Annotated in this window: 50 protein-coding genes; 22 read left to right on the plus strand and 28 right to left on the minus strand. The window is 66.8% G+C overall.

Annotated features, from left to right (window positions below; all coding sequences use genetic code 11):
- Nucleotides 1–411 precede the first annotated feature (411 nt).
- Nucleotides 412–771 (plus strand): helix-turn-helix domain-containing protein, encoded by a 360-nt coding sequence (locus AB4Y43_RS31730; protein WP_368729593.1) that lies wholly within the window; start codon nt 412–414, stop codon nt 769–771.
- Nucleotides 772–865: 94 nt separating this feature from the next.
- Nucleotides 866–1,090: a SymE family type I addiction module toxin gene (locus tag AB4Y43_RS31735; protein ID WP_368729594.1), complete on the plus strand. Its 225-nt coding sequence runs from the start codon at nt 866–868 to the stop codon at nt 1,088–1,090.
- A 118-nt stretch (nt 1,091–1,208) separates the two neighbouring features.
- Here the strand turns inward: AB4Y43_RS31735 and AB4Y43_RS31740 are convergent, their stop codons facing one another.
- On the minus strand, nt 1,209–1,655 hold the full coding sequence (locus AB4Y43_RS31740) for an SRPBCC family protein (protein ID WP_368729595.1): 447 nt from the start codon (nt 1,653–1,655) through the stop codon (nt 1,209–1,211).
- Between the two features lie 160 nt (nt 1,656–1,815).
- Here AB4Y43_RS31740 and AB4Y43_RS31745 point away from each other — a divergent pair, with 160 nt between their 5' ends.
- The gene (locus AB4Y43_RS31745) at nt 1,816–2,109 is read left to right on the plus strand and encodes a hypothetical protein (protein WP_069265179.1); all 294 of its coding nucleotides are present in this window, start codon (nt 1,816–1,818) and stop codon (nt 2,107–2,109) included.
- A gap of 276 nt (nt 2,110–2,385) precedes the next feature.
- Here AB4Y43_RS31745 and AB4Y43_RS31750 read toward each other — a convergent pair whose 3' ends face one another.
- Entirely contained in the window at nt 2,386–2,694 is a 309-nt protein-coding gene (locus tag AB4Y43_RS31750; protein ID WP_069265178.1) for a DUF4148 domain-containing protein, read from the minus strand.
- Nucleotides 2,695–2,967: 273 nt separating this feature from the next.
- On the opposite strand from AB4Y43_RS31750, the gene AB4Y43_RS31755 reads away from it, so the two are divergent.
- From AB4Y43_RS31755 to AB4Y43_RS31780, 6 genes are all read left to right on the plus strand, one after another.
- Nucleotides 2,968–3,222, plus strand: coding sequence for a DUF2282 domain-containing protein (locus AB4Y43_RS31755; RefSeq protein WP_368729596.1), 255 nt, complete (start codon nt 2,968–2,970; stop codon nt 3,220–3,222).
- 40 nt (nt 3,223–3,262) lie between these two features.
- Nucleotides 3,263–4,111, plus strand: coding sequence for a DUF692 family multinuclear iron-containing protein (locus tag AB4Y43_RS31760; RefSeq protein WP_368729597.1), 849 nt, complete (start codon nt 3,263–3,265; stop codon nt 4,109–4,111).
- On the plus strand, nt 4,108–4,887 hold the full coding sequence (locus AB4Y43_RS31765) for a putative DNA-binding domain-containing protein (protein WP_368729598.1): 780 nt from the start codon (nt 4,108–4,110) through the stop codon (nt 4,885–4,887). The genes AB4Y43_RS31760 and AB4Y43_RS31765 overlap by 4 nt, the downstream gene beginning before the upstream one ends.
- A gap of 222 nt (nt 4,888–5,109) precedes the next feature.
- Nucleotides 5,110–6,624 carry a diguanylate cyclase gene (locus AB4Y43_RS31770; RefSeq protein ID WP_368729599.1) on the plus strand — a complete coding sequence of 505 codons (1,515 nt, stop codon included), beginning with the start codon at nt 5,110–5,112 and terminating at the stop codon, nt 6,622–6,624.
- Between the two features lie 90 nt (nt 6,625–6,714).
- Nucleotides 6,715–7,350: a DUF2239 family protein gene (locus tag AB4Y43_RS31775; protein WP_368729600.1), complete on the plus strand. Its 636-nt coding sequence runs from the start codon at nt 6,715–6,717 to the stop codon at nt 7,348–7,350.
- Between the two features lie 371 nt (nt 7,351–7,721).
- Nucleotides 7,722–9,026, plus strand: a complete 1,305-nt coding sequence (locus AB4Y43_RS31780) for a solute carrier family 23 protein (protein WP_368729601.1) — start codon at nt 7,722–7,724, stop codon at nt 9,024–9,026.
- A gap of 80 nt (nt 9,027–9,106) precedes the next feature.
- On the opposite strand, the gene AB4Y43_RS31785 is transcribed toward AB4Y43_RS31780, so the two are convergent.
- Nucleotides 9,107–10,774, minus strand: coding sequence for a Na+/H+ antiporter (locus tag AB4Y43_RS31785; protein ID WP_069265171.1), 1,668 nt, complete (start codon nt 10,772–10,774; stop codon nt 9,107–9,109).
- A gap of 534 nt (nt 10,775–11,308) precedes the next feature.
- Between AB4Y43_RS31785 and AB4Y43_RS31790 the strand changes: the two genes are divergently transcribed.
- A complete protein-coding gene (locus AB4Y43_RS31790) occupies nt 11,309–12,574 on the plus strand; it encodes an EAL domain-containing protein (protein ID WP_069265170.1) in 1,266 nt (421 codons plus the stop codon).
- 48 nt (nt 12,575–12,622) lie between these two features.
- Nucleotides 12,623–13,324: a copper homeostasis protein CutC gene (locus AB4Y43_RS31795; RefSeq protein WP_368729602.1), complete on the plus strand. Its 702-nt coding sequence runs from the start codon at nt 12,623–12,625 to the stop codon at nt 13,322–13,324.
- A 59-nt stretch (nt 13,325–13,383) separates the two neighbouring features.
- On the opposite strand, the gene AB4Y43_RS31800 is transcribed toward AB4Y43_RS31795, so the two are convergent.
- The 7 genes from AB4Y43_RS31800 to AB4Y43_RS31830 all read right to left on the minus strand — a co-directional run bounded on the left by AB4Y43_RS31800 (nt 13,384) and on the right by AB4Y43_RS31830 (nt 22,915).
- Entirely contained in the window at nt 13,384–17,019 is a 3,636-nt protein-coding gene (locus AB4Y43_RS31800) for an indolepyruvate ferredoxin oxidoreductase family protein (RefSeq protein WP_368729603.1), read from the minus strand.
- Between the two features lie 306 nt (nt 17,020–17,325).
- Entirely contained in the window at nt 17,326–18,264 is a 939-nt protein-coding gene (locus AB4Y43_RS31805; RefSeq protein ID WP_342949631.1) for an ion channel, read from the minus strand.
- Between the two features lie 240 nt (nt 18,265–18,504).
- Nucleotides 18,505–18,750, minus strand: coding sequence for a hypothetical protein (locus AB4Y43_RS31810; RefSeq protein WP_069265167.1), 246 nt, complete (start codon nt 18,748–18,750; stop codon nt 18,505–18,507).
- 267 nt (nt 18,751–19,017) lie between these two features.
- Nucleotides 19,018–19,239 (minus strand): hypothetical protein, encoded by a 222-nt coding sequence (locus tag AB4Y43_RS31815; protein WP_069265166.1) that lies wholly within the window; start codon nt 19,237–19,239, stop codon nt 19,018–19,020.
- Between the two features lie 211 nt (nt 19,240–19,450).
- Nucleotides 19,451–20,434 carry a carbohydrate kinase gene (locus tag AB4Y43_RS31820; RefSeq protein WP_069265165.1) on the minus strand — a complete coding sequence of 328 codons (984 nt, stop codon included), beginning with the start codon at nt 20,432–20,434 and terminating at the stop codon, nt 19,451–19,453.
- A gap of 39 nt (nt 20,435–20,473) precedes the next feature.
- On the minus strand, nt 20,474–21,781 hold the full coding sequence (locus tag AB4Y43_RS31825; RefSeq protein WP_141710687.1) for an AGE family epimerase/isomerase: 1,308 nt from the start codon (nt 21,779–21,781) through the stop codon (nt 20,474–20,476).
- Nucleotides 21,782–21,859: 78 nt separating this feature from the next.
- Nucleotides 21,860–22,915, minus strand: coding sequence for a LacI family DNA-binding transcriptional regulator (locus tag AB4Y43_RS31830; protein ID WP_368729604.1), 1,056 nt, complete (start codon nt 22,913–22,915; stop codon nt 21,860–21,862).
- 229 nt (nt 22,916–23,144) lie between these two features.
- On the opposite strand from AB4Y43_RS31830, the gene AB4Y43_RS31835 reads away from it, so the two are divergent.
- On the plus strand, nt 23,145–23,300 hold the full coding sequence (locus tag AB4Y43_RS31835) for a DUF3309 family protein (protein ID WP_069265162.1): 156 nt from the start codon (nt 23,145–23,147) through the stop codon (nt 23,298–23,300).
- Nucleotides 23,301–23,407: 107 nt separating this feature from the next.
- On the opposite strand, the gene AB4Y43_RS31840 is transcribed toward AB4Y43_RS31835, so the two are convergent.
- Together AB4Y43_RS31840 and AB4Y43_RS31845 are read right to left on the minus strand one after the other, a co-directional pair.
- Entirely contained in the window at nt 23,408–25,258 is a 1,851-nt protein-coding gene (locus AB4Y43_RS31840; RefSeq protein WP_368729605.1) for an EAL domain-containing protein, read from the minus strand.
- Between the two features lie 217 nt (nt 25,259–25,475).
- Nucleotides 25,476–26,522 carry a bile acid:sodium symporter family protein gene (locus tag AB4Y43_RS31845; RefSeq protein ID WP_069265160.1) on the minus strand — a complete coding sequence of 349 codons (1,047 nt, stop codon included), beginning with the start codon at nt 26,520–26,522 and terminating at the stop codon, nt 25,476–25,478.
- Nucleotides 26,523–27,228: 706 nt separating this feature from the next.
- Between AB4Y43_RS31845 and AB4Y43_RS31850 the strand changes: the two genes are divergently transcribed.
- From AB4Y43_RS31850 to AB4Y43_RS31860, 3 genes are all read left to right on the plus strand, one after another.
- Nucleotides 27,229–27,675, plus strand: coding sequence for a hypothetical protein (locus AB4Y43_RS31850; protein WP_368729606.1), 447 nt, complete (start codon nt 27,229–27,231; stop codon nt 27,673–27,675).
- Nucleotides 27,676–28,210: 535 nt separating this feature from the next.
- Nucleotides 28,211–29,308: a porin gene (locus AB4Y43_RS31855; protein ID WP_368606330.1), complete on the plus strand. Its 1,098-nt coding sequence runs from the start codon at nt 28,211–28,213 to the stop codon at nt 29,306–29,308.
- A 185-nt stretch (nt 29,309–29,493) separates the two neighbouring features.
- Complete coding sequence (locus AB4Y43_RS31860) at nt 29,494–30,468, plus strand: LysR family transcriptional regulator (protein WP_368729607.1); 975 nt, start codon at nt 29,494–29,496, stop codon at nt 30,466–30,468.
- Nucleotides 30,469–30,487: 19 nt separating this feature from the next.
- Here AB4Y43_RS31860 and AB4Y43_RS31865 read toward each other — a convergent pair whose 3' ends face one another.
- On the minus strand, nt 30,488–31,453 hold the full coding sequence (locus AB4Y43_RS31865) for a nitronate monooxygenase family protein (RefSeq protein ID WP_069265156.1): 966 nt from the start codon (nt 31,451–31,453) through the stop codon (nt 30,488–30,490).
- Between the two features lie 216 nt (nt 31,454–31,669).
- Between AB4Y43_RS31865 and AB4Y43_RS31870 the strand changes: the two genes are divergently transcribed.
- Nucleotides 31,670–32,563 (plus strand): alpha/beta fold hydrolase, encoded by an 894-nt coding sequence (locus AB4Y43_RS31870; RefSeq protein ID WP_368729608.1) that lies wholly within the window; start codon nt 31,670–31,672, stop codon nt 32,561–32,563.
- Between the two features lie 20 nt (nt 32,564–32,583).
- Here AB4Y43_RS31870 and AB4Y43_RS31875 read toward each other — a convergent pair whose 3' ends face one another.
- Entirely contained in the window at nt 32,584–33,057 is a 474-nt protein-coding gene (locus tag AB4Y43_RS31875; RefSeq protein ID WP_368606334.1) for an Lrp/AsnC family transcriptional regulator, read from the minus strand.
- A 159-nt stretch (nt 33,058–33,216) separates the two neighbouring features.
- Between AB4Y43_RS31875 and AB4Y43_RS31880 the strand changes: the two genes are divergently transcribed.
- Entirely contained in the window at nt 33,217–34,125 is a 909-nt protein-coding gene (locus AB4Y43_RS31880; protein WP_342949582.1) for a DMT family transporter, read from the plus strand.
- 101 nt (nt 34,126–34,226) lie between these two features.
- Nucleotides 34,227–35,531: a DUF445 domain-containing protein gene (locus AB4Y43_RS31885; protein WP_342949581.1), complete on the plus strand. Its 1,305-nt coding sequence runs from the start codon at nt 34,227–34,229 to the stop codon at nt 35,529–35,531.
- A gap of 214 nt (nt 35,532–35,745) precedes the next feature.
- Here AB4Y43_RS31885 and AB4Y43_RS31890 read toward each other — a convergent pair whose 3' ends face one another.
- Genes AB4Y43_RS31890 through AB4Y43_RS31915 form a run of 6 tightly spaced genes read right to left on the minus strand, consistent with a single transcriptional unit; the run spans nt 35,746 to nt 39,835 of the window.
- Nucleotides 35,746–36,678 carry an MBL fold metallo-hydrolase gene (locus AB4Y43_RS31890; protein ID WP_368729609.1) on the minus strand — a complete coding sequence of 311 codons (933 nt, stop codon included), beginning with the start codon at nt 36,676–36,678 and terminating at the stop codon, nt 35,746–35,748.
- A complete protein-coding gene (locus tag AB4Y43_RS31895) occupies nt 36,675–37,136 on the minus strand; it encodes a MaoC family dehydratase (RefSeq protein WP_368729610.1) in 462 nt (153 codons plus the stop codon). The genes AB4Y43_RS31890 and AB4Y43_RS31895 overlap by 4 nt, the downstream gene beginning before the upstream one ends.
- Nucleotides 37,133–37,360 carry a DUF1289 domain-containing protein gene (locus tag AB4Y43_RS31900; protein WP_368618076.1) on the minus strand — a complete coding sequence of 76 codons (228 nt, stop codon included), beginning with the start codon at nt 37,358–37,360 and terminating at the stop codon, nt 37,133–37,135. The genes AB4Y43_RS31895 and AB4Y43_RS31900 overlap by 4 nt, the downstream gene beginning before the upstream one ends.
- 2 nt (nt 37,361–37,362) lie before the next feature.
- Entirely contained in the window at nt 37,363–37,869 is a 507-nt protein-coding gene (locus AB4Y43_RS31905; protein ID WP_368729611.1) for a YbaK/EbsC family protein, read from the minus strand.
- A gap of 40 nt (nt 37,870–37,909) precedes the next feature.
- The gene (locus AB4Y43_RS31910; protein WP_069265147.1) at nt 37,910–38,833 is read right to left on the minus strand and encodes a hydroxymethylglutaryl-CoA lyase; all 924 of its coding nucleotides are present in this window, start codon (nt 38,831–38,833) and stop codon (nt 37,910–37,912) included.
- A gap of 54 nt (nt 38,834–38,887) precedes the next feature.
- Nucleotides 38,888–39,835 carry a glyoxylate/hydroxypyruvate reductase A gene (locus tag AB4Y43_RS31915; RefSeq protein ID WP_342949577.1) on the minus strand — a complete coding sequence of 316 codons (948 nt, stop codon included), beginning with the start codon at nt 39,833–39,835 and terminating at the stop codon, nt 38,888–38,890.
- A 279-nt stretch (nt 39,836–40,114) separates the two neighbouring features.
- On the opposite strand from AB4Y43_RS31915, the gene AB4Y43_RS31920 reads away from it, so the two are divergent.
- On the plus strand, nt 40,115–40,726 hold the full coding sequence (locus tag AB4Y43_RS31920; protein ID WP_069265145.1) for an alpha/beta hydrolase: 612 nt from the start codon (nt 40,115–40,117) through the stop codon (nt 40,724–40,726).
- A 34-nt stretch (nt 40,727–40,760) separates the two neighbouring features.
- Here the strand turns inward: AB4Y43_RS31920 and AB4Y43_RS31925 are convergent, their stop codons facing one another.
- A complete protein-coding gene (locus AB4Y43_RS31925) occupies nt 40,761–42,017 on the minus strand; it encodes an acetate/propionate family kinase (RefSeq protein ID WP_368618078.1) in 1,257 nt (418 codons plus the stop codon).
- A complete protein-coding gene (locus AB4Y43_RS31930; protein WP_069265246.1) occupies nt 42,014–42,955 on the minus strand; it encodes a bifunctional enoyl-CoA hydratase/phosphate acetyltransferase in 942 nt (313 codons plus the stop codon). The genes AB4Y43_RS31925 and AB4Y43_RS31930 overlap by 4 nt, the downstream gene beginning before the upstream one ends.
- Nucleotides 42,956–43,450: 495 nt before the next feature.
- On the opposite strand from AB4Y43_RS31930, the gene AB4Y43_RS31935 reads away from it, so the two are divergent.
- The 3 genes from AB4Y43_RS31935 to AB4Y43_RS31945 all read left to right on the plus strand — a co-directional run bounded on the left by AB4Y43_RS31935 (nt 43,451) and on the right by AB4Y43_RS31945 (nt 48,273).
- Complete coding sequence (locus AB4Y43_RS31935) at nt 43,451–46,210, plus strand: DUF3141 domain-containing protein (RefSeq protein WP_368729612.1); 2,760 nt, start codon at nt 43,451–43,453, stop codon at nt 46,208–46,210.
- A 139-nt stretch (nt 46,211–46,349) separates the two neighbouring features.
- On the plus strand, nt 46,350–47,129 hold the full coding sequence (gene fabI / locus AB4Y43_RS31940; protein WP_368729613.1) for an enoyl-ACP reductase FabI: 780 nt from the start codon (nt 46,350–46,352) through the stop codon (nt 47,127–47,129).
- Between the two features lie 133 nt (nt 47,130–47,262).
- Entirely contained in the window at nt 47,263–48,273 is a 1,011-nt protein-coding gene (locus AB4Y43_RS31945; RefSeq protein WP_069265142.1) for a sulfate ABC transporter substrate-binding protein, read from the plus strand.
- Between the two features lie 80 nt (nt 48,274–48,353).
- Here the strand turns inward: AB4Y43_RS31945 and AB4Y43_RS31950 are convergent, their stop codons facing one another.
- From AB4Y43_RS31950 to argS, 6 genes are all read right to left on the minus strand, one after another.
- The gene (locus AB4Y43_RS31950; RefSeq protein ID WP_368618081.1) at nt 48,354–48,659 is read right to left on the minus strand and encodes a hypothetical protein; all 306 of its coding nucleotides are present in this window, start codon (nt 48,657–48,659) and stop codon (nt 48,354–48,356) included.
- Nucleotides 48,660–48,901: 242 nt separating this feature from the next.
- Complete coding sequence (locus AB4Y43_RS31955; RefSeq protein ID WP_368729614.1) at nt 48,902–50,524, minus strand: ABC transporter substrate-binding protein; 1,623 nt, start codon at nt 50,522–50,524, stop codon at nt 48,902–48,904.
- A 179-nt stretch (nt 50,525–50,703) separates the two neighbouring features.
- Nucleotides 50,704–51,480 (minus strand): SDR family oxidoreductase, encoded by a 777-nt coding sequence (locus AB4Y43_RS31960; protein ID WP_368729615.1) that lies wholly within the window; start codon nt 51,478–51,480, stop codon nt 50,704–50,706.
- 10 nt (nt 51,481–51,490) lie between these two features.
- Complete coding sequence (locus AB4Y43_RS31965; RefSeq protein ID WP_069265132.1) at nt 51,491–52,144, minus strand: thiol:disulfide interchange protein DsbA/DsbL; 654 nt, start codon at nt 52,142–52,144, stop codon at nt 51,491–51,493.
- Between the two features lie 207 nt (nt 52,145–52,351).
- Entirely contained in the window at nt 52,352–53,197 is an 846-nt protein-coding gene (locus AB4Y43_RS31970; protein WP_368729616.1) for an SPOR domain-containing protein, read from the minus strand.
- A gap of 79 nt (nt 53,198–53,276) precedes the next feature.
- The gene (gene argS / locus AB4Y43_RS31975; RefSeq protein WP_368729617.1) at nt 53,277–55,061 is read right to left on the minus strand and encodes an arginine--tRNA ligase; all 1,785 of its coding nucleotides are present in this window, start codon (nt 55,059–55,061) and stop codon (nt 53,277–53,279) included.
- Nucleotides 55,062–55,372 lie beyond the last annotated feature (311 nt).

Below are 55,372 nucleotides of genomic sequence, written 5' to 3' on the forward strand. Positions count from 1 at the left end.
CCTGGCGGATCAGACGCCCGATGAGGCATACTTCGCGACGCTGCCAGCGATCAAATCGGCAGCATGATCGCCCCGGACGCTCCACTTAAAATCTCGGGACCCTGTCCGAACAAGCGACGCCACCTCTCTGTGCCAATTTCGCTGGATTCTTGCAGACGGTCTGATCATGCTGAATATTCTTGCTAGACGAATAGGTCTGAATTGGAACGTGTCGCAAGTAAGCGCGGATGATGTATCTACTCGTCCCTACGAGGCACGCATATTAAATTTGATCGGGGTTAATAAGTCTCGAAAAATGATCGGAGTAAAGGTAACTCTAGGTTTTAGCGATAACGGATTGGCTACAATTAACCATATTCAATAATTGAACGGGTGATTTTACCCCTCCGTACTCCTTGCACAGATTTAGCCATGAACGAGAAAGATCAAGTGTTTTTTATTGAGCTTGGCGAACGTATTGCGAGGGCGCGAAGGGCGCGCGGCATGACCCAACAAGAATTAGCAGAGGCGCTCGGTATCGCACAGCAAACGCTAGCCCACTATGAAGTCGGGCGCTCGCGAGTGCCGGCATCGCTGTTGCCAGCTTTAGTGGAACGGTTGATGTCCTCTTTCGAAGAGTTGCTGTGCAGGCCAGTCGCGCGACGGCTCGGCAAAGGAAGTTCTATATCGCGCCTACAACGTCAAATCGCAGCGATCGAACAACTCCCCAAGCCCAAACAGCAGTTCGTCTCACAAATGTTGGACACCGTGCTCGGCCAGGCACGGAATTAGTAGGAGTCTAAAAGCAGTAAACGAAGCGCGGGCCATGAGTGTTACCAGCACCCATAGCCCGCTGACCAAAACCAACTCACCAAAGGAGTTGACCATGGCTGACGCCAATCTTAATGCATCGCACGCACATCCCGAGCGCCGCGTAACCATCCAGCAGTCCTGGCGGTACCGCAGGTACAGTTCCCGCGCAAGAAATGACCCGCCGCTTTACCCTTGGCTTAAGCTTTCCAGCCGATGGCTCGAAGTCGCAGGCTTTGAAGCAGGCCAGCGCGTCCGAATCACGGTAGAAGACAAAAGGCTTGTGATCACCCCAGACTGATCCGCCCGTCAGAGCAAAGCCCGCACACAAAGAACGCCACGAACCCACAGGGTTCGTGGCCTTCACGCCTTCTAAGGCCGAACCGAAAATCTTTTTTGAAGACTGCGCCCCTCTTTCGTTACTGCTTGATCTCGGCCTCGACGAGCTTTGCGAGCAACGTCAGCGACTCCTGCCAGCCCAGATAACACGCCTCGACCGGAATGATCTCCGGTATGCCTTCCTGCACGACGGTCATTTCCGCGCCGAAGAACACGGCGCGCAGCTCCACGGTCGTCTGCATGGTGCCGGACAGGTGCTGATCCTCGAACACACCGGTGTATCGCAAACGCTCGTTCGGCACGAGCTCGAGATATTCGCCGCCGAACGAATGGCCGTGGCCTGCCGTGAAATTCTTGAACGACATCCGGTAGTGGCCGCCGACTTTCGCGTCGAGTTCATGAACAGTGCAGGTGAAGCCGTTGGGCGGCAGCCATTTCACGACTGCGCTCGCATCGAGAAAGGCGCGATAGATGCGCTCGGGCGGCGCGCGCAGCACACGATGCAGGCGGACGGTGTTCGATGCCATGTCTAAGCTCCAAGGGTGGTGGATCGCCCTGCAATAGTAGGCCACCCGCCCGGGACCCATCGCCTAAACTTCCCAATACCGAATCAATACCGAACACCTGGCCGCATACCCATCGGCCGGATAGCCCGTAGCCGCTAACCCGCGGCACCCGGAGGTCACCATGAGCGCTCAACCGCTTGCGATGCATGAGGTCGACTACGAAGGCTTCGAGATTCACGTCAGCGCCACGCCAGCCGAGGAAGGCGCGAACCGCTACACCTACACGGCCTACGTTTGCCATCCCGGCGCGAATCCCGCGAAGCCGGGCCATACGGTCACGTATCACGCGGATGGCGACGAAACCTGGCGCAGCGAGCAGGATGCCATCGAAGAGGCGGTGCACGTCGGCCGCAGCATCATCGACGGCACGCACCCCGATCTTTCCGTGCTCTCGCTCGTGACCCACGGCTTCTAGGGCCCCGCGAGTGAGCCGCCTTCGCGCGCGGCCCGCGCTAATAAAGCGGGCCGCATGCGTCGCGAAAGAGAAGGAGGAAAAAGGCCCGGACCGCAGTCCGGGCAAAGCCGCCGGATTTCCGGCGGCGGAGGTTTTCGTGGGCGTGCGGCTTATTTCTGCCGCGCGCATTGCACGCGCGGCGCAGAAATGAACGGCGGGCCCGCTCTCTCCCAATCGGGAGAGCGGGCCCGCCAGGCGTTGCTCGCGTAGTGCGCCGGCACTACGTGTGAGCCGCGATTACTGGCCGAAGTAGGTCGGCTTGATGTTCGGTGCGCGGGTGCCGGTTTGGGCGCTGCCGTTCGTCGATGCGCCGTAGGCCGTGGCTTCTGCAGCGCCGTTCTGCTGGGCGACGCGCGCCTCGGCAGCCTGCAGGTCTTCCGGATAGTACGGGCTCGACAGGTTCGGGCGGTAGCCGGCCTTTTCCAGCTGGACCAGTTCGGCGCGAACTTGAGCGCGCGTCACGGGAGCTTGCTCGGCTTGTGCGAACGACAGGGCCGGAGCGGCGAGGACGGTAGCGGCGAGTGCAGCAGCAATCAGATTCTTCATGGTAACAACCTCCGAAAATTATGTTGTCGATCCGTAACAATCGTGCTGTTCGAACCGTTGATGACACTTTATTGCAGCGCACTTCAAAGAAAAATACCGCAGTCCAGCAAACATCCTTACCGAGATTGCAATAATTCCGCCGATCAGCGGCGCTTCGACCGGGCTGGTCGCGCTCTGGTGAGGCAAAATAGGGCACCCAGGGCCGGGCGTTGCGACGGCTGCGCAGCCGATCGCTTGCTGCGAAACCCATTTCGAAGTTCAAGGAGAAACGCGATGAAGAACTCTCTCGGCCGCCAGGCGCTGATCGCCGCCGCGCTCGCGGGGCTTGCGACGGCCGGCGCGGGCGTGGCCCGCGCGGACGACACCGTGAATTGCTACGGCGTCGCCAAGGCCGGCCAGAACGATTGTTCGAGCAAGACCGGCGTGCACGACTGCGCGGGTCAGGCCAAGGTCGACCATGACAAAGGCGACTTCAAGACCATGCCGAAGGGCACGTGCGAGAAGCTTGGCGGCGCGCCCGAAAAATGAGCCTCGCGGCTGAGGCGGCGCGCAAGGCGGGACGCGCGAGATGAGCGCGCCAGGCGCACTCAGTGGCGTGGGCATTGGCCTGCGTCACGCGCACTACGAGGCCTTCATGGCCGGGCCTCCTGCGGTCGACTGGATCGAAGTCCACAGCGAGAACTACTTCGGCGAAGGCGGCTACGACCTGCACGTGCTCGAAACGGTGCGCCGCGATTTGCCGGTGAGCCTGCACGGCGTGGGGCTGGGGCTCGGCTCTGCCGCGCCGCTCGATACGGCGCATCTCGCGAGGCTCGCGCGGCTCGTGGAGCGCATCGACCCCGCTGTGGTTTCCGAGCATTTATGCTGGGGCGCGAGCGCGCAAGGCGCGCTGCACGATCTGCTGCCGATGCCGCTCACGCAAGCCTCGCTCGATCACATGAGCGCGCGCGTCTCGCAGACGCAGGACGCGCTGCGCCGCACCGTGCTGATCGAAAATGTTTCGACCTACGTACGATTTCGGGGCGATACCTGGAGCGAGGCGGAATTCCTCGCGACGCTCGCGCAGCGCACGGGCTGTGGCGTGCTGCTCGACGTGAACAATCTGTACGTGAATCAATGCAACCACGGTGAAAATGCACTGGCGGCCATGGCCGCACTGCCGCCGCAGATCGTCGGCGAAATCCATCTGGCAGGGCATCGCGCGACGCCCGCCGCCGTGATCGACGATCACGGTTCGCGCGTCGCGCCGGCGGTCTGGGCGCTGTACGAGGCCGCGCTCGAACGCTTTGGCGCGACGCCCACGCTCATCGAGTGGGACACGGCGGTGCCGGCGCTCGAGGTGCTGCTCGACGAGGCGGGTCTCGCGCGCGAACGCTTCGCGAAACATGCGCGTCAAGCATCGGAGCTGCGCTCATGACTGCGCGCAACACACTGGAAGCGACGCAACGAGCCTTCGCCGCCGCGCTGGACGATCCCGCCGCCGATGCGGCGCTCGCCCACGAACTGCTTCCCGCCGATGCCGCGCTGCTGCACGAGCGCATGGGCCTGTATCGCGGCAATGGGCGGGCGGCGCGGCGGCTTGCGCTTGCGAACGCGTATCCGGTGCTCGCGGCCCTGTCTGGCGAGGCCTGGTTCGATGCACTCGCGCTAGCCTACGCGCGCGCGCATCCTTCTCGCGATGCCGATCTGAACCGCTTCGGCGCGCGACTGCCCGAATTCGTCGAGCGCTACGAGACCGACATACGTTATGCGTATTTCGGCGACGTCGCGCGGCTCGAATGGGCGCTGCACGCCGCCAGTTACGCAGCGAACGCCACGTCACTTAACGCGCAGCAATGGCAAGCGCTCGGCGCGGAGCGTCTGGCGCAGGCGCGTCTCGCGGTGCATCCCGCCTGCGCCGCGCTCGCGTTACGCTTCGATGCCGTGGCGATCTGGCGGGCGCACCAGCCGGGCGGCGTCTGGCCCGAGCGTGTGGACATGCCGTCGTGGACGCTCGTGGTCCGGCCGCAATGGCGGCCCACGCCGCTCGCGCACACGCATGCCGCCCACGCGGCCTTTGTGGCGCTGCGTGACGGCGCCACGCTCGACGATGCGCTTGCACAAGCCTTCGACATCGACCCGGCTTTCGACTTCGGCGGCCAGTGGCGAGCATGGATCGAGGCGCGCGCAATCGTCGGCGTGCGCGACGACTGACCCTGCAGCATGACAAGCGCAAACGGACTCACACGATAAAGCAGAGGAATCCAAACTAAAAAAACGCACGGCACTCGAAGCGCACTTTATTCAGGAGAATGGGGCGCTCGACCGGACTTGCCCGCATAGCCACGACTCACATGGCATGCGAGGATAAATGCATACGCACAGCAAGCGCCCGGCAACCGGCGCTGCTGCAAGGCCAGCCCCCGAAGGCCCGAGATGATGATCCGCCGACCGAACGCCGTGCTTGCCATCGGCATCGCGCTGGCCGCAGTGCTGACGCTGATCGCCGCGTGGGTCATGGCGCAGATGCGGCACGACGCGCTCGCGAGCGCCCGCGCTTCCGCCTCCAATATGGCGCTGCTCTTCGAGCGCGACACGGCGCGCAATTTCGACGTCTACAACCTTTCGCTGCAGGCCGTCATCGACGCCATCGACGATCCGCGTCTCGCCTCGCTGCCCCCCGACATCCGCCAGAATGTGCTGTTCGACCGCTCGGCCACGGCGAAGAATCTCGGCGCGATCTTCGTGACCAACGCAGTGGGCGACGTGGTGTTCGATTCGCGCGCGGTGCCGCCGCGCTCGCTCAATGTGGCCGACCGCGACTATTTCATCGCGCAGCGCGACTCGCCGCACGTGGGCCTCTTTCTGAGCCACCCGTTCATTCCACGCGACGGACCGGCCAACGCGACCATCGGATTGAGCCGCCGTCTCTCGAACCCCGACGGCTCGTTCGCGGGCGTGGTGGTGGGCACGATGCGGCTCGATTATTTCCGGCAATTGTTCAGCGGCGTGGACATCGGCACGGACGGCGCGCTGGCGCTCACGCTCGCCGATGGCACGCTGCTCATGCGCCGCCCGTACGTTCCCGATCTTATCGGCAAGAGCGTTGCGGAATCCGCGCTCTTCCAGCGGTTCCAGCGATCCCAGGCTAGCGGTTTCTTCTCGCTCGGTCCGGTCGACCGCGTGCGGCGCTGGTTCGCGCTGCGGCGCGTGGAGGGTTACCCACTCGTGTTCAGCGTCGCCGTCGCGGCGGACGACATCTATCGCGAATGGCGCGTGCGCGCCTGGATCATCGGCACGCTCACGGCGGTGCTCGACATCTCGCTGATCGCGCTCGCGTTGATGTTCACGCGCCAGTTGCGCCAGCGCGGCGCAGTGGAGGCGGAGTTGCGCGCGCAGGCGGGCACGGACGCGCTCACGTCGCTCGCGAACCGGCGCGCCTTCGAAACCCGCGCGGACCACGAATGGGCGCGCGCACGCCGCTCGGGCAGCCCGCTCGCGCTCGTGCTGCTCGATGTGGACCGCTTCAAGCTCTACAACGACCGCTACGGTCACCTCGCGGGCGACGACGCGCTCGCGGCCGTCGCCCACGCGATCGGCGCACACGCACGCCGCGCGGCGGACTGTGCGGCGCGCTACGGCGGGGAAGAATTCGTGCTGGTGCTGCCCGACACGGGCGAGGCCCAGGCGCTCGCGCTGGCCGAGAAGGTGCGCGCCGCGATCGAGGCGCTGGCGCTGCCGCATGCCGACAGCCCGAACGGTGTGCTCACGGTGAGCGTGGGCGTGGCCTGCACGACGCAAAGTGCGTTTGCCGACTGGCGCGCGCTGACCGATGCCGCCGACGCGGCGCTTTACACCGCCAAGCGCTCGGGCCGCAACCGCGTGGCGGCATGGCTGCCCGCCACGACCGACGACGCGCGCGGCGCGGATCTAAGAGGCCGCTCCGGCTGACCGTCATCAAATTTTACCCGGATGATATTGCGCCGCCAAATTTACCCGGATAATATTCGCCCATCATTGGATACCAGGAAGGAGAACACCATGGTGGTGGCGAACGGCTGTACGGCTTTTGCGGGCACGCGCCTGATCGCGCGCGGCGCACCGCTTCAGGTGGCGCTGGCGGTCAAGGCGGAGCTCGAACGTGAAGGGAACGAAAACGGAAACGAAAACGGCGCAACGGTGCTGGTCTTCGACGACCGCGACGCGCGTCCGCTCGAATTCGATCTGCGCGGCACAGATAAGGACATCGAGGCGCGCATCGTCTCACAGGCCAGTCGCGAGCAAGGCGCAACCGCGCCGGACGTCATCGACGAAGCCGCCCCGGACGACGCCCCGCGTGGCCGCGGCCGCCCGAAGCTCGGCGTGGTGGCGCGCGAGGTGACGCTGTTGCCGCGCCACTGGGACTGGCTCGGCGCGCAGCCCGGCGGGGCCTCGGTGGTGTTGCGCCGGCTCGTGGATGCCGCGCGCCATGCGAGCGAGGCACGCGAACGCGTGCGTGCGGCCCAGGAAGCCGCGCACCGATTCATGACTGCACTGGCCGGCAATCTGCCGAATTACGAGGAGGCGTTGCGCGCGCTGTACGCGGGCGAGCGTAGCCGCTTCGAAGCGGCGAATGCGCCCTGGCCGGAAGACGTGCGCGATTACGCGCGGGAACTCGCGGAATCCGCATTCGCCTGAACGCGCGAAGGGCTCCGATCGTGTGGGCAAAAAAAGCCGCTCCAGCGGGGAACTGGAGCGGGGAAGTCGGAGAGTTTGCTGCTTGCCAACACTGCATGAACTCTCGTGAGGGTCACGCAGCAAGGACAGTCTAGATCCGGCGTCTCACCCCTAATATAGGATGAGTCTGAAACTCCATTCGGTGCTGACTTCACGGCTCGGGTCGACGGCCGCCGGGAGTGTTTCGGATGCCCGACATCCGGCTTGCCACGCTGATTGCGGCTCCGTACACTCCCGCCTGACCTGCATCAAGGGCGGCCGTTGCATCGATGCGTGCGCGCCAACAATCAAAACCACAACCAGACCGCATATCACGCCGACAAGAGGAACCCATGTCCGACTCCTATTTCCCCCGCTGGCGCGCGCAGACGGGTGACGCCCGCAGCGTCGTGGCTCCCGACGAGCGCCTGCCCTGGCCGCAGATGTTCGCCATGGGCGTGCAGCACGTCGTCGCGATGTTCGGCTCGACCGTGCTTGCGCCGCTGCTCATGGGCTTCGATCCGAACCTGTGCATTTTCATGTCGGGTGTCGGCACACTGCTGTTCTTCGTGGTGGTGGGCGGGCGCGTGCCGAGCTATCTCGGTTCGAGCTTCGCGTTCATCGGTCTCGTGATCGCCGTGACGGGCTATGGCGGCCAGGGACCCAATCCCAACATTCCGGTCGCGCTCGGCGGCATCGTCGCGTGCGGCGTGGTTTATACGCTGATCGGCCTGCTCGTCTCGGCCGTCGGCACCAAATGGATCGAAACGCTCATGCCGCCGGTGGTGACCGGCGCGATCGTCTGCGTGATCGGGCTGAATCTCGCGCCCATCGCAGTGAAGGGCGTGAGCGGTTCGATCTTCGACTCGTGGATGGCGATCGTCACCGTGCTCTGCGTGGGCGGCGTGGCCGTGTTCACGCGCGGTATGCTGCAGCGTCTGCTGATTCTCGTCGGCCTGTTGATCGCCTATGTGATCTACGCGATCGTCACGAACGGCATGGGCCTGGGCAAGCCGATCGACTTCTCGATCGTCGCGAACGCCGCCTGGTTCGGTATGCCGAAGTTCACCGCGCCGGTGTTCGACCCGCACGCCATGGCGCTGCTCGTGCCGATCGCCGTGATTCTGGTGGCGGAGAACCTCGGCCACATCAAGGCGGTTTCCGCGATGACGGGCTACAACCTCGACCGCTATGTGGGCCGCGCGTTCATCGGCGACGGCCTTGCCACGATCGTCTCGGGATTCGCGGGCGGCACGGGTGTCACGACCTACGCGGAAAACATCGGCGTGATGGCCGTGACGAAAATCTACTCGACGCTCGTGTTCGTGATCGCTGCGCTCATCGCGCTCGTGCTCGGCTTCTCGCCGAAGTTCGGCGCCGTCATTCAGACGATTCCCGGCCCGGTGCTGGGCGGCGTCTCGATCGTCGTGTTCGGTCTGATCGCCGTGACGGGCGCGCGTATCTGGGTCGTCAACAAGGTGGACTTCTCGGACAATCGCAATCTCATCGTCGCCGCGGTCACGCTCGTGCTCGGCGCGGGCGACTTCTCGCTCAAGCTCGGCGGCTTCGGGCTGGGCGGCATCGGCACCGCCACGTTCGGCGCGATCATTCTCTACGCGCTGCTGCGTCGCAAGCCGGCGCAGGAAGCGGCGGTTTAAGCCTCACCGTGACATGCGGCGCCGGTCCTCGGCGCCGCGTTTTCCCGTCTCCCGATTCCCACGCATCTGCGCCTACGTGCTCAGTTGCGATTGCGCCCGCGCGTCGTCATCGCCGTCTCCGAAAGATCGACTTCGCGCATCAGCTTCGCGAGCGTCTCGTCGTTGATCTGCATCTGGTTGCGCAGCTTGAGCAGCGTCGCGCGTTCGGCGCGCATGCCGGCGAGGCGCATTTCCATTTCCAGCGCGTCCGAGCGGCGCGCGTTCGCGCTGCGGTCGCGGTCGGCGTCGAGCGAGGCGAGGCGGCGGCGATAGGCGTCCATCACGCGTGCGGTCGTGTCGGCGGCGTAGGCGGCCTGCGATTCGTCGAGATCCTCGCTCACCTTTTCGTGCACCGCATCCACGGCGCGGATGGCCGCCTGCGCCGCCTGGATGCGCGCCGCGCGCTCCTCGGCCGCATGCGGTCCCTGCGCGCCGCGCCGCACGCCGCGCAGCAGGAGCGGCAGGCCGACGATCGCCACCAGCAGCGAGGCGAGGATCACGCCCGTCGCGATGAAAATGGCGCTGTCGCGACCGGGTAGCGGGCTGCCGTTGGCGAGCGCCACGGGCAGCGAGAGCACGCCCGCGAGCGTCACCGCGCCCCGCACACCCGCGACCGTGGTGATCGCCACGGTGCGCAGGCCCGGCACCGCGTTCGCCACGCCGTGACGCGCGGCGCCGCGGCTCGCCACCCAGCGCAGCAGCCACACCCAGCCGAAGCGCATGGCGTAGAGCGCCGCAAGCACGGCGGCGATATAGCCGATCAGGCGCAGCATCTGCACGTTGCTCGTGTGGTGCGCGTCGAGCAGCGCCTTGCCGAGAATGCCCGGGAACTGCAGGCCGAGCAGCGTGAACACCATGCCGTTGAAGACGAATTCGATCATCGACCAGGTGCTCGTGGCGCGCACGCGTGTCGACACCGGTCCTTTGTGCGCGACGCTCGTGAAGTTCATCGTCATGCCCGCGGAAACGGCCGCGAGCACGCCCGACACTTCGAGGTGCTCGGCGAACAGATACGCCGCGAACGGAATCAGCAAGGTGAGCACGACGCCGGGCGCGGGGTCGCCCTCTTCGGTCGTGTTGAGAAAGCGCGCCGACACGAAGCTGAAGAGCCAGCCGATCGCCGCCCCAAGCGCCAGACCGCCCGCCGCGATCACGACGAAGCTGAGCGCCGCCGCGCGCAGCGAAAAGTAGCCGGTGAGCGCGGCCGCCACGGCGAACTTGAGCGCGACGAGGCCCGAGGCGTCGTTCATCAGCGCTTCGCCTTCGAGGATGTGCATGAGCTGCGCGGGAATGCGGTCCTTGCCGGCGATGCCCGCGAGCGCGACGGCGTCGGTGGGCGAAAGCACGGCGGCGAGCGCGAACGCCACGGGCAGCGAGATCTGCGGCACGAGCCAGTGCACGAAATAGCCCACGGCGACGACCGTCAGCAGCACGAGCCCGAGCGCGAGCATGAGGATCGCGCGGCGCTGCAAGAAGAACTCGCGTTTGGGCATGCGCCAGCCGTCCGCGAACAGCAGCGGCGGAATGAACAGCGCCATGAAGATGTCGGGATCGAACGTGACGTGCGGATTCACGAGCGGAAACGTGAGCAACGCGCCGATGCCGATCTGCACGAGCGGCAGCGGAAGCTTGAGGGGCACGGTGCGCGCGAGGATGCCGGACACGGCAACGGCGAGCAGCAGAATGAGAACGGTGAAGAGAATGTCCATCGAAAAACGTAGCGGGGGCCAAACGGGACCCAACGAGGCCAAACGAGGCCAAACGAGGCCAAACGGGACCAGGGGAAACGTCGAAGAGGGGACGACGCCTCTTTTCACGCGCGGTGCGGCACGGCGTTCTGGCGCGCATTCGAGGAGGGCGCGCCGGTCGAGGGACAGTGTAGCCTGACGCGTCTGTAAGCCGCCGCGAAGCGCGCAGGGCGAATGGGTGGCAAGCCCGATATGTGCCAAAAATGCGGCAATTTGTCCGCCCTGTGTGCGCCACCACCGAAGCAAAGGCGCGTGGAAAGGCGCACGATATCGGTGCGCCGTGCGATGTCTCGCGCGGTGCACGGCGTGCCCCTTCGCGGCGCACGCGATGGGCGCGAACGCAATTCGCGATGCGTGCCAGATCGCAGTGCGAGCGAGCACGGACCTTGCTTAACCCCTCCTGTGACGCAACGAAAATCAGGCTATGGAGGACGAGCGCGGGCCGTGCAGAGGCTGTGCGGACTGCAGCGTCCTTCCTACGCGCTAGAGGATGGCATGATCACAGAGCAACAGGACAAAACGGCCGTGACCCCTCACGGCTTCGATCTCAGCGTCACTTCGGGGCTGCAGCGCTACAGCGCACACCATGGCGACCTCACGCTCACGAGCGTGTTCCAGCCGGTGTTCAGCCTCTCGCACATGCGTGCGGTGGGCTACGAAGGGCTGCTGCGCGCGCACGATCCGCTCGACCGCCCGGTTTCGCCGCTCGACGTGTTCGGCGACGCCGCGCGCGTGGGCGAAGCGCTGCTGGTGGACCGGCTCGCCCAGGGGCTGCATCTGGAGAACTTCGCGCTGCTCGGCGCAGAGCGCGAGTGGCTTTTTCTCAACGTGCATCCGGGCACGCTGATCGAGGCGTATCACTCGGCGGCGCTGCTCGCGAACCTGCGGCGGCTGAACATCGCGCCGCGGCGCGTCGTGCTCGAGGTGCTGGAAGACGACGCGACCGATCTCGACGCCCTCGCGCAGGCCGTGGCGACGTTTCGCGAGCGCGGCTTTCTCGTGGCGCTCGACGACTTCGGCGCGGGCAACGTCGATATCGGCCGCGTGTGGCAGCTCAATCCCGACATCGTGAAGCTCGACCGCATCATGCTCATGCACGCGCAGCATCGCGCCGACATGGCCGCGACGCTGCCCGCGCTCGTGGCGCTGTTGCACGACGCGGGCAAGCTCGTGCTGATCGAGGGCGTGGAGACGGAACACGAGGCGCAGCTCGCGCTCGCGTGCAACGCGGATTTCGTGCAGGGCTTCTTCTTCGCGCGGCCCGCGCCCGGACTCGCCGACGCCGCCCAGGCGCAAGCCGTGATCGCCGAGGCGACCGAGCGTTTTCGTCAGCAGACCGAAACGCGCGAGCGCGGCGAGACGAATCGCCTCGTGCCTTATCTGCGTGCGTTCGAGCGCGCGGCCGAACGGCTTTCGGCCGGCGAATCGATGGAGGAGGTGTGCTGGAACTTCCTCGCGCTCGATCATGCGGCGCGCTGCTATCTGCTCGATTCGAACGGCCGGCAGGCGGGCCGCAACGTGGTGCTGCGCGTCGATCGGGCCGAGCGCGATGCGCGCTTTTTGCCGCTCGAGGACGCACAAGGCGCGAGCTGGCTGCGCAGGCCGTACTTCCGCACGGCGCTCGTCACGCCGGGGCGCGTGCACGTGACCGGACCGTATCTGTCGATCAACGAGGCGCTGCCGTGCCTGACGCTTTCGATGGCGGTGCAGGTGGGCGAGCGCCTGTGCGTGCTGTGCGGCGACATCGACTGGTTCGAGTAGGCGTGCATCTGCGATCATGTCGTGTTTCTCACGACATGGCGCGCAAACATGCCACATGAACGGGTACTGCTGGAGGTCATCGCGACCACCGTCGCCGATGCGCAAGCCGCCGAGCGCGGCGGCGCGGATCGTCTCGAACTCGTCACCGCAATGGGCGAGGGTGGCCTCACGCCGAGCATCGGCATGATCGAAGCCGTGGTCGCGGCGGTAGCGATTCCCGTGAACGTGATCGTGCGGCCGCACAGCCGCTCATTCATTTACGACTCGGACGATTACACGGTGATGCTGCGCGACGTGCGCGCCGCGAAGCTCGCGGGCGCGCATGCGGCCGTGATCGGCATGCTCACGCCTTCGCATGAAGTCGATCGCGAAGGACTGCAGCGCGCGATCGACGCCGCCGACGGCATGTCGCTCACGTTTCATCGCGCGTTCGACGAAGCGCGCGATCTGCAGGAGGCGTTCGACGTGCTGCTCGGTTTCGACGCGGTGACGAACGTCCTCACCTCGGGCGGCAAGCCTTCGGTGCTTGACGCGCCGGCGCAGATCGCAACGCTCGTGCAGCGCGCGGCGCACACGCATTGCACGGTGCTGGCGGGCGCGGGACTCACGCTCGACCGCGTGGCGCAATTCGTAAGTTCGACGCGGGTACGCGCGGTTCACTTCGGCTCGGGCGTGCGCATCGACGGCAAGGGACTCGCTCCCGTCGACGAAAACAAGGTGCGGCGCGCGCGGAACCTGCTCGACGCCTGACCCATAAAAAAGCGCGCGCCATTCAGATGAACGGCGCGCGCCTGCCGGCTCACTTCACCTTATTTCGCCACGACCACCGGAATGCCGCGCAACGCGCCAGCACCCTTGAACGACGCGAGGGCTTCCTGGACGGCGGCGCTCGTCTTCACGTCGATGGCAAGGCGCGCCGCCAGTTCGCGCTCGCTGCGTTTGACCGCCGCGAGGTTCGCCAGCTTGACGTGCCCATAGCCACGCACACGTTGATGCAGAGTCGCGAGCTTGGCGATGTCGTCGGCGTTTTCGGCGGTGAGGCTCGCGAACGCACCGCGCAGCGTCGCCTCGTAGTCGCCGGCGAGGGCGCGCTCCATGCGGCGCTCCAGTGTCTTGCCGAACGGATCGAGCCACGTGCCGCGCACGCTGCGGCCCTTCTTGAGCAGCCCGAACGCACTCCACATCCACTGGCCGAACTGCATCTTGCGCGGAGGCTGGCCGTTCTTTTCACGCGCGATGAGCGGCGGCGCGAGGTTGAACTTCACGGTGAAGTCGCTGCCCGCCGTGCCCTCGAACTGCGCCTCGAGCGCGGCGCGCAACGCCGGGTCGGCGTGCAGGCGCGCGACTTCGTATTCGTCCTTCACGGCAAGCAGCCGATAGAACGTGGTCGCGACGGCGCGCGCGAGCGTTTTCTCCGCACTCTTGTCGGCGCTGCGTGCGGCATCGACCAGCGCGCGATAGCGCTTCACGTAGCTCGCGCCGCCATACGCGAGCAGACGCCCTTCGCGGTCGGCGATCAGTTCGTCGAGCGTTTGCGTGAGCTTGCGCGCCGTGGCTTTCGCGGCGGCCGCACGTTGCGTGTCGAGCGCTTCGAGCGCAGCGGGATCGGCGGCGGCCATGCGGCCGATGGAGAACGCGAACAGGTTCGCCTGCACGGCCACGTTGTTCAGTTCGATGGCGCGCGTGAGCGCCGCGAGCGAAACCGGCACGAGGCCAAGCTGCCACGCGAAGCCGAGCATCACGATGTTGGCGCCGATCGTGTCGCCGAGATAACGCTGCGCAAGCGCCTGCGCGTCGCATGCGGAGAGCGGATCCTGTGCGTTCGAAGCACCGCCGGTCGCCGCGTGCCGCATCTTCGCGAGCAGCGCGTCGGCGTGCAGGTTCGCTTCGGGGTTCTGCACGAACGACGCGTTCGGAATCTCATGCGTGTCCACGACGATGCGCGTGCGGTCGTGCCGCACGGTTTGCAGCGCGTCGGCGCTCGCGCCCACCACCATGTCGCAGGCGAGCAGCAGGTCGGCCTGCTGCGTGTCGATGCGCACCTGGTTGAGCAGCGCGTCGGTCGCCGCGAAGCGCACGAACGAGAGCACCGAGCCGCCCTTCTGCGCGAAACCCATGAAGTCGAGCACCGAAGCGCTCTTGCCTTCCAGATGCGCGGCCATGCTGATGAGCGCGCCCACGGTCACGACTCCGGTGCCGCCCACGCCCGTCACGAGGATGTCGTAGGGCGCGTTGTCGAGATGCGTGGCCGGCATGGGCAGGGCATTCACGCGCGCGGTGAGCGCCTGCGGATCGAACGCGGCGCCCGCGGCCTTCTTGAGCTTGCCGCCCTCGACGGTCACGAAGCTCGGGCAGAAGCCGTTCACGCACGAATAGTCCTTGTTGCACGACGACTGGTCGATGCGGCGCTTGCGGCCCAGCTCCGTTTCCACGGGTTCGACCGAAAGACAATTCGACTGCACACCGCAGTCGCCGCAGCCTTCGCACACTTCCTCGTTGATGAAGAGACGCTTGTCCGGGTCGGGGAATTCGCCCTTCTTGCGGCGGCGGCGCTTTTCGGCGGCGCAAGTCTGGTCGTAGATCAGCACGGTCACGCCCGGCGTTTCGCGCAGTTCGCGCTGCACCGTGTCCAGTTCGCTGCGGTGATGGAACGTCGTGCCCTTCGGGAACAGACCGTGATGGCCGTCGTACTTCTCGGGCTCGTCGCTCACCACCACGAAGCGCGAGACGCCTTCGGCTTCCACCTGGCGTGCGATCTGCGGCACGGAAATGCTGCCGTCCACGGGCTGGCCGCCCGTCATCGCCACGGCGTCGTTGTAGAGGATCTTGTAGGTGATGTTGGTCTTCGCCGCGACTGCCTGGCGAATCGCAAGGATGCCTGAGTGAAAGTAGGTGCCGTCGCCGAGATTCTGGAACACGTGCGGCATCTTCGTGAACATCGAGTGCGCGGCCCAGTCCACGCCTTCGCCGCCCATCTGGATCAGGCCCGTGGTGTCGCGCTCCATCCACGAAGCCATGAAGTGGCAGCCAATGCCGGCCTGCGCGATCGAGCCTTCGGGCACCTTGGTCGACGTGTTGTGCGGGCAGCCCGAGCAGAAGTAGGGCGTGCGGCGCACGGCGTCGGCGGCGTTCGAGAGGATTTGCGGCGCGACGAGATCGACCACGCGCTCGCGGCGGTCGAGCGCCGGACGGTGCTTCGCGAGCCACGCGGCGAACACGGGCAGGATGCGCGAGGGGCGCAGCTCGCCCAGCTCCGAGAGCAGCAGCGTGCCGTCTTCGGCGTGCTTGCCGATCACGGTGGGGCGCGCGCCTTCCTTGCGGTTGTAGAGGTAGTCCTTGATCTGCTGCTCGATCACCGGCCCCTTCTCTTCGATCACGAGCACGTCGGTGAGGCCCGCGACGAACGCGTCGATACGCGACATCTCCAGCGGGAACGACAGGCCCACCTTGTAGATGCGCACGCCCGCGCGATCGAGGTCGTCGACGGTGAGATCGAGACGGCGCAGCGTTTCCATCAGATCGAGGTGCGCCTTGCCGCAGGTGACGATCCCCACGTTCGCGTGCGGGCTCGGCGCGATCCACTTGTCGATGCTGTTCATGCGCGCGAAGTGGCGCACGGCGTCGAGCTTGGCGGCGAGGCGCTGCTCGATGGCGAGACTCGGCAGATCGGGCCAGCGGTTGTGCAGGCCGCCCGGCGGCGGCGTGAAGCCCGCAGTGGCCAAATCGGGCGCTTGCCAGTCGGTTTTGATGGCATCGAGATCGACGGTCGAGCCCGACTCCACCGTCTCCGAAATCGCCTTGTAGCCCACCCACGCGCCCGAGTAGCGCGAGAGCGCCCAGCCATACAGGCCGAATTCGAGCATGTCCGCGATGTTCGACGGATTCACCACAGGCATGTGCCACGCCATCAGCGCGAAGTCGCTCTGATGCGGCATGGACGACGACACGCAGCCGTGGTCGTCGCCGGCCACCACGAGCACGCCGCCGTGCGGCGACGAGCCGTAGGCGTTGCCGTGCTTGAGCGCGTCGCCGGCGCGATCGACGCCCGGGCCCTTGCCGTACCACATCGCGAACACGCCTTCGACGGTGCGCTCCGGGTCGGCTTCCACGCGCTGCGTGCCGAGCACGGCGGTGCCGCCCAACTCCTCGTTGATGGCGGGCAAGAAGCGCACGTCGGCGGCTTCGAGCAGTTTCTTCGCCTTCCACGCCTGCTGATCGACCATGCCGAGCGGCGAGCCGCGATATCCGCTGATGAAGCCCGCGGTGTTCAGGCCATGCGCGCGGTCGAGTGCGCGCTGCATGAGCGCGAGGCGGATCAGCGCCTGGGTGCCGGTCAGGAAGATGCGGCCGCGCGTGGCGGTGAGGTTGTCGGTGAGCTTGTAATCAGCGAGGGGCGGCGTATCAAGCGGCGAGGGCGTGTCGCCGAACGCGGGGCGCGCGGTCATTGGGGGAGTCTCCATATATCGACCGCAGTGAGCGCTTCAGCTGTCGCCCGGAGTTAGTGCTTCAGCACTTACTCCGGGCCCATGCAGAGCACTTGCTGCGATCTCATGCTTAGCTTTGCTGTCGTACGCCCTCCGAGGAGAGCGCGAAAGAGACTCTATTTTTTCTCGCCAATGACGGAAATTTTTTGCTAACTCTCCGGCGCTGCCGCCTATTCGCGCGAGAGCCTGCCCGCGCCGGGCGAATTTGGAGAGAGATTTTCCCTGCGCGGCCGCGATCCCGCCCGGATCGGCCTTCGGGACAATCCGTCAGATCGTCCGCGGTGCGTAGGGCTTTGCGCGATCGAACGGCACGACATCGTGAAAGTGCGTGTAGTCCATCGTGCTCACGCCGTCCGCGTCGCTCATCAGGTCGACGTAGCGGTAGTCCCAGCGGATCTGGCGGTCCGACCAGCTAAAGCGCGCCTGCATGGTCTGCGCGGTCGATTCGTCGGAGCCCTCGATCACGACATGCAGCGTACCGTGCTGCTCGGCCAGCATCTCGGGTGTGACGCCGTAGAGCGGGCTCGATTCGTCGATCACGTGCATGAGATTCCAGCCCAGCGTGAAGAGCGGATGCTGGTCGCGCACGAGCTTGAGGTCGTGGATGCGCCGCGCGCGAAAGCCGTCCGACGAGGTTTCGATGCGGATCAGCCGCAGCTTCGCGCCCGCTTCGGCGATCACGTTCTGGCGGGCGTTGGCCGCGCGCGCCATCAGCGTCATGCGGCCTTCGATGGGGTGCACCACCACCTGGCTCGCGAACATGATCTTGGCGCGCGGGCGCGAGAAGCGCGCGAACACGAGGCCGGTCGCCAACGCGATCCCCGACATGCCGACGAAGATCTCGAACGTGGCGACGATATGCGCGTAGAGCGTTTGCGGATGCATGTCGCCGTAGCCGACGGTGGCGAGCGTCTCCACGCTGAAGAAGAACGCGCCGAGAAAGCCCTTTGGATACTGGTTGGCGATGGGTGCGGCGCCGAGCTGGTAGAGGCACGCGAACACGCCGTTCATGAGCAGGAAGAGGGCCGCGAGCGACGCAAAGAAGGTGGGCCAGCGCATGGTGAGCGCCGTGTGATAGAAGTCGCCCCAGGACTGCGGCATGCCGTAGACGAGCACCTCGCGCGTGCCGATCATCAGCTTGCGCGGCGTGCCGCGTCTGGCTCTTTTCCTGGGCCCCGCAGGCGTTTCGGCCTTGCAGGCGTCCATGTCCACGCCGGGCGAAGCCCCGGATGCCGAATCGGCTTGCTGGGCTGCTTCCTGGTTGGCGAAGCGCTCCGGCGTCTCGGACGTCATGATGGTCCCTGCGGATCTGAAGTAAGGAGAAGAGCGTAGCAATGCCGCAGGGACAGGACAAGCAGGCACGCGCCGACGGGCGCTGGCAGGGCGCAGGGCTAGCGCGACGAGAGCAGCAGCGAGACGCGGCAGGAACGGCGTCGAACGAAAGGCTTACGGAAACCCATGCGGCTTCGGAATGCCCGCGCCATGTTCGATATCGGCGATGGCCTGGCGGCGCGCGGCGTCCACGGCGAGCGTCGCCGCGTCGAATCCCGAGTTGCCGCCGACCGTGACCCACGGCTGCACGGCCTTGTCGCGATGCGTGATCTGATACTCGGCGTCCCAGCGAGCGCCCTGCAGTTCGAGCGGATGCACGTGGATGGCGTAGACGCCGTATAGAAAGAGCTGTTCGGACATGGCTAACCTCCTGTCGACCAGAGTTGGCGCTTTAGCTGTCGGCCGGAGTTAGTGCTTCAGCACTTACTCCGGGCCCATGCAAAGCCTTTACTCTGGTCCCATGCACAGCTGTCGACCAGAGTTGGCGCTTTAGCTGTCGGCCGGAGTCAGTGCTTCAGCACTTATTCCGGGCCCATGCAACGCCCTCACTCTGGCCCCATGCAGAGCCCCCCGTCTCTTGCAGCGCTGCCGGCAGTCCCCGAGCGGGCCCTGGGCTCACCGGGCGACTTACAGCTCGAGTTCGCCGAGAATGCGATGCGCCAGCGCCTTGGCTTCTTCGAGAGCTTCTTCCGGCGTGCCCGATGCGGCTTCGACTTCATACACCGCGTTTTCGAGTTCCTCGCCGTCGTCGCGCGCCAGGGAGACCAGGCCCTGGTACTGGCCGGCGTTCATGGGCCGCACTGTGGCGACGGCCGTGTAGATCCCCTTGGTGTAGCTGACGTCTTCCATAACGTGCTCCTCGTGGAAGGAAACTCCCCTCGACGGGTCACAGTGGATGAAGGCGCGCAAGCGTCGCGCCTGACCCGCAACAAGAGGGAGATTCCATGCTAGCACGTTGCCCGCGGGCCTGCGGGACACCCATATGACGACGGCGCGGCGCTTTCGTGTCAGCCCCGCGCCGTGTCCGGGCGGCGCGCCAGACTGCGCGCCGCGGGCGCCTTCAGTCGGCGAGCAACGCGACGACTTCGTCGAGCGTCGGCGAATGCGCGCCGGGCCGGCGGCATGCGGCCGCGCCCGCGGCGAGCGCGAAGGCGAGATGCTGGCGCCAGTTGCGCTGCGGCGCGCTCATGAGGCTGAACAGCAGCCCGCCGATGGACGCGTCGCCGGCACCCACCGTATCGGCCACTTCGACGCGCGGCGGCGCCGCCTCGATCACCTCGGTGCCCACATAGAGCGTGGCCGCCTGCGCGCCGCGCGTGACGAGCAGCGTGGCGGCCGGATTGAGCGCGCGCACGGCGTCGATGGCGTCGGCCTCGCTCTTGCCGGCGAACAGCATGCGCAGGTCTTCGTCGGAGACCTTGATGAGATCGGCGAGCGCGGCCATGCGGCGAAGGATCGGCTCGTAGCCGTGCGCCATGAGGTTGCGGTAGTTCGGATCGAAGCTGATCTTCACGCCGGCCGCGCGCAGCTCGGCGGCGAGCGTGGCGAGCGTTTCGCCGAGCGGCTGCCGCACGAGGCTGATGCAGCCGAAGTGCGCCCACTTCGCATGCGCGCGCCAGCCTTCGGGCAGCTTCGCGGGATCGAAGGCGAGGTCGGCGCTGTGCTCGCCGATGAAGTAGTACGCGGGCGGATGCGTCTGATGCACGATCGCGAGCAGCGGCGCGCGCTCCACGCGCTGCATGAAACGCATGTCGAGACCGGCGGCCACGCTCGCGTTCCAGAGCTCGTCCGAGAAGTTGTCGACGCCGAGCGCCCCCACGCTCGCCGTGGGCAGCCCGAGGCGCGCGACCGCGCGCGCGACGTTCCAGCCCGCGCCGCCAGGATGCGCGCGCCAGTGCGAGTCCATGCCCGGTGCGCCGGGCTGCGACGTGTGCGGCGTGCCCTCGGGCGCGGGAGTGCGCACGAGATCGGTGAGAATGTCGCCGGCCGAGATGAAGGCCGGGAAGCCGGACGAAAAGTCCGGGCCGGTGCTGCAGGTGCTCATCGTCGTGTTCCTCTCTCTAGTTCTGGCCGCTCGTGCCCGTCATGCGTTCGCGCCACCGGCGTCGGCGGCGGTCGCTTCCTCGCGGCCGATGACCGGCGCCATGCCGCGTCCGGGCAGCGCGTTCAGCGCTTCGTAGCACGCGCCCATCGTGTGATAGTCGGTCTTGCCGGCGGGACTCTTCTCGTCACTGTACTTACGGTTGTCGCAGGTGAGGATGCGATACCACGCACCGTAACGATGATCGACGAAATTCGCCCAGCTGTAGCGCCAGATTTCGTCGTACCAGTCCCAGAATCGCTCGTTGCCGGTGCGCTTGCCGAGCAGCGCCGCCGTGGCGAAGGTTTCCGCCTGCACCCAGAAGTACTTGTCGTGATCGCACACGGTGCCATCCGGGCCGAAGCCGTAGTAGAGGCCGCCGTGATCGTTGTCCCAGGCGTGCGCCATGGCGGCGTCGAACAGTTCGATCGCGCGCGGCAGCAGCCAGGGCAGCGGCCGGTGCCGTTCGAGCAGCAAGAGCAGCTTCGCCCACTCCGTTTGATGGCCCGGCTGGAAGCCCCACGGGCGGAAGATGTTCGAGCTGTCTTCCTCGTTGTAGTGCCAGTCCACCGACCAGTCCGCGTGAAAGTGCTCCCACACGAGCCCTTGCGAGAGCTTCGCCTGGCGCAGCGTGATGTTCGAGGCGACGCGCTCGGCGCGGTCGAGATAGACGAGATGGCCCGTCGCTTCGTAGGCCGCGAGCAGCGCCTCGGTCGTGTGCATGTTGGCGTTCTGGCCGCGATAGCCCGAGACGATCCAGTCGGCGCTCGCCTCGTCGGCGTAGAGGCCCGCCGCGCCGTCCCAGAAGCGGTGTTCCATCAGATCGAAGGTCGCGCCGATCATCGGCCGCGCTTCCTCGATGCCGGCCATCGCCGCATGCGCGTAAGCGAGCAGTACGAACGCGAGGCCGTAGCAGTGGCGCGTGGCGTCGAGCACGCGCTTCTTGCCGTCGCGCCAGTCGATCTCCCAGTCGTAGCCCTGCAGATGCGGGTCCCAGTGGCCCTCGCGCAGGAACTGCAGGCCGTGGCGCGCGTATTCGAGGTGCTGCGGATCGCCGAACTCGCGATACGCCATCGCGTAGTTGAAGACGTACCGGCAGCTGCTCACGAGGTGCCGCGAGTGCGCGTTGTAGATCGAGCCGTCGTCGCGGAAGTAGTGGAAGAACCCGCCCGAGGGATCGAGCACGTTCGGCGCGTAAAAGCGCAGCGTGTCCTGCACGTGGCCGAGCAGGAAGCCGCGGTCGCGAAAGCTCGCGACGCCCGGTACGGCGACGGGGTTTGCGGTGGCGGGAGTGGCGGTGTCGGCGGTCATCGTCATGGCTTTCTCTTCTGTCCTGGACGTGGCTTCAGCGTATTTCGTGTGTGTTCAGCGTGTTTTCGACGGCGCGCGTCAGGCGCTTTGCGGCGCGCCTGCAGCGTGGTGGACGGCCTGCGCGGCAACGAGATTCGATGACGCCGCACCCAGCGTGCTCGCACGCGCGACGAGCTGCACCGGCAAACGGATTTCGTTCGCGGCAGGCGTTTCTTCGAGCAGCAGTTCGACGCCGCGCCGCCCGAGTGCTTCCTTGTCGACGGCGATCGTCGAAAGCGGCGGCGTGGCGTGCGTGGCGCCCGCGATATCGTCGAAACCGATGATGGCGATGTCCTCGGGCACGCGCAGGCCATTGGCGAGGCACACGCGCATGGCAGCGAGCGCGGCGGCGTCGTTGTAGGCGAAAAGCGCGTCGGGCGGCGGGCGCGATGCGGCGCGCGCCGCGTCGATCAAGCGTTGCATGGCGAGCGCCGCGCCCGTGTCGGGATCGAGGCCGCCGTCGATCGTCGTTTCGAGCGACGGGTCGAACAACAGGCCCGCCTCGAAGAACGCGCGCCGGTAGCCGAGCGCGCGCTGCGCGATGCTGTAGTGCGCGAGCGAGCCGCCGATGAACGCAATGCGCCGCCGTCCCAGCTCGAACAGATGCTGCATGGCGAGCGCGGCGCCCGCCGCGTTGTCGATGTTCACCGAGCGCAGACCAGCCGCCCACAGATCGATCAGCACGAGCGGGCGTTGCAGCGCGACGAGCGCGGCGAGCATTTCCGGTTCGACGAAGCCCGCTACGGCGATGGCGTCGGGCGCGTGCAGGCGCAACTGCTGGACGGTGTCGTCGGCGGGGCCGGCGGTGAGCAGCGCGGGCACGATGCCGTGTTCGCGGCACGCGTCTTCCACGCCGTGCAGCACGTGCGAGAAGAACGGGCTCGCCGCGAAGTTGTTGTGCTGGCGGTGGAGCAGGAAGGTGAGCCGGCGAATGCGCGGACGCAGTTGCGCGCAGTCATAGCCGAGCGTGCGCGCGACCTCGACGATGCGCTCGCGGGTGGCCTCGGAGAGGCCCGGCTGATTTTTCAACGCGCGCGACACCGTGCCGATCGACACGTTGGCGGCCTGCGCGACGTCGCGAATGGTTGTCCCCATGATTCCTGGCTAGCGGTGGCGCGGTGAGCGTTCCGGGTGTGGTCAGGTGTGCGGCGATTGTATAGTAAAAATCTGTTCGAAAAACCCGAATCGACGTCTCGAATTCCAGGTAAATACCAGTAAACAATGAAATAAACGCAAACATTAGTGTTTAGTAAAATTAGCTAAACACGTGCGGGCACGACGGTTGCGGAAAGGCGGATGCCAACATTCGACTTTCGGAGGCCTCATGCTCGGCACCCTGCTTCTGGTCATTTTGATCCTGCTGCTCATTGGCGCGTTCCCGGCGTGGCCGTATAGCCGCTCGTGGGGCTATGCGCCTTCAGGCACGCTCGGCATCATCGTCGTCGTGGTGGTCGTGCTGGTCTTGATGGGGACGATCTAGCGACTGCGCAGCAGTCAAGCAACGCAAGCAAAACGGGCCGGCGCGCGGCACGAGCCGCGCGGCCGGCCCGTTGATGTTGCGGGCTGCCGCAGGGGAGGCTCAGGTCGCTATGCTGTACCGGCGGTTTCGCCTGATGCCGAACTGAGCGTGGGCACGAGGTTGGCGCTCGCGCTGCCGTCGATCACGACGAGGCCGCTCGCTTCCTGTTTCGCGCGGCGCTTGGCGAGCGCCGCGAGCGAGGCGATGGCGTCGCTGCTGTGCTGTGCACCTTCGCCCGGTGCCACGTGCACGCAGCCGATCGCCATCGTCACGAAGGTGAAGAAGGTGGCGTTGCCGTGGCGATCCTCGCCGTGAATGCCGCCCGCGAGGCGGTCGCCCGGCGCGTAGAAGCGCTGCGCGCCCTCGTTGAACGTTTCGATCGCCTGGCGCGCTCGCTCGCGCCACGTCTCGCTCTGGAACAGGATCAGGAAGTCGTCGCCGCCCACGTGGCCGAGGAAGTCGCGCGTGGGGTCGCAGGCGTCGGCGAGCACCGTCGCCGCGAACTTCAGCACCTCGTCGCCCTGCCAGTAGCCGTACTGATCGTTGAAGGGCTTGAACTGGTTCAGGTCGACGTAGCACGCGTGAAAGCCCGCGTCGTGCGACAGCAGCCGCTCGATATGCGAACTGATGGGAATATTGCCCGGCAGGAAGGTGAGCGGATTGGCGTAGCGCGCCGCCTGGATGCGCACCTCCGTCACGGCTCGCACGAGGCTCTCGCCGGTGCCGAGCCCGGCGTACCGGCCGTTATCGGTGATGACGAAACCATCGGCGAGATAGCGCTGGTCGTCGCTGACGAGCAGCGTCGCCATCTGCTCGACCGTCATCGACTGCTCGATCACCACCGGCTGCGCGTTGGCGAATTGCAGGCAGGCCTTCTTGCCGAACAGCTCGCGGTGATACGGCAGCGCATAGCGGTCCATGAACGCGCGCCGGTTGATGAGCGCGACGGGCGCCTCGTCTTCCACCACGGCCACTGCGTGCAGGTCGGGTTGACCGTTGAACAGTTCGAGCACGTCGTTGTTGGTCGCCTCGCGCGGCAGCGCGGGCGCGCGCACGAGCATCTTGCTGGCCGGCGCGCCGCCACCCGCGGGCTGCGTGGCGGCGCTGCGCGTGGCCTCGGGGAACACGGCGATATGATCCGCGCGAATCGCCTCGCGCGCTTCGCGGGCGAGCACGCGCAGCGGCTCCACGTTGGGGCGGCCGAAGAAAAAGCCCTGGCCGCAGTCGATGCCCATGTCGCGCAGCACGATCAGGTCGGCCGCGTTCTCGATGCCTTCCGCCACGAGCCGCGTGCCGCTCGCCTGCGCGAAATGCTGGACGGCGCGCACGGCTTCGAACTTGAGCGCGTCGTTGGCGATGTCGTGGATGAAGAAACGGTCGATCTTCACGACATCGGGCTGCAGCTGCACCCAGAGGTTGAGGCTGGCGTTGGCCGTGCCGTAGTCGTCGAGCGCGAACTGGGCACCGGCCGCGCGCAGCGTCTCGACGACGGCCGAAAAGTTGCGCAGGTCGTGGATGGCGCTTTGCTCGGTGAGCTCGATCACGACGCGCGTGGGGTCGATCGGGCCGTCGAAGAGGGCGAGTGCGGCGTCGCCGTCGGCGGTCAGCTGGCGCAGCGCGTCGGCGCTGAAATTGAGGAAGAGCTTGCCGGGGCAGTCGAGTTTCGCGAACGTTTCGATGCAGGTGCGGGCGGCGGCGCGTTCGAGCGAAGCGGTGCACTGTTCGTCGCCGGCGCGCGCGAAGAGGGCGGCGGGCGTTTCGAGCGGCGAGCCGGCCGGCCCGCGAATGAGGCCTTCGTAGCCGAGGATCGCGCCACCCTCGAAATCGACGATGGGCTGGAAGACGGCGCGCAGCTGGCGCTGGGCGATCAGCGCCCCGACGCCGGGCGCCGCGTGCAGGAGTGGCGCGGGAGCAGACATGGACAGGCCGGAAGGGGCGAAGACGATGAACTTAACGGCATATGATCGGATGAATTAAATGAAATTTTGGTGACAGCGCCGCGAAGCCCAATCTTTGGGCATGTGACGCGGGGAGGGGAGGCTGGCGGGGGAGGGTGAAATGCCGGGCGCTCGCCACGGCGTTTGCTGCGGCGGGGCGGCGGCTTCTCGCCGCCCCGGGTGACGTACTTGATGCCGATTAACGGCGCGCAGCAGTAGCCGTGCGCTCGTTCGCGCCGGCGCGCGATTCGTCGCCCGCGCTGGCGGCGCGCTCGGCGCTCATGTCGCGGGCGCCCCAGCGCTGGGCGAGCGCCGCGCACACCATGAGCTGGATCTGGTGGAACAGCATCAGAGGCAGCACGACCGCGCCCACGGCGTTCGAGGCGAAGATGACCTTCGCCATCGGCACGCCGGCTGCGAGGCTCTTCTTCGAGCCGCAGAAAATGATGGTGATCTGGTCCGCGCGCGAGAAGCCGAGCTTCTTGCTCGTGAACATCGTGATGCCGAGCGCGAGCGCGAGCAGCACGGCGTTCACCACGAGCAGGCCGCCGAGCGCGGTGAGCGGAAGGTGATGCCAGAGCCCTTCGTTCACGGCCTCGGAAAACGCGCCGAACACCACGAGCAGGATCGAGCCCTGATCGACGAACTTGAGCACGCCCTTGTTGCGTTCGATCCAGCGGCCGATCACCGGGCGCAGCAGTTGGCCCGCCACGAACGGCACGAGCAGTTGCAGCACGATGTTCCACACGGTGTGCCAGGCCGAGCCGCCGCTCGCGCTCTGGTTCGTGACGATCAGGCTCACGAGCGCGGGCGTGACGAAGATGCCGATCAGGCTCGACGCCGAAGCGCTGCACACGGCGGCGGGCACGTTGCCGCGCGCGATCGAGGTGAACGCGATGGACGACTGCACCGTGGAGGGCAGCGTGCAGAGGAACAGCACGCCCGCGTAGAGCGCCGGGGTGACGAGCGGCGAAAGCACGGGCTTGAGAGCCAGGCCCAGCGCCGGAAAGAGCACGAAGGTGCTGAGCAGCACGACGATGTGCAGCCGCCAGTGCGTCGCGCCGGCGATGATCGCCTCACGTGAGAGCTTGGCGCCGTGCAGGAAGAACAACAGGCCGACCGCCACATTGGTCAGCCAGTTGAAACCGGTGGCGGCCTGGCCGTGCACGGGGAACAGGCTCGCGAGAATCACCGTGCCGACGAGGCAAAGGGTGAAGTTATCGGGCAGGAATTTCGGACGTGCCATCGGACAATCTCAAGTGCGCGCCTGGGCGCCTGGCTGCGCGCAGATCGATGTGCGTGCAACGGGTGAATCGGATCGTCTATTGTCGGCGCAAGCCGATTGAAAAAGCAAATTCATTTGAAGCATCGATTAATGACGGATGCGCATGTATCGCCGGCATCGATCTCCCCTTTATGCCGGATTCCTTATCGACGTGCGAGGGGCATTCCCGGGCCGCAAAAGCCGTCAGGACTCCGCGCATTCTTCAGATCTTCAGACGTCCATCAACCATAAAACGAACCGTTCCCAGACTTGCGCGGAGAGCCGTGCGTGGCGGCCTTCCCAGGGCTTGCCCGAAGGCAGAAAACCCAGCAGTAACATGGTGTTACAACCCTTCGGGCGGCATAACATCTTTTGGCTCGACACCCATACAGCACGCCCATAAATTACCGTCAATGGGACGCCGGGACCGTTGTGGCGGCAATCGTTACGCGCCAGCGCGGCGAGCGTCCCGGGACTGGCCCGCCATGGCCCGAACGGCGGGTGCCAGGCGCGAACGTCGGGCAGGTGAAACGTCACAATGCAGGCAGGGTTGTCAAAACTCGGACAGTGGGTCTTGGGGGCCGGATTTGCGGCCTTTGTTGCGCTCGCCCATGCTCAGCCCGGTTTTCCAGGGCACGGCGGGGGCGGCGGCTTCGCGCGCGCCCCTTCCATGCCCACGAGGCCCGCCATGCAATTGATGCCCGCGCCGCGCGGCGGCGGCATGGCGTGGGGCAGCGGCTACCACGGCGCCCCTGAACGCGGCCGTGGCCCCGCCGCTTACACCGGTGCCGCTTCGCCCATGCGCGTGGCCGACCAGGGCGGCCGGTACGAGCGCGGCGGTAACCGCTCGCCGAACCAGTGGCAAGGCCAGGTTCAGCAGCCGGCCCCGCATCGCGATTACAGCTACGGCACGCCGTTCGGCGGCTACGGTGGCTATCGCGGCAATCCCATCACGCCCGTGAGCGCGGAATCGCGCCAGGTGCCGCATCCGCCGCCCGAGTCGCCGGTGCGCGCGGGCTCGATCCGCGAAGACGTCGCGCGCTACAACGAGGAGCGCGGCGGTACCTACCGGCCCTTCACGCGCAACGGCGGCGAGGTCCCGCGTCCGCCCATGCCTTCGCCCTACCGTAATTGAGCGGTGCCACGCCGCGCGCTTTCGCTTTCTTCCCTCCGCACGCTTTATCCCGCCGTCTTTGTTTGACTCTCCTCAGGATTCGCTTCAGGCATTGACCTGTTAGCGCCGCCGAAACACGTCCAAAACAAGTTGCGTTCGTCCACGCCGCGAAAACTGACGCGCGGATACCACACTTTTTTGGAAATCTCTCGTCATGCAGAACCCTTTCGTCTCAAATCTCGCTTTCGTTTTGGCGGCGCGTCATTCGCAGCTACGCGCGTGCGGCAGCGCCCCACTGGGCGCGGCGCGGCAGCCTGCGACTAACCGTGACGCAGCGCAGCGCAAAGCAAAGTCGACAGCGGCAAACCGGGTGCTATCGGCGGCAAACTAATCCGCCCGATATACCGGCAATAACACCGGTTATTTTTGACCATAAAAATGGTCCGCAAAGATGGATCCGCCCAGAACGGCCACGCCTGCGAACGACGAAAAAACCAGGCATTGCGCGAGCGCCTCAGCCGCCCGACACCCTTTTTTGACAAAGACTGGAGAACCCATGAATACAACGGTCAGCCGCGCGCTGCGCACTACCCTGAAGGCGAGCGCGCTCGCCGCTGTTCTTGCCGCCGCGTCGTCGTCGGCGTTTGCGCAGTCGAGCGTCCAGCTCTACGGCCAGGTCGACGAGTGGGTCGGGGCGACGAAATTTCCGGGCGGCCAGACCGCCTGGAACGTGAGCGGCGGGGGCATGTCCACGTCGTACTGGGGCATGAAGGGATCGGAAGATCTGGGCGGCGGCTTCAAGGCGATCTTCACACTGGAAAGTTTCTTCCGCGCGCAGAACGGTCAGTACGGCCGCTTCGCGGGCGACACGTTCTTCGCGCGCAATGCGTACGTCGGCCTCGAATCGCCGTACGGCACGGTCACGGCGGGGCGCCTGACGACGCAGCTGTTCGTCTCGACGATTCTCTTCAACCCGTTCATCGATTCGTACACCTTCTCGCCGATGGTGTACCACGTGTACCTCGGCCTCTCGACGTTCCCGACCTACACGACCGATCAGGGCGTGGTGGGCGACTCGGGCTGGAACAACGCCGTGCAGTACTCGACGCCTAACTTCAACGGCCTTTCGGGTTCGGCCATGTATGCGTTCGGCAACCAGGCCGGCCAGAACGGCTCGAAGAAGTGGAGCGTGCAGGGTCTGTACTTCCACGGCCCGTTCGCGGCTACGGCGGTCTACCAGTACGTGAACTTCAACAACACGCCGGGCGACATCGGCAGCATCGTGAGCGGCGACACGACCATCATCGGCCTGAAGAGCCAGGGCGTGGCGCAGGTCGGTCTTTCTTACGACCTCAAGTACGTGAAGTTCTTCGGCCAGTACATGTACACGGCGAACTGGCAGCAGGTGGGCAGCTGGCACGTCAACACCGCCCAGGGTGGCGTGACGGTCCCGGCCGGCCCGGGCACGGTGATGGCGTCGTATGCGTACTCGCGCGACGGCGGCGGCCTGAACCAGACGCGCCAGACGGCGGCGATCGGCTACGACTACCCGCTTTCCAAGCGCACCGACGTCTACGCCGCGTACATGTACGACCACTTCGACAACATGTCGAGCGGCCAGACCTACGGCGTGGGCATGCGCGCGAAGTTCTAAGCGGCGCAGCCTGTCAGTTCGAAGTTCGACGCGAAAACCCCGCGCTGCGTGCAGCTCGGGGTTTTTGCTTTCCGGACCGCCTACACAGAGCTCGCCCTGCGCGTTTCAACACCCGCATTTGATAAAACGAGGAAAATATCGCCGATTGATTCCCGCTCATTTATGTTCGAGTTGAAGGCCGCGCAATGGATACCCTCGTCAGCATGAAAGTGTTCCGCCAGGTGGTGGAGGCGGGCAGCTTCGTCGCGGCGGCCGAGCGCTTGAACATGTCCGCCGCGATGGCGAGCAAGCATGTGATGCACCTGGAGCAGCAGCTCGGCGCGCGGCTGTTGAACCGCACCACGCGCCGCGTCGCGCCCACCGAGGCGGGGCGCGAATACTACGAGCGCGTGGCCCAGGCGCTAACCGAACTCGACGAGGCCGGCCAGGCCGTGGGCGCGGCGAGCGTGGTGCCGCAGGGGCGGCTGCGCGTGTCGTCGCTCACGGCATTCGGGCTGCGTCATGTGATGGGCGCGGTCGCCGACTACGCCGCCGGATTTCCTCAGGTGACGGTCGACATCACGCTGTCCGACCGCGTGGTCGAGCTGATCGACGAGGGCTTCGACGTGGCGATCCGCGCCGCGCCGTCGGGGCTCAAGTCTTCTTCGCTGATCGCGCGGCCGCTCGCCACCGCGCACATCGTGCTGTGCGCCTCGCCCGAGTATCTGCGCCGCCACGGCGCGCCGAAAAGCGTGACCGATCTCGCGCGGCACAACTTCGTCCAGTACGCGGGGGCTTCGGCCCAGGAACTCGCGCCGTTCGCGGAGGGCGCGGGCGGCGTGAAGCCCAAGCCGGGCGGCAACCTCATCGTCAATCACCTGGAAGCGCTGCGCGTGGTGGTGCTGCAAGGCGGCGGGCTGTCGATGCTCGGCACCGAGGTGGTGGGCGACGATATCGCCGAAGGGCGCCTCGTGCCGCTGCTCGTCGACGCACTGCCGCCGCGCGAGCTGCCGATCTACGCCGTGTATGCGAGCCGCCGCCATCTGTCGGCGAAGGTGCGCTCGTTCGTCGATTTCCTGGCCGCGCGCTTTTCTGAGCGCGAGCTGTGGCCGGGCGTGGAGGCGATCCGCGCGGCGGCGCTCAATGCCGACGTCGCCCGTGTTGCGTCTACCCGGCGCTGAAACCGGGCGCGCCTCGCGCTCAGCGGCCCACGCCCAGCCGCGCCTTCGTCGCCTCGTACTCGTGCTTCAGGCGCGCCACGAGATCCGCCACCGAGGGCACGTCGTCCATCAGGCCCACCGCCTGGCCCGCACCCCACACGTCTTTCCAGGCCTTTGCCTTCGAGGTGCCCGCGCCGAAATCCATCTTCGACTTGTCCGACTCGGGCAGCGCATCCGGATCGAGCCCGGCGTTCACGATGCTCTCGCGGATGTAGTTGCCGTGCACGCCCGTGAAGAGGTTCGTGTAGACGATGTCCGCGGCCTTTGCTTCGAGAATGGCGTGCTTGTAGTCGTCCACGGCGTGCGCTTCTTTGGTCGCGATGAAGCGCGTTCCCATGTAGGCGAGGTCCGCGCCCATGGCCTGGGCGGCGAGGATCGAGCCGCCGTTGGCGATCGCGCCCGACAGCACGATCGGGCCGTCGAAGATGCGCCGTACTTCGCCCACGAGCGCGAACGGCGAGGTCGTACCCGCATGGCCGCCCGCGCCCGCTGCCACGAGGATCAGGCCGTCTACGCCCGCTTCGAGCGCCTTGGCGGCGTGGCGCAGGTTGATGACGTCGTGCAGCACGATGCCGCCGTAGCTGTGCACGGCGTCGAGCAGCTCGCGCGGCGGCGCGCGCAGACTCGTGATGAAGATCGGCACGTGGTGCTCGACGCAGACGCGCACGTCGTGCTCGAGCCGCGCATTCGACTGATGCACGATCTGGTTGACGGCGATCGGCCCGATGACGGCCTCGGGGTTCGCGTTCTTGTAAGCGGTGAGTTCCTCCCGGATCTGCGTGAGCCAGACACCCAGCTCTTCGGCGGGGCGCGCGTTGAGCGCCGGAAACGAGCCGACGATGCCCGCCTTGCACTGCGCGAGCACGAGCTCCGGATAGCTGACGATGAACATCGGCGAGCCCACGACGGGCAGCGAGAGGTTTTGCAGGACGGCGGGCAGTGCCATGGGGAGGTCTCCTTGCGGCGCTTCGATAGACGGCGGGGCGGGAAATCGGCCGTTCGATTATAGGCGTGGGGTCGTTCGGGCATCGCGCGTGCGGATCTCTCGTGCGGTATTCGAGGGAGTGTTCGGTTTCTACCGCAATGGGCTCAAAAGCACATTTTCGAGCCGCGCTCGCCTCATACAATGACCGCAGACCAACAAACACAAGAGACTAGCCCCATGCCTTTCGACGGATTCCAGCCTTTCACCGTTCGCACTGCGGGCGGCGTAGACATCTGCGGCGTGAAGGGCGGCGACGGACCGCCGCTGTTGCTGCTGCACGGCCATCCGCAGACGCACATGATCTGGCACCGGTGCGCTTCCGCGCTCGCGCAGCACTTCACCGTCATCGCGACGGATCTGCGCGGCTATGGCGCCTCCTCGAAACCGGCCAGCGACGACACGCACGCCGCCTATTCGAAACGCGCGATGGCGGCCGATCAGGTCGAAGCCATGCGCCACTTCGGCCACGAGCGTTTTCTCGTATGCGCGCACGACCGCGGCGCGCGCGTGGCGCACCGCATGGCGCTCGACCACGCCGACGCCGTCGAGCGGCTCATGCTGCTCGACATCGCGCCCACGCTCGCCATGTACGAGCAGACCGACCGCGAGTTCGCCACGCTCTACTTCCATTGGTTCTTCCTGATCCAACCCGCGCCGCTGCCGGAAACATTGATCGAAGCGAACCCCGACGTCTATATCGAGCGCGTCATGGGCAGCCGTCACGCGGGTCTCGCGCCCTTCGCGCCGAAGGCACTGGGCGCCTACCACGCTGCGCTGCGCCAGCCGGGCGCCGTGCATGCGATGTGCGAGGACTACCGCGCCTCGGCCACCATCGACCTCGAGCACGACCGCGCCGACCTCGAGCGCGGCAACAAGGTGGCGTGCCCGCTGCGCGTGCTGTGGGGCGCGGAAGGCGTGATCGAGCGTTGCTTCGACCCGCTCGCCGAATGGCGCAAGGTGGCGCGCGACGTGAGCGGGCGCTCGCTGCCGTGCGGCCATTACATTCCCGAGGAGGCGAGCGAGGCGCTGGTCGAGGAGATGCTGGCCTTCTTCGAGACCACGGAGCGCTGACGGGCTGCCGTGCCTCGGCTTCAACGCAGCGGCGGCAGGCGGCGCGGCACCGGGGTGGACTTGACGATGGCCGTGCTGGTTTCGGCGCGCTCGGTGACTTTCGCGAGAATCTCGTCGAGCTGTTCGATCGAATGCAGATACAGCCGGGCGATGAAGCAGTCGTCGCCCGTGACCTTGTCGCACTCGACGAATTCGGGAATGCGCCGCAGCACCTCTTCCACCAGATGCAATTGTCCGGGCAGCGGCTTCACGCGCACGATGGCCTGCAAGGTGTAGCCGAGCGCGCGCGGATCGATCTGCACCGTATAGCCGCCAATCACGCCTTGCGCTTCGAGCCGGCGCAGCCGCTCGGACGTGCTAGGCGCCGACAGCCCCACGTGCTTGGCCAGTTCGGCGACGCTCGCGCGGGCGTCCTCGGCCAGCGCCGCGAGCAGCATGCGGTCGATGTCGTCGAGCGGGGCGGCGGTGGGCGTTGGGTTCGGGCGTCGGTTCATGATTGCGCGGGTGCTCCGCCAGGTTGGCCTTTCAATCGAAGGCAAGGGTTGCCTATCGCCTAAGTTTAGCCATGTATTCCTCGCCCTGCAGCCGATAAACTGACTTGCAGATGCGAAGGGCCGCGCGCCTTTCGTCCGCCACAACGAGGATGCAAGCTCATGTCTTCCACCACTCCCGAAATTCGCCGCGGCGCCGCCGAGATGGTCGTCGCGATGCTGATGTCCGGCACCATCGGCTGGCTCGTGGTCGCCTCGCGCCAGGCCCCGATCAACATCGCCTTCTTGCGCTGCGTGCTGGGCGGCGCGACCCTCACGCTCGTGTGCGCCGCGCTCGGCCTGTTGCGCCGCAAGCACCTGCCGCCACGCACGCTCGCGCTTGCCGTCCTGGGAGGCGCTGCCATCGTTGCGAACTGGGTGCTGCTGTTCGCCGCCTATTCGCGTGCTTCGATCTCCATGGCCACGGCCGTCTACAACACGCAGCCGTTCATGCTCGTCGGTCTCGGCGTGGTCATTCTGCGCGAGCGCGTGAGCGCTTCGACGGTGGCGTGGCTGGCGGTGGCCTTCCTCGGCCTCGTGTGCGTGGTCGAGGTGCAGCCTGCCGTGCTCGCCGTGCCCGGCGAGTATCTGCAGGGCGTGGCCTGCGCGGCGGGCGCGGCGTTTCTCTACGCGATCTCGTCGATCATCACGCGCCATCTCAAGGGCACGCCGCCGCACCTCATCGCGCTCGTGCAGCTCGCATTCGGCGCGCTCGCGCTCGCGCCGTTCATCCACTACGGCACGCTGCCGGCTACGCCGCTGCACTGGGCGCAGCTCGTCACGCTCGGCATCGTGCACACGGGCATCATGTACGTGCTGCTCTACGGCGCGATCCAGAAGCTGCCTACGGCGATGACGGGCGCGCTCTCGTTCATCTACCCGGTGGTCGCGATCCTCGTCGACTGGTTCGCGTTCGGCCAGCGTCTCGCGTGGATCCAGGTGGTGGGCGCCGCGCTCATCCTCGTCGCGGCGGCGGGCGTGAACCTCGGCTGGCGGATCGTGCCGCAGCGGCGCAGCGCGCGTTCCGCCTGAGGCGTCGCGAGCGCGCCGCGCTGGCGCGGCGCTTCGGCATGCGGCGGTTGGCGCGCGGGCAGCATAATGTTGCGATTCGAACCCGCGACTCCCTGCTCCTCATGACGCCTTCGCACGCCCCACGGGACGAAGCCGAACTCACGCGCGCCAAGCGCCAGGCGCTGGCCTTTCTGCTGGTTGCGGCGCTCGTGTTCGCCGGCACGGCACTCTTTTTCCCGCCAGGCGTCGTGACGGATGGCGTCAAGTCCGTGAGCGAAGCGGCCATGGTCGGCGGCCTCGCCGACTGGTTCGCGGTGGTCGCGCTGTTCCGGCGCGTCCCGATTCCGTTCGTTTCGGCGCATACGGGCGTGATTCCGCGCAACAAGGAGCGCATCGCCGACGAACTCGCCGCCTTCGTGCGCGACAAGTTTCTCGACGTGGGTTCGCTCGTCGGGCTGATCCGGCGCCACGATCCCGTGGCGCGGCTCTCCAGCTGGCTCACCGCGCCGCAGAATGCGCAGCGCCTGGGCGACTACGCGGTGCGCATGATGTCGGGTGTGCTCGGCCTCACCGATGACGCGCGCATCCAGAGCTTCATCCGCGACAGCCTGCACGCGGCGCTCGCGCGCGTCGACTTCGCGAAGTCGGCGGGCGCGATTCTCGACACCCTCACCCGGGATGGCCGCCACCAGGAGCTGCTCGACCAGATGCTCGAGCAGTTCGCCATCCTGTTGCGCGACGAGGGCACGCGCGCGTTCGTCGCGTCGGCCATCGTCGACTGGCTCAAGAGCGACTATCCGACGACCGAGAAGTTTCTGCCGAGCGAGTGGATCGGCGAGAGCGGCGCGCGCGTGGTGGAAAGCGCCGTGAACCGGCTGCTGCTGCAGGTGAGCGAGGATCGCGAACATCGTCTGCGCCAGAAGTTCGACGAAGTCGTGGAAAAGCTGATCGTGAAGCTCAAGAGCGATCCGGCGTTCCTGCGCAAGGGCGAGGAGCTGAAGGCGAGCCTGAGCGAGGGCGGCGCGCTCAACGATTACACGCGCGCGCTGTGGGACAGCCTGCGTGCGTGGCTGCGCGACGATCTGGAGCGCGAAGATTCGGCGCTGCACGCGAAGGTCGCCGCCACGGGCCAGTGGCTAGGCGAGACGCTCGCCGCCGACGCCGACCTGCGCGCCTCGCTCAACGGCCATCTCGAAGACGCCGCGCGCGCCATGGCGCCCGACTTTGCTCGCTACCTTACGCACCACATTCGCGACACCGTGAAGAATTGGGACACGCGCGAGACCGCCCGGCTCATCGAGTTGAAAATCGGCAAGGATCTACAGAAAATCCGTGTGAACGGCACGGTGATCGGCGGCGCGATCGGGCTCGGACTCTACCTGTGTTCGCATCTGTTCGAGCTGGTGCGGCTCAAGCTCGGGCAGTGAGATTGATTCGGATTCCAGATGAATGAATCCTGCGAGGACGCGCCAGGCCTGCGCTCGTAGGTGATCTGTAGGGAAATCACCGATGCTTCGGGAATTCCGGCGCGAGTATGATGACCTCGACAGTTTGATCACGTCAGAGCTAATTCCAACGCTCGTCCGGAAAACGGACGAGCGTTTTTTTTTGCGCTTTCCCAGCGTTTGTCCTTCGGCGCGGCTAGACTGCTGCCGCCGGTGCTTCGAAGCGTTCGCCGTTTATGACCAGGGCGCCGCTCTTCGCCAGCTCCCCGGCCAGCTCGCGCAGCAGCCCGGGCCACGCGCTGCGCGGGCCGAGTTGTTGCGCCGCGGCGCGCAGGGAGGCGGCGTTTTCCAGCATCGCCAGTAGCGAGTCGAAGGTCATCGCGCGCACTTCCAGCAGCTTGAAGACGATCAGCACCTTGAGCGCGTTCTTCGCGTTGCGGGCAGGGTCGGCGCGCAGCCAGGCGAGGCGCGAGAACGCGCGCTCCAGCGCCGCCTCGACGTTTGTGAACGGCTTGCCGTGGCCCGGAATCACCACGCGCGCGTCGAGCTTCGCGATGGCTTCGAGCACCGCGTGCTGCTCGGCGAACCCGCTTTCGCCTTCGAGCTCGGGAAAAATCACACCGAAGCCATGCTCCCAAAGCGCATCGGCGCTGATGACCAGGCGCGGCCCGGCTGCATAGAGCATCACCGAGTCGGGGTCGTGCCCCGGCGCGCCGATCACTTCCCAGTCGAAGCCGCCTAGCGCGAGCCGTTCGCCTGCCGCGAGCGTGCCTGTGAACGCGAATCGGTCGCAGGTCTGCCCGGTGGCGAGAAAGCTCAGACGCGCTTCGTCCCAGTCGCGCACAATCGCCGTGCTCGGCGCGGGGATCAGCGTCGCGCAGGGCCATTGCGCCTGCAGCCGCGCGTTGCCGCCGCAATGGTCGGAGTGCAGATGCGTGTTGACGATAAGGTCGAGCGCGCGCGGGCCGAGCGCCTGGCGCACGAGCGCGAGCGTCTGTTCGGCGTGCGTGGCGTAGCCGGTATCGACGAGTGCGGCGCGCGCCTCGTCGACGAGCAGCACGTTGTTCGACGACAGCCAGCCGCGCTCGAAGACGCGGATCGATTCGGGGAGGGCGGGCGCGGCGCTCATGCCGGTGCGTGTACCGATGCGTGCTCGGCCTTGGGCATGACGAGGATCGTCGCGCGACCCACCACGAGCGTTTCGCCTTTCTGGTTCACGGCCTCGCCCACGAGCTTCACGAGATCGCCGTTCAGGCTCGGCTTCCACCACGCTTCATCGACGCGCCACTCGAACGTGATCGTGTCGTTCGCGTGAGCGGCACGCTTGAGCTTCATGTCGAATTCGAGCCCGAGCGGCTGCGCGTACTGCGAGTAGTGCGTGGCGAGCAGCGCCATGAAATGCGCCGTGGGTTGCGTGCCCGATGCGATCAGGCCGCCAAAGCGGCTTTGCGCCGCGTAGGCTTCGTCGTGATGCAGCGGGTTCAGGTCGTTCACGAGCAGTCCGAATGATTTCACCGATTCGGGTGTGAGCTGAAGCGTCGAGCGGAACGTCTCGCCGACCGTAACGACGCGGGCGGGCGCGTTCATTGTTGTTCTCCTTGCGACGCGAAGCGCTTCGCGACCCATTCGGCGTGCCGCGTCTCGATCGCGTCCCAGACGGCGCGCTTTGCTGCGTTGTCGAGCGTGGACCAGTTCGCAATTTCGTCGATGGTGCGCAGGCAGCCCTCGCACAAGCCGCTGCGCTCATCCATGCGGCAGATGTTGATGCAAGGCGAGGGCGGCGGCGCGACGGTGTCGTGAATCGCGGTCATGCTCACGCGTCGCGCAGCGCGACGTCCACCACGGGCGCGCCGGTCAGCGCTTCGAGTTCCTGTGGCGAGAGGTTGAACACCGCATGCGGATGGCCGGCAGCGGCCCAGAGGCTTTCGAGTTCGAACAGATCGGCGTCGATCAGCGTGACGGGCGTCGTGGCGTGGCCGATCGGGCACACGCCGCCAATGGCGTAGCCGGTCTTCTCGCGCACGAACTTCGCGTCGGCGCGGCCGATCTCGCCCACGTGCGCGGCCACTTTCTTTTCGTCCACGCGGTTCGCGCCGCTCGCGATCACGAGTACGGGCGCGCCGTCTTCACGGCGGCGGAACAGGATCGACTTGGCGATCTGCGCGACTTCGCAGCCCAGACCCGCGGCGGCTTCGGCGGAAGTCTTGCCGGTCTCGGGCAGCATCACGACGGGTCTGGCGTGGCCGCGCTCGCGCAGCATCAGGGCGACACGGCGCGCGGACTCGGGCAGGGCGTCGAGGTTATCGAGGGTTTCCGTCATAGATTGATTTCCTTCGTACTGCGCTTCGATGGGTCGCGTGTCACGAGCATGCGGCTTCGCTGCGGGCCTTCGCGAGCAGGGCCTTACCCGCGCGCGAGACGTTCGCCCGGCCGATGGCGGTCGAAATGAAGTCGCCCGCCGCGACGACCTGGTTCAGATCGATGCCGGTATGAATGCCCAGGCCGTTCATGAGGTACAGCACGTCTTCGGTCGCGACGTTGCCCGTGGCGCCCTTCGCATACGGACAGCCGCCCAGGCCCGCCACCGAGGCGTGGAAGATGGCGATGCCTTCTTCGAGCGCCGCATAGATGTTGGCGAGCGCCTGGCCGTAGGTGTCGTGGAAGTGGCCCGACAGGCGCTCGCGCGGGAACACCTTCGTCACCGCCTCGAACACTTCGTGCACGCGCTTCGCCGTACCCACGCCAATGGTGTCGGCAATGTCGATCTCGTCGCAGCCGAGCGCGGCGAAGCGCTCCACGACATCGACGACCGAAGCGACCGGCACTTCGCCCTGATACGGGCAGCCGAGCGCGCACGACACGCTGCCGCGAATGCGCACGCCGCGCTCCTTCGCGGCTTGCGCCACCGGTGCGAAGCGCTCGATGCTTTCTGCGATCGAGCAGTTGATGTTCTTCTGCGAGAACGCCTCGCTCGCCGCGCCGAAGATCACGATCTCGTCCGCGCGCGCGGCGAGCGCGCCTTCGAAGCCGCGCAGATTCGGCGTGAGGACCGAGTAGATCGCGCCGCTGCGCCGCTCGATGCCGGCCATGACTTCGGCGCCGTCGGCCATCTGCGGCACCCATTTGGGCGAGACGAACGAGGCGGCCTCGATGTTCGGAAAGCCCGCGGCCGAGAGCCGGTTGATCAGTTCGATCTTGGTTGCGGTGGGAACGAATTCCTTCTCGTTCTGCAGGCCGTCGCGCGGGCCGACTTCGACGATCTTGACTGCGGTGGGTAGTGCCATTGCCGTGTCTCCAACAATTTTTTGAAAAGGCTTCGCGATGTGCCGCCGCGATGTTCAGTAACCGCGCCCGACATGCACCACGCCGCTCACGGTCTCGCCGCGAGCCAGCGCGCCGATCTTGTCGGCGACCTGCGAGATCGCTTCGTCGCGTAATGTGAGCGCCGAACTGTGCGGCGTGATCGTGATGCGCGGCTCGCGCCAGAAGAGATGATCGGGCGGCAGCGGCTCTTCGCGGAACACGTCGAGCGTCGCCGCCGCGAGCGTGCCGTTGGCGAGTGCGTCGAGCAGATCCTGTTCGTTCAGATGCGTGCCGCGCGCCACGTTCACGACATACGCGCCGCGCGAGAGCTTGCCGAAGGTGCGCGCGTTGAGCACGCTTTCGGTGTCGGGCGTGGCGGGTAGGAGGTTCACGAGCAGCTTCACGCCGTCGAGGAAGGCGTCGAACTGCTCGCCGTGCAACTCGCCCGAATACGTTTCGATGCCTTCGATCGTCTTCATGCCGCGCGAAAAGCCGCGCACCGGCACGCCGAGCGAGGCGACCGCGTGCGCGACCTGCGCGCCCAGTACGCCGAGGCCCAGCACGCCCACCGTGAAGGTCTCATGCGGATGCGGCGCGAGCACGTGCCATTCGCGGCGCGCCTGCGCGAGCGCGTATTCGTCGAAACGGCGCAGGTAGCGCAGTACAGCGTGCTGCACGTACTCGCTCATTTGCCGGCCCATGCCCGAGTCTTCGAGCCGCACGAGCATGGCGGTGCCGGGCAGCGTGCCCGGCCGCTCGCGTTCGTGGGCGAGGATCGCGTCGACGCCCGCGCCCAGATTGAAGATGGCGCGAAGCCCCGGCACGCCGAAGAGTTCGCGCGGCGGGTGCCAGACGACAGCATAGTCGGCGGGATCGGTGTCGCCGGGCTGCCACTCTCGCAACTCGGCATCGGGCAGCGCGCGCGCGAGGCCGTGGAGCCACGTGGAGGCGTCGGTCTGCGGGAACCAGAAAATGATCTTCATGATGGGTGAACCTGTCCCTGGTAACGGCTGTGCGGCTCGAGCCTACGCGCGCTGTTGCGTTGCGTGCAGCCCGCGAGGGCCGCGAGAGCCGCGTGCACCGGCACCATTCTACTTTTTCAGGCCCGCGCCCGCCGCGCAAATCGCGGCGCGCCGGCCCGCGGCCTGTCTCGGGGAGGGCCCGGCCGGGGGCGCCGAAAAGCTAAGCAAAAAAAATTGGTTCGGGGTGCGCGGCTCGCAGGCCACAATCGATTCACGCCGTGTTCCAGCGAGGAAAAAATCATGCTTTCGTGCGCGCAAATGCGTTGGCCGCCCCGCCTCGTCACCGTGCCGGGTCTGCACGGCAGCGACGGCGCTCACTGGCAGAGCTGGCTCGAACGCCAGTTCGCGCGCTCGCTGCGCGCGGAGCAGGACGACTGGGATGCGCCCGATCTGGCGGTGTGGGGCGCGGGGCTCGCGCGGCGGCTGGCCGGCGAGCGCGGGCCGTTCCTGCTGGCCGCGCACAGCTTCGGTTGCCTCGTGGCGGCGCATGCGCTGCACACGGGCATGCTGGGGGAAAGCGGCGCCGACATTGCCGGCGTGTTGTTCGTCGCGCCCGCGAGTCCCGAGAAGTTCCGCTTTGCCGGCGCGTTCGAGGCGCGGCAGCTTCCCGTGCCGTCCATCCTCATCGGCAGCGAAACCGATCCGTGGATGCCGCTCGAAGGCGCCCGCGCGCTCGCGCAGCAACTGGGCAGCACGTTCGTGAATCTCGGCGATGCGGGTCATATCAACACGGCGGCAGGCTTTGGGCCGTGGCCGCGCGCGAAGTATTTCGTCGATACGCTCGTTCACGGCGCGGCGCCGGGGCGCTTGCGCGACGCGGCATTCGACCGGGGCGGTCCGGCGTACGCCTGAAGTCAGGCGTAGCGAACCGCGGCGCCGTGCCCGCTCAGTGCCTGAGCGCCGCCCGCAACAGCCGCGCCGTATGGAGCGCGATCATCCCCTCTTCGTCGGTGCGGATCGCGAAAACGGGCACGCGGCTTTCGCGCGTGCTCACGCGCTCGTTGCCGTTGCTGCTGCCCACCTCGTTGACTTGCGCGTCGAGCACGGTGCCGAACACCGGCGCGAGCCGCTCGCACACCTGCGCGCGAATGGGCGCGGCATGCTCGCCGATGCCCGCCGTGAACACGAGCGCGTCCAGCCCGCCCAGCACCACGGCGAGTTTGCCGACGTCCTGCGCGATGCGATACGTATAGAAGTCGATCGCGAGCCTCGCCCGGTCGCTGCCGCTCGCGAGCAGCTCGCGCATGTCGCTGCTCAGGCCCGACAGGCCCTTCAGGCCCGACTCCTGATACAGCACCTTCTCGATGGCGTGGTAGTCCATGCCCTTCGCCATCATCCAGAGCACGGCGCCTGCGTCGAGCGCGCCGCAGCGCGTGCCCATGGGCAGGCCGTCGAGCGCGGTGAGGCCCATGGTGGTCTCGATGCTCTTGCCGTCCTTCATCGCGCACAGGCTCGCGCCGTTGCCCAGGTGCGCAACGACGACGCGCCCGCGCGCAATGTCGGGCGCGACCTGATGGAGGTGCCTGGCAATGTATTCATACGAGAGACCGTGAAAGCCGTAGCGCCGGACGCCCTCGCCGTAGTAGCTGTACGGCAGCGCGAAGAGCTGCGCCATGATGTCGTTGCCCGCATGGAACGCGGTGTCGAAGCACGCCACCTGCGGCAGCTCCGGCGCGGCCTGACGCACCGCACGAATCGCGGCGAGATTGTGCGGCTGATGCAGGGGCGCGAGCGGCGTGAGCGCGTCGAGCTCCTGGATCACTTCGTCGTCGATGAGCACGGCGTCGGCGTAGCGCGCGCCGCCGTGCACCACGCGGTGGCCGATCGCGGCGGGCGGCGTGTCGCGCAGGCCAACGGCGAGCACGAGGCGCAGGAGGCGAAACGCGGCGTCGTGATCGGCGACCTGGGCAACCGGAAACTTCTCGTCGACGATCAGGCGCCCGTCGGCCATATTCGCGACCACGCGCGGCGCGACGCCGATGCCCTCGATCTGCCCGCCCGCGCCATGCAGCGCGCGCGCACCGCCTTCCACGTGGTCGTCTTCGATCACGCGAAACACCGAACACTTGATGCTCGACGACCCCGCATTCACGACGAGCACGACATGGCCTTCCACGGCCGGCTGGGCTTGGACGCTGCTCACAGGATCTCCGTTGCTTTGCGCGCACGTCGCGCATGCGCAAGCAGGACGGCGATCGCGCAACTGCCGATGCGCGATCGCACGCTGTCGGCGCGGCTCGTGAGGATGATCGGCACGCGCGCGCCGAGGACGATGCCGGCTGCTTCCGCGCCGGCGAGGAAGGTGAGCTGTTTGGCGAGCATGTTGCCCGCTTCGAGGTCGGGCACGAGCAGGATGTCGGGGTCGCCTGCAACGGGCGACGTAATGCCTTTGATGCGCGCGGCTTCGGCGCTGATCGCGTTGTCGAAGGCGAGCGGGCCGTCGAGCAGGCCACCCGTGATCTGGCCGCGGTCGGCCATCTTGCACAGGGCGGCGGCGTCGATGGTGGAGGGCATCTTTTCGGACACCGTTTCCACGGCGCCGAGGATGGCGACCTTCGGCGTGCCCACGCCCAGCGACTGCACGAGGTCGATCGCGTTGCGCACGATGTCGGCCTTGTCGGCGAGCTTGGGGAAGATGTTGACGGCCGCATCGGTGATGAAAAGCGGCTTGTGGTACGAGGGCACGTCCATCGCGAACACGTGCGAGAGGCGTCGCTCGGTGCGCAGGCCATTGGCGCCGAGCGCGACTTCGTGGAGCAGCTCGTCGCTGTGCAGGCTGCCCTTCATGAGCAGTTCGGCCTGGCCCTCTCGCACGGCGCGCACGGCGAATTCGGCGGCGGCGTGGCTGTGCGGCGCGTCGATGATGGTGATGCCGTCGAGGCGCAGGTCGGCTTCCTCGGCCACCGCGCGGATCTTCGCTTCGGGGCCGACCAGAATCGGCACGATCAAGCCGAGGTTCGCGGCGTCGAGCGCCCCGGTGAGCGAGGACACGTCGCACGGGTGCGCCACGGCGGTGGGCACGGGCGCAAGGCCGCCACAACGGGCGAGCAGAACCGAATACTTGTCAGGCGATGAAGTCATGACGGTCTCCTCCAGGATGTGCATCTGGACCATGCTGCGGCGCGCAAAGCCGTAACAGTGTAGACCAGCGCGAACGAGGCGGTCGGCTGGATGCACGCCGGGCCGGCGCGGCATCGTGACGCGTCGCGGCGAGGTCCGGCAGTCGCGCCTGTCATGCTTCGTTCACAAGGCGTTGCGATCATGGAAGAGGCACTAGAGCCCGCCGCGAACCTTGACTTTCACAGGGCCGCCGCCTAAGTTTTTAGATGCCGCAGTGCAACATGATCTGGCTCTTTTCACGTCGCGGTCGCGTGGCGTACGAAACGCGCACGCGGCCGCGAATACCTTTTGCCGGCCCCGTTGCCCGCAATGCCGCCGCTCCGAGGGCGGCAGAACAGGGGCAGCGGCCAGGCCTCGCGCGTCGTTCGTCGTGATGGCACGCGTCCACGGCCCGCGCCGGCCTGGCGCTTGCTTGCCGCGAGGCGAGCCGGCGCTCCCTTAAAGGAGATTCGTCTCGTGGCAGTTCCCGCCTCCTCGCCGCTCGTTTCGTCGCCGTTTTCGTTTCTGCCCACGCTCGCATCGGGCACGTCTTTCTGGCCCTTCGCGCCTTTCTGGCCCCTCGCGGGCGCATCCGACGAGGAGTCATCGCCCCAGACGCCGCTGACCGAAGCGGCTTCGGCCGTGTCCTCGGCCGTGAACCAGGCAATCGAAACGGCGCAATCCGCGCCCACGGTTGCGCAGCCGCTCTATGACTACGTCTACGACGCCTGGCAGCGCAGCGTGCTGTTCCTCGACGTGCTGCGCGAGCGCGGCAACCAGACTTATGTGCACGAGCAGGCGGGCATGCCGCCGGTACTCGCGTTCGACTATGAAGTGATCGTCGATGGCCGCGAACTCGACGATCCGTGCAATTACGCGCTGCTGCGCATCAAGCCCGAAGAGGGCGTGCCGACCGATCCGCGCATGCGCCCCTTCGTCGTGATCGACCCGCGTGCGGGCCACGGCCCCGGCATTGCCGGCTTCAAGATGGACAGCGAAGTCGGCATCGCGTTGCGCAAAGGCCACCCGTGCTATTTCGTGACGTTCTTCCCGCTGCCTTGCGAAACGCAGACGATCCAGTCGGTCGCGCAGGCCGAAGCCGTTTTCATTCAACGTGTGCGCGAGCTGCATCCCGACGCGGACGGCCTGCCGTTCATCATCGGCAACTGCCAGGGCGGCTGGGCCGCAGCGCTGCTCGCGGCCTCCGCGCCTGCACTGGTCGGCCCGCTCATGCTCGCGGGCTCGCCGCTGTCCTACTGGGCCGGCGTGCGCGGCAAGAACCCCATGCGCTATTCGGGCGGCATGCTGGGCGGCTCGTGGATGTCCTCGCTCGCGGCGGACCTGGGCGACGGCCGCTTCGACGGCGCGTATCTCGTGCAGAACTTCGAGTACCTCAATCCGGCCAACACGTACTGGGGCAAGCTCTACAACCTCTATTCGAAGGTCGATTCCGAGCGCGAGCGCTTCCTCGAATTCGAGCGCTGGTGGGGTGGCCATTTCCAGCTGAACCGCGCCGAGATCGACTGGATCGTGCAGAACCTCTTCGTGGGCAACCACCTCACGCGCAATGAAGTGTTCGCGAAGAACGCTCGCTCGCCGGTGGACCTGCGCAACATCCGCACGCCGATCATCGTGCTCGCCTCCTGGGGCGACAACATCACGCCGCCGCAGCAGGCGCTCAACTGGATTCCCGATCTCTACGCGAGCGTCGACGAGATCGTCGCCAACGAGCAGGTGATCGTGTACTGCCTGCACGACAAGGTGGGGCACCTCGGCATCTTCGTTTCGGCGAGCGTGGCCAATAAGGAGCACACCGAACTATTCTCGGCGCTCGATCTGATCGACGTGCTGCCGCCGGGCCTCTACGAAGCGAAAATCACCGACTCGACGCCGGAAGCCGGGCGCCTCGAAGCGCTCGAAGGGCGCTACGAGATCCGCTTCGAGCTGCGCACGATCGAAGATATTCTCGCGCTCGACGACGGCCGCGACGACGAGCAGCCCTTCGAGGTGGTGCGCCGTCTCGCGGAAAACAACCAGCGCCTGTATGACCTGTTCGTCTCGCCGTTCGTGCGTGCGTCGAGCAACGCGTTCAGCGCGCATGCGCTGCGCGAGTCGCATCCGTCGCGCGTGGAGCGCAGCGTGCTGAGCGACGCGAATCCTACGCTGGGCGTGCTGCCCGCCATGGCGGAAGCGGTGCGCGCGCATCGCAAGCCGGCCGCGCCCGACAATCCGTTCACGCTGCTCGAAAGGCAGGCGTCGGCGACCATCGAGGCAACCCTCGATGCGTATCGCGACGCGCGCGACACCTGGGTCGAGAGCACGTTCTACAACGTGTACACCGCGCCGTGGGTGCAGGCCTGTGTGGGCGTAGCGCCCAACCAGCCGCTCGAGCCGATCGCGCCGCCGCTCATGGCGCTGCGCAAGGAGCTTGCGCAGTACCGCCTGCGCGCGGCGCGCGCGCATCTCGCGAAGGGCTCCCTCGTCGACGCGTTCATGCGCATCGCCGCGTATATCGTCGATGAAATGCATGCGGTGCAGTACCGGCCGTTCCAGCGCATGCGCGAACTCGCCCGGGAGTATCTCGGCGATCGCCAGCCGAGCATCGCCGAGCTGAAGGAATCGGCGCGCCGCCAGGGCGCGATCGTGCAGCTCGATCCGCAGGCCGCGATCGACGCCTTGCCCGAGATCGTGCCCGACATGAAGACGCGCCGCGCGCTGCTCGCAGCCGTGTACCGCATCGCGACCGTATCCGGGCCGCTCGAAGGCGAGCGGCGCGAGCGCTATCGCCACGTGCAGCGCGCGCTGGGCGTCGAGCCGGGCAGCGAGAAGACGGGACTGCCGCCGCTCGATGGCGGCGGGTCGTCGTCGGAGGGCGGCGGTGTTTCGGGCCCAGGCGGCGGCACGGCTGGCGACGGCGGCGCCGAACAGGGCGTCCAGGCGTCCTCCGCCGCGCAGGCTGCGGAACCCGAGCCTGCAACTGAAGCCCCGGCAGCTTCCGCAAAGTCCTCCCGCGTGAAGGCCGCTCTTGCGGGCGAACACGCCACGCCCACGAAACCCATGCGTGCGGCGCGCGCCGGCGTGAAGGTAAAGGCCGCGGAACCGGCCGAAGCGAAGAAGGCGCCGGCTGCCGCCAAGACGGCGGCGCGCCGCTCGCGCGCGGCAGCGACGCCCACCGCCACGCGGGCTGCGGGCACGACGGCCACGCGCCGCCGCGCGACGCGCAACGCAGGCGAGTAACGAAGCCCGTTCTCGTTTCACCCTGCACGCGCCGCATCCCCACCGATGCGGCGCGTCGCTTGGAGCTCGACACACCGGCAGCCAGATCGGCAACTGCATCCGCGGCCATCACCGGCCGTCTTCCACTGCGAGGTCAGCCATGCATAATCCATCCGAACGGCCGCTTGCCGGCATGCGCGCGCTCGTCACCGGCGTGGCGAACGCCGATTCGATCGCTTACGGCTGCGCCCGCGCGTTCGCCGATCTCGGTGCGCAACTCGCCGTCACCTATCTCAACGACAAGGCCAAGCACTACGTCGAACCGCTCGCCAACGATCTGGGCGCGCAGTTGCTGCTGCCGTTGAACGTCGAGGAAGACGGCCAGCTCGACGCCGTGTTCGACGCCGTGCGCGAAACGTGGGGATCGCTCGACATCGTGCTGCACTCCATCGCCTATGCGCCGAAAGAGGATCTGCAAGGCGGCCTGCTCGATTCGTCGGCGCAGGGTTTCGCGTATGCGATGGACGTGTCGTGCCACTCGTTCATCCGCATGGCGAAGCGCGCCGTGCCGCTCATGCCGCACGGCGGCACGCTCTTCGCGATGAGCTACGACGGCGCGAACCGCGTCGTGCCCAGCTACAACCTGATGGGCCCGGTGAAGGCGGCGCTCGAAGCGTCGTGCCGTTATCTCGCGTACGAACTCGGACCGATCGGCATCCGCGTGCACGCGATCTCGCCCGGGCCGCTCAAGACGCGCGCAGCCTCGGGGCTGCCCGACTTCGACCGCATGCTCGCCGAGGCCGTGGAGCGCGCGCCGCTGGGCGAACTCGTCGACATCATGGACGTGGGTTACGCCACCGCGTATCTCGCCACGCGCTACGCCCGCCGCATGAGCGGCAACACTGTGTATATCGACGGTGGCGCCCACATCATGGCTTAGCACGAAAGCCGCAAAGCAAAGCTCGTATCGGTATAAGCCGTGCGCCCCGGCTCGCTAGAATCGGGCGTTCGGTCTGCTTACGAAAATCATGCAGGCAGGCCGAAACGCCTTTCAACGACAGACGGGGATCACCATGGCAGGTTTGGGACGCACGGCGCGCTGGCTCGGCGCGGGCATCATCGCATTGAGCGCAGCGGCGGCGCATGCCGAAACGTCGCTGCTGAACGTCTCGTATGACGTGACGCGCGAGCTGTACAAGGACATCAACGCGAGCTTCATCGCCGACTATCAGAAGAAGACCGGCGAGACCCTGTCGATCAAGCAGTCGCACGGCGCGTCGAGCGCGCAGGCGCTCTCGGTGCTGCAAGGCCTGCAAGCCGACGTCGTGACGATGAACCAGCCCAACGACATCGACCTGCTCGCGCAGCAGGGGCATCTTGTGCCCGCCAACTGGCGCACGCGCTTGCCCGACGCGAGCGCGCCCTACACGACGACGATGGTGTTCCTCGTGCGCAAGGGCAACCCCAAGCACATCAAGGACTGGGACGATCTCGCCAAACCCGGCGTGCAGGTCGTGATCGCCAATCCGAAGACTTCAGGCAATGGACGCTACGCGTATCTGGCCGCATGGGGCTATCGCAAGCAGCAGGGCGCGAGCGACGCCCAGGCGCTCGACTTCGAGCGCGCACTGCTGAAGAACGTGCCGGTGCTGGACGCGGGCGGCCGGGGCGCGACGACGACCTTCACGCAGCGCGGCATCGGCGACGTGCTCGTGACCTTTGAAAACGAAGTGGCGCTCATCGATACGGGTGTGGGTGCGAAAGACTTCGAAGCGGTCTATCCCTCGGTGAGTCTGCTGGCGGAGCCGCCGGTGACGATCGTCGACAAGGTCGTGGACAAGCGCGGCACGCGCAAGAGCGCACAGGCGTATCTCGACTATCTGTATTCGCCCGCCGCGCAGGAGATCATCGCGCAGCATCATCTGCGTCCGCGCGATGCCGCAGTGCTCGCGAAGCACGCAAGCGAGTTCAAGCCGATCAAGACCTTCACGGTCGAGCAGGTGTTCGGCAGCTGGCAAAACGCGCAGGCGACGCATTTCGCCGATGGCGGCACGTTCGATCAGATCGTCGCGGACCGTAAGTGATCGGGGCGTCACGCAACGATAGTGCGTAAAACAAAAGCGCCTCGCAGTTTGCGAGGCGCTTTGCATTTCAGGCTGCGGCTTTAGTACCAGCCGCGACGGCCATGCCATTCGTTGCGGCCGTACCAGCGGCGGCCGTCCCAGTAGCGGTCGCCGTGCCAGCCGATCACGACAGCCGGCGCGTAGGCCACGCGCACGGGCGGCGCGACGTAGACCGGACGCGGCGCGACATAAACGGGCTGCGGCGCGACATACACCGGTGCGGGTGCAACATAAACCGGAGCGGGCACGCCGACGTTCAGGCCGACTACCACACCGGCCATGGCGGTTTGCGAGGCGGCCAGGACGAGCGCTCCAGCACCCAGCGCGGCAAAGAGTTTGGTTTTCATTTTGAGCCCCTTCGGTTGAAGATTCGATGGCTTCAATGTAGCCAGGCGCTCGCCGGCTTGAGTTACCAAACTGCAACAAACTGCGCGCGAATCTTACCGGCGGTAATGGGAGGAAAGGGCGCTCGCCCGCCTGTGGCGCGCTTCCCGCATGTCTGGCGCAAGCGGGCGTGTTTCAATTCGTGATCGTCAGGGCAGCTCTGTAATGGCGCGCCGGGCGCGAACGCCCGGCGCGGCGAGAGCCGTCACTGCACCGCGACGCTCGCGAAGTTCTGGCGTCCGAACGGGCTCACCTGATAGCCGCTCACGTTCGTGCGCGTGATGGCGGAGGCGGTCGGGTAGCCAAGCGGAATCCACAACGCCTGATCGCGGATGATCTGCTGGGCGGCTTCATACAGCTTCACGCGCTTGGCCTGGTCGGCGGTGGCCTTGCCTTCGGCGATCAGCTTGTCGAGCTGCGGATCGCAAAAGCGCGCGAAGTTGATGCCCGACTGCACCGCATTGCAGCTAAAGAGCGGCGAGAGATAGTTGTCGGGGTCGCCGTTGTCGCCGGCCCAGCCCATGAAGAGCGTGTCGTGCTGGCCTTGCTTCGCCTGCTTGATCAACTCGCCCCACTCGATCACCTTGATCTCGGCCTTCACGCCGATCTTCGCGAAGTCGGCCTGCAACAGCTCGGCGCCCGCGCGCGGGTTCGGGTTGAGCACGCTGCCGTTCGGACGCACCCAGATCGTCGTCGCGAAGCCGTTGGGGAAGCCCGCGTCGGCGAGCAGCTGCTTCGCCTTCGCCGGGTCATACGGATACGGCTGGATCGACCGGTCGTAGCCCCAGGTGATGGGCGGCCAGGGGTTGGTCGCGGGCGTGGCGGTGTTGTCGAAAATCGCCTTCAGGTAGGTCGTGCGGTCGAACGCCATGTTCAGCGCCTGGCGCACCTTCTGGTTGTCGAGCGGCTTCTTCTGCGTGTTGAGCGCGACGAACGCCGTCATGAACGCTGGCGTCTCCACCACCTTGAGCGACTTGTCGTCCTTCGCCGCGGCCACGTCCTGGGGCTTGGGCGAGAGCGCGATCTGGCATTCGCCGGCCTTCACCTTCTGCGCGCGCACGGCGGCGTCGGGCGTGATCGCGTAGATCAGGCGGTCCACCTTCGGTTTCGGCCCCCAGTAGGTCGGGTTCACGTCGTAGCGGATCACCGCGTCCTTCGTGTAGCTCTTGAGCACGAACGGGCCCGTGCCCACCGGCTTCGCGTTGAGGTCGACCTGCTTGCCGCCCTTGAGCAACTGGTCGGCGTACTCGGCGGAATAGATCGACGCGAAGCCCATCGTGAGGATCGAGAGGAACGTTGCATTCGGCTCGTTGAGCTCGAACTTGACCGTGTTCGCGTCGACCTTCGTGACCGCCTTCACGAGCTTCACGAGGCCCATCGACTGCGCGTGCGGGAAGCCGCTCGCGCCGGCCACCTTGTGCCACGGGTTGTTGGCGTCGAGCATGCGCTCGAACGTGAAGACCACGTCGTCGGCGTCGAGCGTACGCGTGGGCTTGAACCACTCGGTCGTCTGGAACGCCACGTCGGGCCGCAGATGGAACGTGTAGGTCAGGCCGTCGGCGCTCACTTCCCACTTGTCCGCGAGTGCGGGCACGACCTTCTTCTGCGCTTCGTCATAGGCCACGAGCGAATTGAAGATGACGTCGGCGGACGCGTTGGTCGTGACGAGCGAGTTGAACTGCACGACGTCGAAGCCGTCGGGGCTCGACTCGGTGCAGACCGTCAGCGGTTTGGCGAGCGCGGGCGTGGCCGCTAACGCGGCGCCAAGCGCGGTCGCGAGCACGAGAGCAGGCGCAAGCGTGCGCGCGGAGGGCGAGGTGAAGCGCATGGGATCTCCGTGGTTCTTCGGTGGCGGGCGGCGCCCCGTTTTGTTCGATTCAGGAGAGGCGAGAAGGCTCGGAAGGGCGCCCGGACGAGCCAAGCTTATCGAAGGGAAATTGTCGAGACAACAATTTAATCGACATACCCATATGGCATGGGGGGCGCCGTGCGGCAAGCCGAAGCGGCTTAGTGGCTCGCCGCGCGCGGCTTGCGCGGCGCCTTTTCGAACACGCGGTCGTAGACCCAGCGCGGCAGCGCGCGCAGCAGCGTGGCGGCCACGCGCATCGGCCAGGGGAACACCGCGAACGACGTGCCGCGCGCGATCGCTTGCGAGGCCTTCGCGGCGAACTGGTCCGCGTCCATCAGGAAGGGCATGCGGTAGGGATTCTTCGCCGTCATCGGCGTGCGGATATAGCCGGGCGCGATGGTGACGACGGGCACGCCGAACGGACGCATTTCCACGCGCAGCGCTTCGAGATAGGCGAGCGCCGCGGCCTTCGAGGCGCTGTAGGCGCCCGAGCCCGGCAGCCCGCGCACGCCGGCCACGCTCGCGATGCCCACGAGCGTGCCGCGTCTGGCCTTCGCCATGGCCGAGGCGAACGGCTCGAAGGTGGCGACCATGCCGAAGTAGTTGGTGTCCATCACGTCGCGGAACGTGGCGAGATCGCCTTCGCCCGTCAGCACGCCGCGGCTCACGCCCGCATTGGCGATCACGATGTCGGGCATGCCGTGCTGGGCGATGAAGTCGCGCGCGGCGGCAGCGAGCGCATCGGCGTCGCGCACGTCGGCGGGATAGATGGAGATGGGGTGATCGGGGTGGGACTGCCGGAAGCCGGCAAGGGCCTCGCCGCGGCGCGCGACGAGCCCGAGGACGGCGCCCTGCCGCGCGTACACGGCGGCGAGCGCGGCGCCAATGCCGCTCGACGCGCCGGTGATGAAGACCTTCAGTGGCGCGTCTTGCATGGCGCTAACCTCACATCTTCTTCGCGCGGATCTGCGAGATGATGAAGTCCATCACCTGGGCCGTGCCCGGCAGCGCCTTGTCTTCCGGACCCTGGACCATGGCCGGGCCGGTTTCGTATTTGCCCTGGATGGCGATGGTCGGCACGCCGTCGATCTTGTAGGCGTCGAGCAGGGCCTTGTCGCGCTGCAGCGCGCTCTGCGTCGAGAACGAGTTGTACGCTTCCATGTACTTCTTCGCATCCACGCCTTGCGTCGCGAGGAACTTCGCCTGCTCTTCCGGCGTGAGCAGGTAGTTCTTGTTCACGTGGATTTCGTGGAACACGACCGGCGTGAGCTTCTGGGCGAGACCGAGCGCGTCGAGCGCGTAGTACATCTTCGAGTGCGGGATGAAGTCGTCACGGAATGCCACCGGCACGCGCTTGAACACGACGTCCGGGCCCTGCTTCTTGATCCACGCTTCGAGATACGGGTCGAACGCGTTGCAGTGCGGGCAGCCGTACCAGAAGAACTCGATCACTTCGATCTTGCCCGCGGGCACGTCGAGCGCCTGGGGTGCCTTCAGGACCGTGTAGTCCTTGCCGGCCACGGGTGCCGCGGCCGAGGCGTGGGCCACGCCGGCGATCAGCGAAAGCGAGAGAAAAAGCGTACCGAGAAGTCGTTTCATGGCGTAGGAATCCACTGTTCTTGGACCGGCGGCGGCCGGTTGTCTGCCGCAGGACGCCGTTGGCGCGAACCAGACGCATGCGGGTGCTGCGCGGGTGTTGCTTGTTGACGGACTTCGCGCCGCGCACCGTGGCCGGGCCTCACGCGAATGCCGCTGAATGGCTGCGGCTTCGGTGGGCGGGCGCGCGGTGCGCGGCGCGGACGGCGATTACTGCTTCGTGAAGCGGATGACGGCCGTATCGATACCGGCGTCGGACAGGCGCTGACGCGTCGAGTTCATGTCGTCGAACTTCGTGAACGGACCGATGCGCACGCGATAGTACGTCACACCGCCGGCGTCGCGCTGCGTGACCTTCGACTCGAACCCCTGGAACGCGAGGCGCGCGCGCTGCTGCTCGGCGTCGCCCGACGTCTTGTACGCGCCCACCTGCAGGAAGTAGCCGGTGTTGGCGTCGCCCGGTGCGGGCGCGGCGCTGCCGGGCTTGGCGCCCGGGGGCGTCGGCACGGCGTTGGCGGGCTTCTGCGGCGGGTTGTTCGCGAGGATCTGCGCCGGGTTGCTCGTCGAGTTGCTGGCCGACTGCGGCTTCTTCGCGATCGCCGTGCCGCTCGTGACGTTTTCACCCGTCGACGGTTGCGGCGCGACGGCCACGCCGTTGTTATTGGCGGCGTTGCTGTTCGAACCCGAGGGCGGCACTTCCACGATCTGCGGCTCTTCGAGCATGCCCGAGGACTGCGACTGGTTCGTGGTCTGCCCCGGGGCCGTGTTGGGCGGCGTGCTTTGGGCGGCCTGCGGCACCGGCTGGCCCGGCGACTTGCCCTGCAGCGCGCGGTTCGGATCGATCTGCTCGTTGTTCTGGCCGACGTCGGAAGCGGCCGGCGGCGCGACCTTCGAGACGAACGGCGTGGGCGCGCGCGTGATGTAGAGCGCCACCACCACCGCGATCGCAAGGCCGACGATCAGGCCCAGCACGATGCCGAGAAAGGTTCCCCCGGACTGCTTCGACTGCTGTTTTGTAGTGCGGCGCGGTTTTGCCATCGTCTGAATCACCTGCAAACAAGAGAATCCTGGAATGGCCGTCCGCGCGAGGCGGCGGCCCCAAACAAGCTGTTGCGCGCGGGTCTCGCGCGTCTCGTTACATGCGCTCCGGCGCGGACACGCCGATCACGGCCAGGCCGTTCGCGAGCACCCGGCGCGTGGCCGCGAGCAGGGCGACGCGGGCGTCGCGTTCGGCGGCGTCATCGACGAGAACGCGTTCGGCATTGTAGAACGAGTGAAACTCAGCGGCGAGTTCGCGCAGGTAGAACGCCACCGCGTGCGGCGCGAGTTCGCTGGCGGCATGCGTGAGCATGTCGGGGAATTCGCCGAGTTTCGCGATGAGCGCGAGCGCGCGCTCGCTGGCAAGCGGCGCGAGATCGACCTTGGGCAGCGCGGCCGGATCGCCGCCGAACTTGCCCTGCCAGTCGCCGAGAATCGACGAGATGCGCGCATGCGCGTACTGCACGTAGTACACCGGGTTTTCGTCGTTTTCCTTCAGCGCGAGGTCGATGTCGAACACGAATTCGGTGTCGGCCTTGCGCGAGATGAGGAAAAAGCGCACTGCGTCGCGGCCGCGGCGGATGGTCGCCTCGTCGAGCAGGTCGGGCGAGACTTCGCTGCCCGGGTTCGCGCCGCCCGACCATTCGATCAGGTCGCGCACCGTCACGTAGCTGCCCGCGCGCTTGGAGATCTTCACCTCCTGGCCGTCGCGCATCACCGTGACCATCTTGTGCAGCACGTAGTCGGGATAGCCCTTCGGAATGCCGATGCCGAGCGCCTGCAGTCCCGCGCGCACGCGCGCGATGGTGCCGTGATGATCGGAGCCCTGGATGTTGATGACCTTCGTGAAGCCGCGCTCCCACTTGGTGACGTGGTAGGCCACATCGGGCAGGAAGTAGGTGTAGGTGCCGTCGGACTTGCGCATCACGCGGTCCTTGTCGTCGCCGTAGTCGGTGGTCTTGAGCCACAGCGCGCCTTCCTGCTCGTAGGTCTGGCCCGAAGCGACCAGCGCCTCGACGGTCTTCTCGACGCGGCCTTCCGTGTACAGCGACGACTCGAGGTAGTAGCGGTCGAACTTCACGCCGAACGCCTGCAGGTCGAGATCCTGCTCGTGGCGCAGATAGGCGACGGCAAAGCGGCGGATCGCTTCGAGGTTCTCCGGGTCCTTCTCGCCCGTGACGGGCTCGCCGTCCTTGGCCGCGACCGTTTCGCCCGCGAGGTAGTCGCGCGCGATGTCGGCGATGTATTCGCCGTTGTAGGCCGCCTCGGGCCATTCGGCGTCGCCGGGCTTGAAGCCGCGCGCGCGCGCCTGGGTGGAGACGGCGAGGTTGCCGATCTGCACGCCCGCGTCGTTGTAGTAGAACTCGCGGTGCACGTCATAGCCCTGCGAGGCGAGCACGTTCGAGATGGCGTCGCCGAGCGCGGCCTGGCGGCCGTGGCCCACGTGCAGCGGGCCCGTGGGATTGGCGGAAACGAACTCGACGAGTACGCGTTTGCCGGCTTCGCGCTGCGAGCGGCCGAATGCCTCGCCCTGCTCGAACACGGCGCCGATCACGGCGCGCTTCGCGTTGGCGGTGAGACGCAGGTTGATGAAGCCGGGGCCGGCCACTTCGGCCGCCTCGACGAGGCCGGCGGCCTCGGGCTGGGCGAGCACGGCGTCGACAATCTGCTGGGCGAGCTGGCGCGGATTCGCGCGCATGGGCTTGGCGAGCTGCATCGCGGCGTTGCAGGCGACATCGCCGTGGGCGGCGACCTTCGGGCGCTCGAGCGTGATCACGGGCACGACGAATGCGCCTTCGCTCGCGCCTTCGGTGGCCTTCGCCACCTGGGCTACGGCTTGCGCGAGCAGGGTCTCCAGGGTGTGTTTCTGTGCGGGCAGCATGCTGGTTGCAAGTCCTGTGCGGGTAATGGGATGCGGGGCCGGGGCGTCCAGGGGCATGCATGGCCTCTGGCTTTCCGGCGCTGACCGCCTGATACGGGTGAGGGCGCGCCAGCCTCGCGGTGGCCCGATTGCCATGCGCCAATGCGCGGCGGGCCTCGTTGCGGCAGGCGGCGTGGCGGCGTACCTGACGCCAGAACGTCCGGGCGCCGCGCCCTGCGGGTAATTCCGTCCTGACGGATTTTAGCAGGTGCTAATATGTGAAATGAGGTAGCGCGACATGGGTCGCCTTGGCCCGTCTGGCTTCGCAGGCC

Origin of the sequence: Paraburkholderia sp. BR10872, assembly GCF_040965835.1 — a bacterium.
Lineage (GTDB): Bacteria > Pseudomonadota > Gammaproteobacteria > Burkholderiales > Burkholderiaceae > Paraburkholderia > Paraburkholderia nodosa_A.

What these genes read in the sequence shown, in the direction of transcription:
- AB4Y43_RS31870 (WP_368729608.1), top strand. Translation starts at nt 31,670, where the DNA reads ATGCCTTTCGACGGATTCCAGCCTTTCACCGTTCGCACTGCGGGCGGC.
- AB4Y43_RS31755 (WP_368729596.1), top strand. Translation starts at nt 2,968, where the DNA reads ATGAAGAACTCTCTCGGCCGCCAGGCGCTGATCGCCGCCGCGCTCGCG.
- AB4Y43_RS31955 (WP_368729614.1), bottom strand. Translation starts at nt 50,524, where the DNA reads ATGCGCTTCACCTCGCCCTCCGCGCGCACGCTTGCGCCTGCTCTCGTG.
- AB4Y43_RS31900 (WP_368618076.1), bottom strand. Translation starts at nt 37,360, where the DNA reads ATGACCGCGATTCACGACACCGTCGCGCCGCCGCCCTCGCCTTGCATC.
- AB4Y43_RS31840 (WP_368729605.1), bottom strand. Translation starts at nt 25,258, where the DNA reads ATGTCTGCTCCCGCGCCACTCCTGCACGCGGCGCCCGGCGTCGGGGCG.
- AB4Y43_RS31775 (WP_368729600.1), top strand. Translation starts at nt 6,715, where the DNA reads ATGGTGGTGGCGAACGGCTGTACGGCTTTTGCGGGCACGCGCCTGATC.
- AB4Y43_RS31895 (WP_368729610.1), bottom strand. Translation starts at nt 37,136, where the DNA reads ATGAACGCGCCCGCCCGCGTCGTTACGGTCGGCGAGACGTTCCGCTCG.
- AB4Y43_RS31950 (WP_368618081.1), bottom strand. Translation starts at nt 48,659, where the DNA reads ATGAAAACCAAACTCTTTGCCGCGCTGGGTGCTGGAGCGCTCGTCCTG.
- AB4Y43_RS31830 (WP_368729604.1), bottom strand. Translation starts at nt 22,915, where the DNA reads ATGGGGACAACCATTCGCGACGTCGCGCAGGCCGCCAACGTGTCGATC.
- AB4Y43_RS31865 (WP_069265156.1), bottom strand. Translation starts at nt 31,453, where the DNA reads ATGGCACTGCCCGCCGTCCTGCAAAACCTCTCGCTGCCCGTCGTGGGC.
- AB4Y43_RS31860 (WP_368729607.1), top strand. Translation starts at nt 29,494, where the DNA reads ATGGATACCCTCGTCAGCATGAAAGTGTTCCGCCAGGTGGTGGAGGCG.
- AB4Y43_RS31780 (WP_368729601.1), top strand. Translation starts at nt 7,722, where the DNA reads ATGTCCGACTCCTATTTCCCCCGCTGGCGCGCGCAGACGGGTGACGCC.
- AB4Y43_RS31735 (WP_368729594.1), top strand. Translation starts at nt 866, where the DNA reads ATGGCTGACGCCAATCTTAATGCATCGCACGCACATCCCGAGCGCCGC.
- AB4Y43_RS31875 (WP_368606334.1), bottom strand. Translation starts at nt 33,057, where the DNA reads ATGAACCGACGCCCGAACCCAACGCCCACCGCCGCCCCGCTCGACGAC.
- fabI (WP_368729613.1), top strand. Translation starts at nt 46,350, where the DNA reads ATGCATAATCCATCCGAACGGCCGCTTGCCGGCATGCGCGCGCTCGTC.
- AB4Y43_RS31770 (WP_368729599.1), top strand. Translation starts at nt 5,110, where the DNA reads ATGATGATCCGCCGACCGAACGCCGTGCTTGCCATCGGCATCGCGCTG.
- AB4Y43_RS31930 (WP_069265246.1), bottom strand. Translation starts at nt 42,955, where the DNA reads ATGACTTCATCGCCTGACAAGTATTCGGTTCTGCTCGCCCGTTGTGGC.
- AB4Y43_RS31795 (WP_368729602.1), top strand. Translation starts at nt 12,623, where the DNA reads ATGCCACATGAACGGGTACTGCTGGAGGTCATCGCGACCACCGTCGCC.
- AB4Y43_RS31730 (WP_368729593.1), top strand. Translation starts at nt 412, where the DNA reads ATGAACGAGAAAGATCAAGTGTTTTTTATTGAGCTTGGCGAACGTATT.
- AB4Y43_RS31905 (WP_368729611.1), bottom strand. Translation starts at nt 37,869, where the DNA reads ATGACGGAAACCCTCGATAACCTCGACGCCCTGCCCGAGTCCGCGCGC.
- AB4Y43_RS31820 (WP_069265165.1), bottom strand. Translation starts at nt 20,434, where the DNA reads ATGAGCACCTGCAGCACCGGCCCGGACTTTTCGTCCGGCTTCCCGGCC.
- AB4Y43_RS31800 (WP_368729603.1), bottom strand. Translation starts at nt 17,019, where the DNA reads ATGACCGCGCGCCCCGCGTTCGGCGACACGCCCTCGCCGCTTGATACG.
- AB4Y43_RS31880 (WP_342949582.1), top strand. Translation starts at nt 33,217, where the DNA reads ATGTCTTCCACCACTCCCGAAATTCGCCGCGGCGCCGCCGAGATGGTC.
- AB4Y43_RS31850 (WP_368729606.1), top strand. Translation starts at nt 27,229, where the DNA reads ATGCAATTGATGCCCGCGCCGCGCGGCGGCGGCATGGCGTGGGGCAGC.
- AB4Y43_RS31960 (WP_368729615.1), bottom strand. Translation starts at nt 51,480, where the DNA reads ATGCAAGACGCGCCACTGAAGGTCTTCATCACCGGCGCGTCGAGCGGC.
- AB4Y43_RS31810 (WP_069265167.1), bottom strand. Translation starts at nt 18,750, where the DNA reads ATGTCCGAACAGCTCTTTCTATACGGCGTCTACGCCATCCACGTGCAT.
- AB4Y43_RS31750 (WP_069265178.1), bottom strand. Translation starts at nt 2,694, where the DNA reads ATGAAGAATCTGATTGCTGCTGCACTCGCCGCTACCGTCCTCGCCGCT.
- AB4Y43_RS31945 (WP_069265142.1), top strand. Translation starts at nt 47,263, where the DNA reads ATGGCAGGTTTGGGACGCACGGCGCGCTGGCTCGGCGCGGGCATCATC.
- AB4Y43_RS31855 (WP_368606330.1), top strand. Translation starts at nt 28,211, where the DNA reads ATGAATACAACGGTCAGCCGCGCGCTGCGCACTACCCTGAAGGCGAGC.
- AB4Y43_RS31740 (WP_368729595.1), bottom strand. Translation starts at nt 1,655, where the DNA reads ATGGCATCGAACACCGTCCGCCTGCATCGTGTGCTGCGCGCGCCGCCC.
- AB4Y43_RS31790 (WP_069265170.1), top strand. Translation starts at nt 11,309, where the DNA reads ATGATCACAGAGCAACAGGACAAAACGGCCGTGACCCCTCACGGCTTC.
- AB4Y43_RS31890 (WP_368729609.1), bottom strand. Translation starts at nt 36,678, where the DNA reads ATGAGCGCCGCGCCCGCCCTCCCCGAATCGATCCGCGTCTTCGAGCGC.
- AB4Y43_RS31920 (WP_069265145.1), top strand. Translation starts at nt 40,115, where the DNA reads ATGCTTTCGTGCGCGCAAATGCGTTGGCCGCCCCGCCTCGTCACCGTG.
- AB4Y43_RS31910 (WP_069265147.1), bottom strand. Translation starts at nt 38,833, where the DNA reads ATGGCACTACCCACCGCAGTCAAGATCGTCGAAGTCGGCCCGCGCGAC.
- AB4Y43_RS31965 (WP_069265132.1), bottom strand. Translation starts at nt 52,144, where the DNA reads ATGAAACGACTTCTCGGTACGCTTTTTCTCTCGCTTTCGCTGATCGCC.
- AB4Y43_RS31915 (WP_342949577.1), bottom strand. Translation starts at nt 39,835, where the DNA reads ATGAAGATCATTTTCTGGTTCCCGCAGACCGACGCCTCCACGTGGCTC.
- AB4Y43_RS31745 (WP_069265179.1), top strand. Translation starts at nt 1,816, where the DNA reads ATGAGCGCTCAACCGCTTGCGATGCATGAGGTCGACTACGAAGGCTTC.
- argS (WP_368729617.1), bottom strand. Translation starts at nt 55,061, where the DNA reads ATGCTGCCCGCACAGAAACACACCCTGGAGACCCTGCTCGCGCAAGCC.
- AB4Y43_RS31805 (WP_342949631.1), bottom strand. Translation starts at nt 18,264, where the DNA reads ATGGACGCCTGCAAGGCCGAAACGCCTGCGGGGCCCAGGAAAAGAGCC.
- AB4Y43_RS31785 (WP_069265171.1), bottom strand. Translation starts at nt 10,774, where the DNA reads ATGGACATTCTCTTCACCGTTCTCATTCTGCTGCTCGCCGTTGCCGTG.
- AB4Y43_RS31835 (WP_069265162.1), top strand. Translation starts at nt 23,145, where the DNA reads ATGCTCGGCACCCTGCTTCTGGTCATTTTGATCCTGCTGCTCATTGGC.
- AB4Y43_RS31885 (WP_342949581.1), top strand. Translation starts at nt 34,227, where the DNA reads ATGACGCCTTCGCACGCCCCACGGGACGAAGCCGAACTCACGCGCGCC.
- AB4Y43_RS31825 (WP_141710687.1), bottom strand. Translation starts at nt 21,781, where the DNA reads ATGACCGCCGACACCGCCACTCCCGCCACCGCAAACCCCGTCGCCGTA.
- AB4Y43_RS31815 (WP_069265166.1), bottom strand. Translation starts at nt 19,239, where the DNA reads ATGGAAGACGTCAGCTACACCAAGGGGATCTACACGGCCGTCGCCACA.
- AB4Y43_RS31760 (WP_368729597.1), top strand. Translation starts at nt 3,263, where the DNA reads ATGAGCGCGCCAGGCGCACTCAGTGGCGTGGGCATTGGCCTGCGTCAC.
- AB4Y43_RS31845 (WP_069265160.1), bottom strand. Translation starts at nt 26,522, where the DNA reads ATGGCACGTCCGAAATTCCTGCCCGATAACTTCACCCTTTGCCTCGTC.
- AB4Y43_RS31765 (WP_368729598.1), top strand. Translation starts at nt 4,108, where the DNA reads ATGACTGCGCGCAACACACTGGAAGCGACGCAACGAGCCTTCGCCGCC.